A 57,671-nucleotide genomic window follows, 5' to 3' on the forward strand; every position below is an offset into this window, starting at 1 on the left:
AGCTCTTTGTTTTTAGCAGTCAGTGCCCCATCGGCATGCGTTGCACCGGCCATCTGTGAGAAGCCCTTCATGGTCTCCGGGATGTGAGTACGAAAGGTTTTAAGCTTGGCACCGATATGTGAGGCCAGGGTTTTATAGTCGGTCATTATGGGACTCCAAAAAGGTTCTTGAGCCCCTGTTATAGATTGTTACTGTGAATGCCTGCCTGATACAGATCAATTTTTTTGTTGCGCCACCGTTTTCCCGCGCAGCATGTTGATCGGCAACAACAACAACAAGCCCATCAAAAAGAACAGAGCAGTTGCCGCCATCGCTAGGCGCTGGTTGCCAAGGCTGGCCCATGTCAAGAGCCCATAAACTAACGGACCCAAAATGCTTGCCAGGCGAGTGGCTAATGTCCATAACCCATAAAACTCACCCAAACGACTCGCCGGTGCGAGCAACCCAACCATCGCGCGACCGACTGATTGGCTGGCACCCATACAAAGACCTGCAATCACCCCTGCCACCCAAAAACCACCCTTCGTTGTGACTGAAGCAGCAATTAAGCAGGTGGCGACCCATCCCAAGAGCGTGAATGCAAGTGCAAGCCGATGACCAAACCAGTCTTGAGCATAGCCCAAGGTCAGCGCACCAACCACCGCAGCAATATTTAGAACAAAAATCAAGATCATGATCTCGCTTTCACTGAAACCAATCACTTGCTGTGCGTAAATAGCTGCCAGCGCAATCGCTACTGCAACGCCAGCCATATAGGCCACCGTGCAACCTAGAAGCCATACAAAATCCTGAAACTGTCGGGCATGCTGCCAAGTTTTTTGTAACCGCTGCCAAGCAGGCGACACCTCCCCACTCTGCCCGGGACGATCACGAAGCAGGCCTATTGACAATCCAGCCGCCAGCGCAAAGATTGCAGCGGTAATCAACATGGTCACAGGCACAAAGTCAGCTGCAGTTTGACCTAACGATTGGGCTTTCAACACATACCAAAGACAAACACCCAGGGTTAACATGCCACCGATGTAACCTAACCCCCAACCCCAACCGCTCACCTTACCCATAGACTCGGGCCTAGCCAGCGAAGGCAAATAACTTGAGATCAATGACTCACCCCAGCTAAAAAACACGTTTGACAAGATCAATAGAACGATCGCAAGCCCGACTGCACCCGGGCCGACCATTGATAGTCCCGCTGTCGTTAACACACAACCTACCGTGGTCATGGCAAGTAGCCCGCGACGACGTTGAAACTTATCACTTCGTGCCCCAATCAATGGCACTGTCAACATCACAATCAGGTGTGAAAGACTAAGCGCCCATGTCCACCAGAGCGTGCCTAAAGTGGCATCGCCGACTACGGCGCTGACAAAGTAGGCCGAAAACACAGCCGTCAGTACAACGGTGGTGTAGCCTGAATTAGCAAAATCGTACAGGGCCCAGCCAAACACCTCCCATCGGGAAACGCCAGGCTTGAGTGCGACCATTTTTTGCATATTGACGGTGATTACGTGATGGGTCTACTCGAACTTTACAGGAAGGTAGCTTGAGAATGCTTGATCTTCACCGCCTGACTGCATCCTAAATACCTAGGAATTCAGTTCTTGCAATTCGGTCACAATTCAGTGATGCTTTAGGCAAGCTTACTTCCGTGTCAGATTGACAATCTATAAATCTTTCGTTGCTGTCATTTCCTTGGGGAACTCACATTGCTGCTAGAGGCCATCGCAATCGTTGTTGTTCTTTTTTTGGAACACCCTTTTTTAACCGCGATCTTGGTGATCGCGCTTGAGATTCCGCGCTACACGCTAGCAATTTTTGCACTGGGCATCACCAAAATCTTCAGGCCGACACAACATTTGAGATCAAACAAAAGTGTGACAGCGATTATTCCCTCATACAACGGCGGAGCCGACTTACGTAACACTGTCCACAGCCTGATCCGACAAAAAACAACACTCCATGAAATCATCGTGGTCGACGATGGATCTTCAGATGGTAGCTGTGATTTTTTGGAGGCCTTATCTCAAGAACACGCCAACCTTCGCCTGTTGCGCCACTCTCACCGGGCAGGAAAAAGTGCCGCCATCAATCACGCCGCCTATTTAGCTACCGGCGAGTTACTGCTCGTGGTTGATCATGACACCAGCCTAGACCCAGACGCCTGCCTGCGTCTAGCTTGTGCATTTGAGGACACATCAGTAGCAGCCGCTTCTGGAAACCTTTTGGTAGGTAATCTCAACCGCAACCCGTTGACCGCTTTGCAATCACTAGAGTACATGCTGGCAATCACCATCGGACGCGGTTTCTTGAATCAGCTCAATGCCATGAGTTGCTGCAGTGGGGCTTTCAGCATGTTCCGGGCGGATGCCTACCGGTTGGTAGGTGGCATGAATGTCGGTCCTGGTGAAGATTTGGAAATTACATTGAGGCTCAGGCATGCCGGCTACAAGATCAGATTCGTCGACTCTGCTTTGGCTGAAACATCTGTCCCCTCCACCATCGGGAGTCTATTCAAACAGCGTTTGCGCTGGGATGGCGACGCGATAGCGATTCGGCTTTTGATGTACAGGGAACTCTCTTTTTTCAAGGCAGGAGAGCCTTTGTCTGGATCACTGCAGCGATTCGACTACATTTTGCTGGAACTACTGCCAACCATTATTTTTCCATTCTATTTAGTCATGCTGTGGGTTGACTACGGCACAAGCATGATTGACATTTTGACTGCGCTTTACATCGCACTTTTCTGGCTATACGCTCTAAATATTGTGTTGGCAATGATCATCACCAAACGTCGGGTAGGATTGTTAGATGTTTTGGTTCTACCGCTTATGCCGATATATCAAGGCGTGATTTTGCGATTGGTAAGACTCGTTGGCATCAGTGACGAAATTCTACTGGCTCGATCACACAACGATCCGCTAGTCCCTCGACAAGTGCGTTTAGCTCTATATGGAGACACAGCACGTGACTGAGAAAACTCAACAACTACCTGATCCAGTTCTGAGTCGACGTGCCACCGCGGGCAGATTTTTACGCCTGGTCTACGGATCGATTGTTATCTTCCTGGGCTTATTTCTCGGCTGGCAAATCATTAAGCCACTGATTTACACACAAAGCGCCGGTTCAGTGGTAGCGCCCTACTACGTAGTGTCTACCCCCTATACAGCTCGTATCGTCGATCTATCTGTCAAATCTGGCACTAAGGTCAAAGAGGGACAAGTCGTCGCAACCGTGCGTTCGCCCGAAATAGACGGCTTACGCGCTGACTTACTGAGTAGCATTGCTGAACAAATTAACAAAGAAGCTGATCTGCGCATCCGGTTGCTTGTAGCCACAAGCAGCCTCGAATCAGCCCAAACCAGAGTCTCGGCTGCCGAGGAATGCTCCGCTGTCATTGAGCAAAATCCGGAACAGGTAACCTCGGTGTTTCGGGGGCAAGTCTTGCGTGAGTGCGCCCAAGCTAACGCCGAATTGGCGCGAATCGAGGCTGAAATATCAGAAACAAGCAAGCAAATTGCAGCCGTTCACAAGGCCAAGAACGACATAGAAGAAGTAAAGAGGCTTGTAGACAACGCATTTAATGAGGGCAAACAACTAGCACCCATAGATGGCGTTGTGGCAAATCACACGGCCAACCCAGGGCAGAGCGTAACGGCTGGAACATCAATTGTTGAAATTTACGACCCAACCAAGCTCTATGTGCAATGGATTTTGGCTGCCGATCGGCTAATACAGCCTCAGGCAGGTGCTCCGGTTTACGTACTAGACGGCAATCGAGTCATGCGTGCGACTATCAAAGAAGTCTACTCAATTTCCGAACAAACCCAGGAGGGAGCGACAGTATTCTCTCGTGTACGGTCAGGGCAGCTTGTACGCATAGAGCTAGCGCCTGAGGAGGCTTACCCCGCCTACATGACCGATGTGGAGGTCCGGTATAACTATTGGCGTTTTATGGACCAAGCCGTAGAGCTTTATGTGGACGTCATGACCTCCTTGGGACTTTGGCGTGAGCAGTAATAAGGCAATAAGCCACGAGAGTGGCGTAAAAAAACGCGCACTGATTCATCACTTTCTGTGTGCGTACGTTGGCCTTAGTTCGGATTTCAAGAGATCAAATGGCGATAGGATTTGTCCGAAGTGTCAACGTGCGCTAATCCAAAAAAACAATGATTGGAACGTAGTGGGAACGTTTCCACCGAAGAACTACAGTCCCAAGGCTGCCACTGACTCGTGAGGTATCAACACCGTCAGATAGGTAACTCAGTCCTCAGCATATCGCTTTTCAAATGCCCAAACCTCAGGAAAACCTATCATGTTGGTAAATTCAGAAAATGAGTACATCGGCGTGGCTTCAGTAACCGTGCCATGTTGCTGCAAATCATGGTAGGCCCTATCCAAACCAGCCGCACAAGAAAGAAATCCTGCAGCTGGGTGAATAACGATGGTGTACCCTATCTCTTTGAGTTCTTTGCCAGGCAACACCGGTGTCTTGCCACCTGTGACCATGTTCGCCAATAAAGGCTTCCCTAGCGATTGACACACTTTTTTCATCTCTTCGACTGACTCAGGCGCCTCGACAAACAACACATCTGCACCCGCCTCTCCATAAGCTGCGGCTCGCTCAATGGCCTCTTGCAACCCGAGGCCCGCTCTGGCGTCTGTACGCGCAATAATGAGAAAATCCTCATCTGTTCTAGCATCGCAAGCGACTTTAATTTTTTTAACCATATCCTCTTTGGCAATGACAGGACGATTGGGAGTATGACCACACTTCTTGGGAAACTGTTGGTCCTCAATCTGAATTGCGGCAACCCCAGCTCTTTCATAACCTTTTATGGTATGCGCAACATTCAAAAGACCACCATATCCTGTATCCGCATCAGCAATCACCGGAGTTTTTGTCATCGCACAGATACGGGACACGCGGTCAAGCATGTCGGTGTATGTAGCAAGCCCTGCATCGGGCAATCCAAGATACGAGGCTACCAGCCCATAACCGGTCACATATAGCGCATCAAAGCCCATACGATCAGCCATTTTGGCTGAAATCAAGTCATAAACGCCGGGGGCAACAATCAATTCTTCATTGCGGACTTTGGCGGCGATAGCTTTGCGGTTCATCTTCATGACTCCTTTTTTGAAATGAATGCTTTAGGGCTCTGCAGCCAAGGGCTGGTTTTAAATTGCCATTGCTCGAAAGCCTGGATTTTGTCGACTAGGCTAAGCGTCATATCCATCTCCTGAGCCCCATCTGAGAGCATATTCTTAAAAAACTCATCGATCTGAAATGGATAAAAGCGACCAGAGCCCGTTGCAATCGTCCGATGCATCAAATTGATCTCGACGGTATTCGACTTCTCGACATCATTCCGTAAGTCTGGCCAATTCTCCTCTAATTTGGCCAGCAGCAGCCCGTTATTGATTGCATTGCCATAAAAAATATCGCCGAAGCTTTTTGCAATTACCGCTCTGAATCCATTATCTAACAATGCCCAAACAGCGTGCTCACGTGATGAGCCACAACCGAAATTTTCACCAGCGATTAGCACCTTTTGATTATTTATCGAATCATGGATTTGCTCAGAGAAGGATGCGTGACCTTGCTGCTGTTGCTCACTAGTCAAGAAATCGTGAAACAACAATCCTGCGAACCCTTCTCTACGCGTACGAGATAAAAATCTAGCTGGAATGATCTGGTCGGTATCAATGTGGTCTCGATTCAGAATGATGCAAGGACCGCAGACGACACTGACTGGTTCGAAGCGCTTCATAACCACTGCCTCACATCGGTAATTCGACCGGTCAACGCGGTAGCTGCAGCCGTCAGTGGGCTTGCCAGATGGGTTCGACTGCCCTTTCCCTGCCTCCCCATAAAATTTCGATTTGAAGTTGAGACACAGCGTTTACCACCTGCCACACTATCGCCATTCATCGCAACACACATGGAGCATCCCGGCTTCGCCCATTCAAACCCTGCCTCTATGAAAATCTGATCCAAGCCCTCCGCCTGTGCCTGTTGCTGGACCTGAACCGAGCCTGGCACGACAAGTGTTGGCACCCTGGCTTTGCCTTTGCGCGCTATCGAAGCTGCTATCCGTAGGTCCTCAATGCGGCTGTTGGTGCAGGATCCGATAAAAACCTGGTCGACTTTCAAGTCCTGTAAACGCATTCCAGAATCTAATCCCATGTACTCCATCATGGGTAGATATTTTGCTCTCAGGTCAGCGTCGAGTTCCTCCAGCTTTGGTACATAACCTGACACACCCAACGATGTTTCTGGCGAAGTGCCCCAGGTAATAGTTGGCTCAACTTCCTTTGCGCGAATTTCAACTTCTCGATTGAAAACAGCGATTTCGTCTGAACGCAGTGCCATCCATTGGACGACCGCCTGATCAAACAGGTCACCTTCAGGTGCGTAACGCCGGCTACGCAAGTAATCAAAAATTCTCTGATCAGGCGCAATCATGCCAGCCTTCGCACCCGCCTCAATAGACATATTGCAAATCGTCATTCGGGCCTCAACGGACAAGCCCTCAATGGTGGATCCCGCATATTCAATGACGTGACCAGTTCCACCGCGCGCGCCAATGAGTCCAATCACATGAAGAATCAGATCCTTAGCCACCACTCCATCCGTGAGAGAGCCGTCTACTCTGATCCGCATCGACTTAGATTTCTTCTGCCAAATCGCCTGAGTACCAAGTACGTGCGCGATTTCTGACGCGCCGACACCAAACGCCAAACAGCCGAATGCGCCATGTGTGGCTGTATGACTATCACCGCATACCACTAGCGAACCAGGCAAAGATAATCCGAGCTCCGGACCAACGACATGAACGATCCCTTGGTAGTCGGTGCCCGCGCCGTAACTTGTAAAGCCGTGTCTTTCAGCATTTTGTTTCAATATTCCGCCCAACTGAAGGACTCGTTCCGATTGCACCGAAGCAGGGCGGGTTGCGATGTAGTGATCCTCCATACCAAAAGTCAGATCAGGTCGCCTGATCTGCAAATTCGCTTCATGTAAGAAATCAAACCCCTGAAAGCAAGCATCATGCACATAGTGACGATCGACGAACAAAAGATCACTACCATCGCTACGATTGTCGATGACATGAGCAGCCCAAAGCTTGTCATAGAGCGTCTTGGCCATATCAATCGAACAACATTTTGTGAAATTTTGCGGCTCGACGAGTGTAAGACAGCTTGCGCTCATCAAACATTTGCCCCTTGATACCACCGCGAACGGCACCGGCCCGGTGATCATGAAACGCATGTTTCATTTCCGGTGATAAAGGCTGACCGTTCGGTATGGCAATCCAGGCACGCAACAGGCTGCGTTTGCGCTCAGGCTCTTCATAATCCTCGTAGGCGGTGCGCGAATGCAAGCACACATGATTATTCAAGATCTGCAAATCACCAGGCTCAAGTCGCATCTCGAACGTGTATTCATTCGACTGGGCTGCAGCATCAATCCAGTCCATGGCTTTATCTTGCAACTCAGTCGGCGCGGTAGCACCTTCATGTCGGCTAGCGTAGCGAATATGGTTACGCGTGAAACGACAACTAAACCAGCCTTGCTCAATCGCAACAACTGGCGTTCGATAATAGGGCAACTCGTCCGAGGCTTGTTCATCCTGCCGGGAGTAGTAGAGGGGTTCCATCAACGCCTGTGCCAACTCAGGCATTTGCTCATATAGATCGGAAAAGATCGTGCGAGACGAGCAAATTCTACTGATACCACCGGACTTAGCATCTTGGATACATAACAATCCAACGTAATCAGCAAAGTCGACATGAAAATCAAGCTCTGCGTTTGTGTTGTAACCACGACCTCCGGCCGCGCGATAAACACCTCCCATATTTTTCACGTGGTTCATCAACGCACTATTCTTGCCTTGCGGCCGCAAGACGCCAAGATGATTCACGAATCCCCAGTACATGGCCTTGATGTCATCCTCAAACAAACCCTCGTTTGGAAAGTTCTTGAGCACGACTAAACCAAAACGGCGCATCAACTGTTCATTCACATCACGAATCAAACCGTCAATGTTTTTAAACTCGAAGTCCTCGCCGGTAGCGTCTTCAAGTGCTATCTGGCTGGCCTTGAAGGATCGTAATCCATGTAATAGACCGGTTCGTTCTAATTCAGTCAAGGATCTCGACCAACTTTGATCAGCTACCAAATCTGCCGGCTTCCAAGCTCTGGGCTGATTAGGCGCTAATGTATCGAGTACTGATTTCACAACAATCCCCCTTATGCGCTGACAGATATTTAATGTTGCTCGACCTTTGTCTGCCCAGCACGTTTTTTATGCTCTTTCGCCAAACGAACTACCAGTGGCAATAAACTGAGCGCAAGAATTGCTAACAACAACAGACTCATAGGCCGCTCAAGAAAAATCGATATCGAAAGTCCACCAGAGCCTTGGTAGGTCCGCATCAGCTGATCATCAAGAATCGGCCCGAGAATCAAGCCTAGGATCACTGCGATCAATGGGTAATCGAATTTACGCAGCACCACCCCCACAACAGCAAACACGAGCATGATGTAGACATCGAACATCAGTAGCTTGACGGCATATGTTCCAACAATAGAAAACAATGCAATTAGGGGTATTAGCACCATGGTAGGCACGCGAATAATCTTGGCAGCGTAAAACGAGACGACCAGGCCAAAGAATAACAACATGAACGATGCAAATACCTGTGAGGTCATCACGCCATACATCAAGGCTGGATTGTCCATAAATAGCCGTGGCCCTGGCACAAGCCCTTGCAACATGAAGCCACCGATCAATACAGCCGTAGCGAGCCCCCCCGGAATACCCAGCGATAACAGCAATGCCAAGGCACCACCCTCAGAGGCATTGTTCGCAGCCTCCGAGTTGATAACACCCTCTGGTTCGCCCTTGCCGAAATTGGCTGAGTTTTTAGAGTAACGACGGCCTTCGTTGTAGCTAACCACGCTGGCGACCGTCGCGCCTGCCCCAGGTAAGCCACCGATGAGTACCCCGATCGTACTGGCGCGTAACAAAGTGATTGGATGTCTCAAGGTTGTGACGAAACCACGCAGCAGCTGCTTTAGATTTTTTGATTTTTCAGTGCCTGAGTCTGCGGCACTGTCGCCAGCCACATAGGTGCGCTGCAGCATCATGAACAATTCAGAAAAACCTATCAAACCAATTAAGGCTGGTATTAATGGCACACCATCCAGTAATTCATAAAAGCCCCAGGTACCACGCATAGCACCTGTGTCTGTCATACCGATTGTTCCGATCAAGACGCCGAACAATCCAGCAATTGCCGCCTTTAAAAAACTTTTGTGCAAACTAGCAATGATAGTTAAGCCTATGACGCCCACGAGAAAAAGTTCTGGCGGTCCGAAACTGAGTGCGAACTTAACAAGTAGCGGCAATATCAATATCAAAAAGATCGCCCCCAACAAATTGCCGATCGCGGATGCTGCAACGGCGACCCCCAAGGCTTCACTGCCCCTGCCTTGTTGTGTCATAGGATAACCATCTAGCCCCGTTACGATAGCCTGTGGAGAACCGGGGATATTAATAAGAATGGCCGATATGGAACTGCCAAAATTTCCGCCGGCGTATATGCAGGTTAGAAAAACAATTGCCTGCAAAGAATCCATGCCAAAGGTGACCGGCAACATGACGCTAATGGCTAAAGGGGTGCTAAAGCCGGGGATGGCTCCAGTGACAATCCCGAACAAAAGTCCCAAGATCATCATCAAGATGACTTGCCAGTCTGCCAGCAATCCAATACCAGCCCATAGCGAAGTCAGTTCAGACATAGATTTCCTTCACGTGCAGCCCTAAATTAAGATGCCCTCGGGCAAAGAAAAGCGCAGAAAGATTGACATACTGACGTATATAAACCCAACCACGGCGGCCGGTAGGGCAATCGTCAGCCAAATCTTTCTGGCACCCAACGAATAGGTAAGCAATGCAAGATATAAAAACGAAGAAACGACAAATCCGATACGATCAAGCGCTAAAGCGTAGATCAACGTCAACACACTGAATACGAATGCATCCCGATAGAACTGCCTGCGAGCACTATTCGGTTGCCCTGCCTCTTGATTTGACAAGCCAATCTGTTCTGACGATTTGGCGGCCCTTACTTTTTGTGTGATCAATGCAACTGCACAAAGCATGAGTGCCCAATACACGGGCTCTACCAACAATAAATTAATCCGCTTTGATGAAATACTGTAGATTTCAAGGTAGTACTGAGTTGCGTAGCCCACTAGAACAAGCAACATCAGCAACTCATATTTGACCTTATTGAGTGCCTGGACCCAAGTCATAACTCCCCCACCCCGCAGTGATATCCCCACCAGATCAATGATCTGGCGGGGTTATGCTCAGCCCTGATGCCTTATTAGCTTCCCTTGAGCGTATCTTTAAACTCCACAACAACATCATGAAGTTCTTGTACGAGCTGCTTTGACTGCTCTGGCCCACGATAAGCGGAGATTAGTATGGACCCCTGCTTGGTAATGTAGTCCTGATACTCCGGGCTATTGAATGCCTTTTGATAACTCTGAACTAACGCCTCAAATGCCTTCGGATTAGTTTCAGCAAACTCACGAGAGACGGCTATAAAACGATTGTCTCCAATCGCTGGGATTTTTAGCTCCGGATACGCCTTGGTGATTGGTACGGCATTCGGCCAGCCGGGGAAGGTTTCTAGTGATGACACCGCCAAAACGCGAACCTTGTCACCAAGCACCATATCGCCATAGGCAGATGCGATCATGGCATCACTGTGACCTCCAAGCAAATCAGTGCGCTGAGCCCCACCACCGTTGAATGTCACGATATTGACATCAAGATTGAGCCCTTTAACAAAGGCGAGCCCAAAAAGGTACGTACCTGAACCGGGCACCATTGAGATTTTGATCTTGCCTGGGTTGGCACGGATATCATTCACCAAATCCTGAATGGTTTTGTATTTTGAGTCAGCACGAACTGTGATTGAGGAAAAGTCGCGCTGTTCGATATTGACGAACACAAAATCATCTAGCGTGAAGTCAGCGTCTTGTGCAACGATATTCATGCTTAAAGTTGGTTGAATACCGGCAAACAAGACCGTTCCGTCCTTGGGAGCACCCATAAAAGTTCGGGCTCCGAGCATCCCGCCAGCACCGCCACGGTTTTCAACCACGATGGCTGAGCCACCAAGCGTCTTTTCCCAGTGAGAGGCAAGACCACGCGAAAAACGATCAACTGACCCGCCTGCACCGAATGGAACAATCAGCTTGATATTTCCATTGGGCCACGTTGTTTGTTGCGCTAGCGCACTCGACAAGGGTAACGATGCGAGTAAAGGTGCCGCGATAAACGCTTTGTTCAGGGAACGTCTTTTCTTATCCATGCTGTCTCCTATCGACTATGTATGACGATTGATTAAATCCATGACACCAAACCGAACTGTTTCCCTCTTCACTAGATATTGGGTCACGGGTTTTTGGCAATACGACGCTAGTGCCGGTCGTTCCACTTACAAATCTTCGTTTGCTTTCAACCTGAAACGTGACTGATCATCGCATCAATGACAAGTGCTTGCAAGACTGAATATCAGTCGCGAAATATCTAAAACCGTCCGTTTAGATTGGGATATTCTTAGCTTACGAATGGCCGCAAGATTCAAATACACAAAATACAAGGAACTTTTAATGCGCCGGGTAGTAATGCGGATAATTTGATAGATTATTTACCTTCAAATGCACGAGACTCGACATGACAACCTCCAACACCTGCATCTTCTGTTCGTTACCCGCCACCAGCCTCATCGACGAGAATGAGCTCGCCTTCGCAGTGCGCGACATATTTCCTGTCAATCCAGGGCATACACTTCTCATTCCAAAACGCCATGTCTCTTCTTGCTTTGAACTAACTGACGAAGAAACGCTAGCGCTCATGCAATTGCTTAGGCGCGCCAAAGAAGCCATTGATGCTGAGTTCAAACCAGACGACTACAACATTGGCGTGAACAACGGGCCACTGGCCGGTCAGACAGTCCCGCACGTTCACATTCATGTCATGCCGCGCTACCGCGGTGATGTAGATGATATCCGTGGTGGCGTACGCAACATCATCCTAGAAAGAGCCGTATACCGAACCAATGAATAAGCCTCTGATCGTCACGGCTTTGCCGCAAGAGTTCGCTCATCAACCCATACCCCATGACATTCCAGTTGTATTCACGGGGCTAGGAAAACTCAATGCGGGGCTATCTCTAATAGAGGCTCTTGCCTATCATCAGCCTTCAATCGTGATTAATTTTGGTACTGCCGGAAGACTAGACAAGTCAGTCGAAGGTCTCGTAGAGATCGCAGATGTTTTACAACGAGACATGATTGCAGAACCACTCGCTCCACGTGGCCATACGCCGTTTGATGACACACCCGTCCTTCTTGGCTCCGGCTTCCAAGGAGTTCGCTGCGCCACTGGGGACAGTTTTGTAACAGCCACGGATCCCTGGCTAACTCAACAAAATGTGAGTGTTGTTGATATGGAGCTGTTTGCACTGGCACTGGTTTGTCATCGAAAAGGCCTTGCTTGGCGTTCTTTCAAATACATCACTGACGATACTGACGACAATGCTGGCGAGCATTGGCAAGATAAAGTACACCACGGCCGTGACTTGTTTCTGGCCAAACTAGACGAGCTGCTCTGACCCCATGAAAACCTTTTACCATCCAGACCAGAAGCTACACCATCCGCAAACTTACTTTTCTCGGGGGCAAATGCGTGCGCCACAAGAGGTGCCTACGCGTGTGGATGGTATCTTGCAAGGCCTTAAAAACTTGGGACTTACAGTTCATACGCCATCAGATCATGGCATGAGCCCCATTACCGCGGTGCATGATGCCAACTACATCGAGTTTTTGCGATCCGCCCACCAACAATGGAAAGAAATCCCTGAGGATTGGGGCGATGAGGTCATGTCAAACATTTTTGTTCGCCATCCCAACCCATTACGCGGCATACTGGGCCAGGCAGCACGTTACCTTGCTGATGGCAGTTGCCCGATTGGCGAACATACGTGGCAATCGTCTTATTGGGCGGCCCAATCCGCGATAGCCGCAGCTAGCGACATATTGAGTGGTGAATCAAAAGCCTACGCACTATGCCGTCCTCCAGGGCATCACGCGCGTTATGACGCTGCAGGCGGATTTTGTTACATCAACCACGCAGCAGTGGCAGCCGAGTTACTTAAAACCAAATTTAAAAAAATTGCAATCCTAGATACTGATATGCACCATGGCCAAGGCATTCAGGAAATTTTCTATCAACGTGATGATGTGATGTATGTGTCAGTCCACGGTGACCCCACCAACTTCTACCCGGTCGTCACGGGATTTGAAGACGAGATTGGCCAAGGTCCAGGCCGAGGTTTCAACGTCAACTTACCCATGCCGCACGGTTCAGATGAGTCTTTCTTTTTTCAGCAAGTTGCCAAAGCCATCCAAGCCATCAAGCGGTTTCACCCTGATGCGCTCGTGTTTTCCCATGGTTTTGATATCTACGAAAATGATCCGCAGTCAAAAGTAAAGGTCACGACTGATGGCTTTCAAAGACTTGGCAAGCTAGTACATGAGCTAAATCTGCCCACCGTAATTATTCAGGAAGGCGGCTATGACTTGGCTAGCATGACAGTCAATACTGAGCGATTTTTTAGCGGTTTTTTAGGTCAAGCCTAGTCCGTTAATCACTGATCAGTCAAAAAACTCGCTCAACCAGGACTTTTGTTTTTTGCGATAGTACGGCTGTCTCTCATACCGTTGGTCTTGGCGACTATCGTGGCGATAATCCTGTCGTGGGTCATGGGCTGGTTGAGCGCTTTGAGCATTTGGGATGGCATTGGCAGTGACCGATTTCTCGATCAGTTTGTCAAGCTCTCCCCGGTCCAGCCAAACGCCACGACATTGCGGACAGTAATCGATCTCGATACCCTGGCGCTCGGTCATGACCAGTTGTGGGTCCTTGCAAACGGGACAGTGCATGTGGTGACTCCTCAATCAAAACATTGGGTGTTGCCTTTGTATATGGTTTCCGTGAGTCAACCAAGACTCTGCGTAAGTTCCCTGAAACACCATAACCCCTACTTCGCATAAGGGATTAACCGGAGGTCACGTGCGTATACACTGACAAAAGATCTTATGGGTTACCCAGTTTCCGTGTCACGCCCTTGCAGTCGAACATCGTTCTTATCAACATCTCGACGGGTTTGCACATGAGTACCTTTCAATGTATTTAGGGATCATGTGGGGAACAGGGTCAACGGCTTTGAGGCAGATAGACGAGCACCCAATTACGCAAACGATCGTGATGAATCATGGATAAGAAACACTTCCCTTCGGGACGTATACGAGAGATCACTTACGCGGCAAAAGAGCGTCACTTGCAAATCACCTGGGACAACAAGACCATCACAGCGTATCGACCTGTGCCAAGGGAAATCTTTGATCGGTTATGCAAGGCATCCAATCCCGCAACTTATTTTGAGGATCGAATTGCTGAGGAATACCCGCAAGTCACACCTGTAAAGTCCCGTGATCAAGCAACTGCGATCAAAAACCTCAAAGATTTGTTCGGCAACTGACTCACTGGGCACATCGGCGCTATTTAGCCGCTGCTTTAATCAACATATCGATGATTTGCGGCATCGGTGCGGCCTCGTCCTGATTTGCACCATCTTCGTAGAATTTACGCATGGCGCTAGCCAGATCATGCTTAGCACCTGACTCAGTAGCCATGGTGTCGTAATAGCTAAGATCTTTTCGGGCGTTTGACAACGAAAATTGAAAGCCACTAACGTCGCCAGACAACAGATAAGGTTGCAAACGGTCAAACACCACACCGGCACCTCCACCTTTTCCTAGAATCTCCAAAAACACCTCTGGTTTGATACCAGCAACCTTAGCGCTAGCAGCAGCCTCGGAAAAGATCCCAGCGAATCCAAGCGAAACGAAGTTGTGAATCAACTTCATTTGGTGGCCTGCACCGACCTCCCCCGCGTGGGTAATGTTCTCAGCAAAGCTCTGTAGCAGCGGCTTGACCGTTTCGAATAAATCAACTGGGGCACCGACAATAAGATTCAGGCGCCCCTGAGCAGCTTCTTTTGGGGTTCGGGTCATGGGTGCATCCATGAAACTGACCCCCTTGGCGTGCACGTCCTTAGCAATTCGCAGGGTCGACGAGGGAATCGCCGTAGAGCAATCAATAAGAACCTTTGCTGGTGTTAGCGAATCAAGCAAGCCTTGCTGGTAAAGCACATCTTCAACTTGGGGGCTACCGGTCACGCACAGAATGATAATGTCAGCCCAGTAACCCAAGGCTTTGACATCTTTTTGAGCGGTTGCACCCATGTCCAGCAAGTCATCAACGGGCTGGTTACCCGGATGGTCGAGGAACATGAGATCGAACCCGCTTTTCAGGATATTGAATGCGATCCCGTGACCCATATGGCCCACGCCAATAACGGCGATTTTTTTTGTGACGATGGTCATCTTGACTCTGCCAATTCAGTTCGAAAAAATTCTACGACTCGACCAATGAGACCAAGCCATCGACTGCGACCACTCCGTCGTTTTGAACAAACAAAGGATTGATCTCTGCCTCTGAAATGCTAGGTTCGTCGTAACAAGCAAGCTGAGAAAACGCGACGATAGTTTGAGCCAATGCCTGACAATCGCCACGTGGCAAATTGCGATAGCCTCTTACCACTTGCGTAACAGTGACCTCCTCAATCATCTGCCAAGCCTGCTCCAGTGTCACTGGCGCAAGTCGAATACTGACATCGGGCATCAGCTCAGCAGCCACACCACCTGCGCCAAGAAGAACTGTCGGTCCAACTAACGGATCACGACGGTAACCTAACAATAACTCGATTAACTTTGGTTGCATCGTTTGTACCAAATAGCCATCAAGCTTTGCATTGGGTTTGAACTCGCGCACACTGTTGGCAATCTCTGTCATGGCATTGGCTAATGCATTGGCGTCAGCTAAACCCACCTTGACGCCGTTGACTTCGGTTTTGTGCAGAATATCGGCCGATGAAATCTTAGCCACCACTGGATAATCCAGCGTCACCTCATCGGCATGCTGGACTAGCATCTGGGGTGCCAACTTAACCCCCAATGACGCAAATACTTGCCCTGATTGATATTCAGACAAAGTGCCTTTGCTCGGCAAACCGACTGGCCATACAACTGATTTTCGCTCTGGTGGCGGCTGATGCGGCGGTTCAAAAAATAATGCCAGTGCCTGCGCACATGACTCCGGTGTCCTGAATGCTGCAATACCGGCCTGTTGAAGCACTTGCAGTGAAGCCAGGGCCTCTGGCGCTAAAAACACGACCAATGGCTTCTGTTCAGATTTTCGGGCCCGCGTTATCGGTTTAACCGCGAGTTCAGGATGAAATTGCGCCGATGACCCCACGACACTTAAGACTGCATCACACCAATCACATTCGAGCAGCTGCTCCAATAAGTCTTGATACTGCTCGCTGGTGCCTGCTAAGGTAAGATCCATCACTGGGACTGGGCGCAGATTTAAGCCTCGCGCTTGCATGTGATCGATAAAAGATTGCGGTGGAGCTACCGCCTCAACCGATTCAAGACCAAGATTGTCAACAACAGTCGCTGCACCGCCACCGGTGGTGGTAATCACAGCCACCCGAACAGAACGGTTGCCAGACACGATAGGTCGCCGGTATGTGGTGGCTAGTGGAATAATTTCAAATAGTGTTTCCAGCTGACGCACACGCAATACCCCGTGTGCCTTGAGGAATGCGTCAACAGCCTTGTCATTACCCGCCAAGGCGCCGGTGTGCGACTGTGCCAACGCATCACCCTGCTCCGATCGTCCGAGTTTGTATGCAATCACCGGTTTACCAGCTGCCCTTGCCCGCGCTAAAGCGCTTGCCAAACAAGGTGCGTCGCGAATAGTCTCAAGAAATAGCAAAATGACCTTGGTTGAATCATCGTCAACTAGCACGTCGACTATCTCACCCACGGATACATCGCTCTCATTACCAACCGAAATCGTTTTGGCGAAACCCAAGCCCCGAGCAGCTGCACGCGATAGCAACGACCCCATCATGGATCCACTTTGCGAAACCAGACTCACCGATCCAGCTATTAGATCGGGCGCCTCGAAAACAGCATTCACCGACATGATCAAACCGGTTTGTAAATTAGCCAAGCCGATGCTGTTGGGCCCAATGACTCTGAGCCCAAGCTCGCGAGCTTTGGCGAGCAACTCATTTTGTTTTTGTTGGCCTTCCGGACCCGCCTCGCCGAAACCATCACTGTAGACAGTCACTACTTTGACACCTGCCTGAGCGCATGCCTCCAACTGCCCCATGATCAAGTCACTACTAACCATCACAAATGCATGATCGACAGGTGTTGGACAGGTGTTAACGGAGGACCAAGCCTGCTCACCCAAAACCTCTGATTGAGAATGGTTAATTGGATATAACACCACCTCGCACCCGTGTTGGCGGGAGAAACGCAGTGGCCTGGCTGTATTTTTCTTTGGGTTAGATGAAACTCCGATCAGTGCGACCCGGGCCGGATTAAATAGAGCTTCGGAAAGTGCTGAATTACGCTGGTTCGATGTCATGGTGACTCGCTGAAAAAGCAATGTTGCTTACTAAGGCAGCCTTCTGCTGCAGTCCCACAGCAAAGATAGCTAACCGTATCAGGGTAAAACCTTATCACGCCGACACACCCTTTTTACGGTACTAAACGTCGTTGTTCCCACGAACGCTGCACCCGTCCAAATCACGGTCAAAACCTTCTATCAAAAAGCAAAACTAGCTCTTAAAAACAAAAAAACTTAAAGACAAGGGTTTGCTTCCTATTGGCAAGCCGCAGTGATAAGGTTAGCGGCATACTCAGTTGAGAAACTGGGTTATTACTCACAACAAAAGGTTAGGGAGATAATAGCCATGCTGAATAAGTTACCCAAGAGCTTGCTAGCAGCCACCGCGATTGCGACTGCAACGCTTTTTACAACAGGTGCACAAGCCCAGGCAGATAACTACCCAGATAAGCCAGTGACACTGCTCGTTGGCTTCTCGCCAGGTGGCGCAACCGACATCATTGCCCGCTTGTTGGCCAGCGAACTGGAAAAACAATTGGGGCAACCGGTTGTCGTGCAGAACAAGCCAGGTGCGGGTTCGAACATCGCCGCTGGCGAAGCAGCACGCGCTGCCCCGGATGGATACACATTATTCATGGGCACTATCGCGCAGACGATTAGTCCAGCCATTCGGTCAAACCTGCAGTACGACACCAAGAAAGACTTCATACCAGTCATCCAGACCATGGCGTCGCCCAGTATCTTAGTGGTTAATCCCGAGGTGCCGGTGACAACGGTCAAGGAGTTCATCGAATACGCAAAAGCCAACCCAGGAAAAGTGACGATGGCATCTTCTGGCGCCGGCGGCTCGCCACACATGGCAGCCGAATTGCTTGATATCCGCGCTGGCATTGACACGCTGCACGTGCCTTACAAGGGAGCTGGACCAGCTATGAACGACGTGTTAGCAGGTGTGGTTACCGGTGGCTTTAAAACCGCCACCGCAGCTATTCCACAGATCAAAGCTGGCAAGGTTCGCCCACTGGCCATTGCATCGGAGACACGCTTGGCACAGCTGCCTGACCTGCCAACCATGAAGGAAGCCGGCGTCGATGATTTCTATGTGACCTCCTGGAACGGCATCTTCGTCCCAGCTGGCACTCCTCAGCCCATTGTAGACAAGATCTCTGCAGCGACTGCAAAAGTGCTGCAGCAGCCCAACATCGTCGCAGAATTCGACAAGCGATCAGCAGTTGCGGTAGGCGGCTCAACCGAGGATTTCCGAGTATTTATCGATGCAGAGCTCGATAAATGGGCTGAAGTCGCTCGCGAAGCCAAGGTCAAACTGGATTAATCACTTGCAGGAATAAGCGATCATGGAGTTTTCGTTGTCAACTGAGCAGCAAGCGTTTCAAGACGCGGTGCGCCGGTTTGCTCAAAAGCATTTGCAAGCCGGTGCGCTTGAACGGGCGCACTCAGACGAGTACCCTTGGGACGTCAGTAAGTTGATGGCCGAACAAGGGTTGCTTGGCATTACGGTTGCAGAGAAAGACGGTGGCATCGGCGGTACATTGATGGATGCGGTCATCGCCATTGAAACCGTGGCTAGCGTTTGCCCTCGAAGCGCCGATGTCGTCCAAGCGGGTAATTTTGGCGCTATCCGTGTGCTTGCGGAATACGGCTCAGCCGATCAAAAGGCTCGCTTTCTTACCCCATTGCTATCGGGTGACGCGTTGATATCAGTAGGCATGACCGAGCCAGATGCTGGCTCGGCTGTCACTGAATTACGTAGCCACGTAACTCGTGATGGCAACGGATGGCGGCTAAATGGAACCAAGGTGTTTAACACTCATATTCCTCATGCTGCCTACATGATCGTTTATTGCCGTTTTGGTCCTGGCGTTCAAGGTATTGGCTCAGTGCTGATTGATACGCGAGCCGAGGGCGTTCGGTTCGGCAAGCCCGTATCCTATATGTCGGGTGAGAAATGGACGCAAATCTATTTTGACAACACCTTTGTTCCGGATGACCAAGTCATCTTGGGCGAAGGGGGCTTCAAAAAGCAAATATCGGGCTTTAATGTGGAGCGCATTGGCAACACAGCCCGTTCACTCGCTCTAGGTCGCTACGCTTATGAAGAAGCGCGTCAATGGGCTTTACAGCGAGAGCAGTTCGGGCGCCCCTTGTGTGAGTTTCAAGGTCTGCAATGGAAGTTTGCCGACATGAAAATCAAGCTTGATGCAGCACAACTTCTGTTGTACCGCGCAGCGATCAACGCCGATAAAGGCCTGCCATCACCAATGGACACCGCAATTGCCAAGGCCTACTGCAACCAGGTTGGCTTTGAGGTGGCTAACGAAGCACTGCAGGCGATGGGTGCAACCGGGTACAGCATGGAATCTTTGGTCGAGTATTGCTTGCGACGCTGCCGCGGCTGGATGATTGCTGGCGGTTCCATTGAGATGCTCAAAAACAGGATCGCTGAAGGTGTGTTCGAACGTAGCTTTCCTCAACGCCCACCAAAAACATCGGTGGCATAAACCCGATCATTAAAGACTTAATCCATGGCAACTGACAAACTTGAAAAGTGGCGCGGATACGTGCCGGATGAAGAGCTCGAGACATATCGCAAGGCCGGATTTGCGCAACCAATCGGTATGGGCAAAAAGGCCGCTCTACTTAATATCGACACCACCTATATGTTTGTTGACCCCGCTTACTCAATGTGTGGGCGGGAAATGACCGACCTCATAGACGCTTTAAACAAATTGACCGAGACTTTCAGGGAACTCGATCTACCAATCTATTACAGTCGCCGTGACGATCGCAGCCACCCAACCTATCGAGGCGTTTGGAATTACAAGCTGCAAGAGCCGGATGCTTTTCAATATGCGCGCGACCCCAAAGCTGATCAATGGCCGGAAAGCTACGGACCTAGACCGCAAGACAGGCTAATCCTAAAAAATAAGCCTTCGTGCTTTTTTTCAACACCACTCGAAGCGTTCTTGCGTTACGACGAGGTAGACACCTTGATCATTTGTGGTGTCTCAACCTCTGGGTGCGTGCGTGCGGGTGCCGTTGATGCTTTCTCACACAATTTCCGAAGCATCATTGTGGCCGATGCGTGTGGAGATCGTAGCCCGCAGGCTCACAAAGCGAATCTTTTCGATCTCGACATGAAGTTCGGTGATGTTGAATCGTTAGCTGACACGATTCGTGAACTCAAAGCGCATTACGGCTAGCAGTCATTAACCATCCACTTGAGCGCGTTCGCGCTCAAGTACTTGCCTTCTGGCAAATCGGCGAAGTACACCAAAAGCCGACCACAAGACAATAATTGAAGCTATCACTAGCAATCCAAGACTGATGGGTCGATCCACGAATACCATCAGATCACCGCGTGAAATCAAGAGCGCGCGCCTAAGGTTTTCCTCCATCAACGGACCCAGCACGAAACCAAGCAACAAAGGAGCGGCCTGAAACCTTAGGGCACTGAGCACCACGCCCAAAATACCGACGATGGCTACCAGGAGAATATCAAAGGGACTGTTGCTGACGCTGTAGACGCCGATCGCGATGAAAACAAGAATTGCGGGATACAAAAGCCTGTAAGGAATGTTCAGAATCGAAACCCAGAGCCCGATTAACGGTATGTTCAAAACAAGCAACATGATGTTGCCGATAAAAAAACTAACAATCAAACCCCAGAATAATGATGGTTGCTCGGACATGAGCAATGGTCCTGGTTCGATGCCATGAATAATCAGAGCGCCGAGCATAATCGCCATGGTGGCACTACCCGGAATACCGAGAGTCAGCGTTGGGATAAATGCGGACTGTGCCGCAGCATTATTGGCTGACTCAGGTGCCGTGATCCCCTCTATTGCACCATTTCCAAACCGCGTTGGATCCTTTGCGATTTTTTTCTCAACTGCATAGGCAATAAATGCTGATATGGCAGCACCCGTGCCAGGCAGTGCGCCAAAAAAACCGCCTATACCAGCGCCACGAGACATTGGCATCAGACTGGCCTTTACATCCTCACGTGTTGGCATCATCGAGCGCATTGTGATTTTTTGCGTGACTTTATTGTCCCGCTTCACTGTGATGCTATTGACGATTTCCGAGATGCCAAACAATCCCATGGCAATAACCACCAGACTAATGCCATCCATCAACTTTGGGATCCCAAAATCAAACCGGACAGTTCCCGAGTTAATATCCGTACCAACGGTGCCGAGCAACAGTCCAAGTACTACCATCGCCATTCCCTTAGCAGGCGAACCGGATGCCAGAGTGGACGCCGCTATTAGACCTAAAACCATTAGCGCAAAATATTCGGCAGGCCCAAACTGCATGGCCATCTCAACAATCGCATGAGAAAACAACACCAACGCCATGATACCGACTACACCACCAACCAACGATGCGATGGTTGTCATGAACAATGCAACACCAGCCCGACCTTGCTTGGCCATTGGGTGACCATCCAAACAAGTGACTGCATTGGCCGTAGTACCTGGTAGATTTAGCAGAATCGAGGCCGTTGAACCGCCATACTCGGCACCGTAGTAAACCCCAGCCAGCATCACAATCGCTGAGGTGGCATCTATGTAATAAGTGATTGGCAACAATAGCGAGATCGCTGCCAGTGGTCCGATACCCGGCAAGACACCAACAAATGTGCCCAAAAAAACGCCAAGGAAACAGTAAAGCAAAACCGTTGGCTGAATCGCAGCATCAAAACCAATCAATAAGCTGTTGATAATTTCCATGTGTATTTATTCCGGAGACTGGCGATCGATATCAACGTGACCAAGGCCACAAAGGAAACTGCATGCCTAATCCCAATGAGAAAATGAGGTAAGTCAACAAGGCGATCGAAGCAGCCAGGATAAGCTTTTTGCGCCAGGGTAAGGTGCTAGCCATACTACTTGTTAGGACACAAATCATGGTCGCAAATATCACACCCACAATGTTGAGTAATCCTGCAAACAAAATAAGGCTAGCGCTAACCCAGAACAGGCTCTTCCACTGAACTTCGATCGCAGTTCCCGTGCGAAACAACGCGGGTACAGCTATAAAAACCCCGAGCAGGGCCAAAATGCTGCCAAGCACTACCGGGAAATACCCCGGACCCATTTGCTGCAATTGACCCATCTCATATCGCTGACCATAAATCACAGCGAACCCCCCAATAGCAATCATGAGGAGTCCGCCTAACAAATCTCTTAAGTCCTTTTTGATCATTAGTTCCCCAGCCTGGACTGTGACGATGCTTGAAATGTAACCAGAAAAACAACTTGAGCTCTATTCTCGATAACCACGACACCGTGATTATCAATTCCCTGCTGCCGTTAAGCCTTACAGAAAAACAAAGGTTTAACAATCAAGGGGTATGGATCACACCCTGCGCAGTCAATGCGGCAATCTCTTCTGGCGTGAAGCCTAACTCATTAAGTAACGTAGAAGTATCATTACCAATTGCCGGGGGAGCATGCCGCACACCTAACCGTTGTCCATCAAATTCAATCGGTATAAGTGGCACCTGCGTTGATACCGTGGCATTAGCACACGACCCATCTGGCGGGATCGTGACATCGACCAATCCTACTGTGGCTTTCAAATGCGGGTCGTCAAAGAGTTCCTCAGGACGCGTGATTGGTGCATAAGGCAGACCTCTTGCCTCGAAACGCTCACTAAGCTGCTTAGCGCTCAGATTCGCAAATCTTTCTCTCAATATCGGCATAAGCCAGTCACGCGCCTGAACCCTTTGATTATTGGAAGCAAGGCTTTGGTTATTGAAAAGATCACTAAAGCCGAACTCGTCGCAAAAAATTTGCCATTGAGTATCACTGACGACCGACAAGAAAATTTGTGCGCCATCCTTAACCGTAAACACATCATAAATACCCCAGGCGCTGATACGGTTTGGCATTGGTGCCGCAGGTTTACCTGTCACAGCGTACTGCATCATATGTTGAGCAACGAGAAACACATTGTTTTCAAACAAAGCACTCTTGACCGAATGTCCGCGTCCTGTTTTGCCACGCTCATGTAACGCAGCCAGCGCACCAATGGCGCCAAACATGCCGCCCATGATGTCATTAACACTGCTGCCTGCTCTCAAGGGTCGCCCCTGCGGTCCAGTCATATAGGCCAAACCACCCATCATTTGAACCACTTCATCTAAAGCGGTTCGTTGTTCGTACGGCCCGGGAAGGAATCCTTTGTGAGAAACGTATATCAAACCAGGATTGATGGATCGAAGTTGTTTCTCACCAAGTCCTAGTTTATCCATGGTGCCGGATTTGAAGTTTTCACTAAATACATCGGCAGTCTTGATCAATCGATGAACGATATCGTGGCCAGCCTCGGTTTTTACGTCAACAGCCAGACTTTTTTTATTGCGATTAAACAGCGGAAAAAAACCCGCTCCTGACCCCATTAGCTTGCGCGTATTGTCACCTGTTAGCGGCTCAACCTTGATCACATCCGCACCCAAGTCAGCCAGTATCATGCCGCAGGTTGGGCCCATGACCATGTGCGTAAACTCAACCACACGGATTCCTGTTAACGGCAAGCTCTCAGACATTCACGAACTCCTGCACGAATCCCTTTGGCAATCCGGCTTCTGGCGTCATGCCATATAAAGATTCCGTGGGCAAACCGATACGCAGTGGCTCACGCGCAGCGATTAACTTTTCTAGATTTATGCCTGTGTTCACACCCATGGCCTCAAACATAAACACCAAATCTTCGGTTACGACATTTCCTGAGGCACCAGGTGCATAGGGACACCCCCCAAGTCCGCCAAGTGATGCGTCAAAAGTGCGCACTCCAACGTCATAGGCCGCCAAGCAATTCGCTAACCCTAGGCCGCGAGTATTGTGCATATGTGCCGCTCCTGTCTTTTGACCAATGACATCACGAACTCGATTAAACAAACGCCGAACCTGTGCAGGATTAGCCATACCTGTTGTGTCGGATAATCCGACCTCATCTACACCAGCATCGACCAGAGCTTTAGCCAGTGCCACGACCTCATCCTCATCCACAATCCCCTGCAAGGTACACCCGAATGCAGTCGAAATGCCTGCCTCAATCTGGACATTGGGCGCCAGGTCATTACGCACACTGACAATCGTATGAATCTCTTGAACCATCTCTTGGGGTGTTTTTTTGACATTAGCTAGCGAATGCGCTTTGCTAGCAGACACTGGCAGGGTTATCTTGTGTACCCCAGCATCAAATGCTGTCTGCGCTCCACGCAAATTTGGCACTAGGGCCATGACAGTGACGCCCTCGTGCCGTAACGCGTGTTCAACCACGAGTGCTGTGTCGGCCATTTGCGGCAAGAGTTTCGGTGACACAAAGGATCCGACTTCGATTTCACGAACGCCAGCAGCAACTAAAGCATCAATCCAGCAAAGCTTATGCTCAATTGGCATTGTTGTGGATACAGATTGCAACCCGTCTCTGGGCCCGACCTCACTAATCAGTACACTCGATTCCATAGACTTTTCTCAAACAATACGGATAAATATCTCGCTACAAAAAATCAGCAGCTCACCACGACAGACTTATCAAACAAAGGATTTGCTTTATTGATTGGCGAACTTACGCTCAAGATCAGTCCAAGCAGGATAATCAAACAAATCCCACAATCCCCGATGGTCGACCATACGATCTGAAAACGCTGCCGTAGCCCCATTTTGTTTGAGTGTTTGCATAAGCTCAGCACCCTGCTTAGCGATCATGCGAGTTAGCGAATTCGGAAAAATGGCCAGTTTATATCCGAGCTCATACAACTTCGATGCTTCGAATACAGGCGTACGACCTCCTTCAACCATGTTGGCAAGCGTCGGCGCTTTAATTGATTGGTTAATTCGCCGCATTTCTTCTTCACTTTCAGGCGACTCGACAAAGAGCACATCAGCACCTGCCTCTTGATACCGCAGCGCACGCTCAATCGCCACTTCGATACCAAACTCGGTGCGCGCATCAGTGCGCGCAATGATCAAAAGGTTTGAATCATCGCGAGCATCAACCGCGGCCTTGATTCGCCCCACCATCTCATCAACATCTACTACTTTACGTCCGGGTTCATGCCCGCATTTTTTAGGCCACGCTTGATCTTCAATCTGAATACCGCTGACCCCCGCTCGTTCCAGATCCTTGACGGTTCGAATCACATTGATTGGTCCGCCGTAACCGGTGTCAGCATCACAAATCAACGGGATGTCAACACTGTCACAAATACGCATGACACGCTCAACAATCTCCCCAAATGAGATAACACCCATATCAGGCGCACCAAGCGCACTCATCGATAACCCGGAACCAGTGATGTAGCCAGCGCCAAAGCCAGCGTTTGCCACAAGCTTAGCCGTTAGGCAATCAAAACAACCTGGTGCCATGACGATAGATACCTCGGCTAACGCTGATTTAAGCCGAGCGTTTTTTCCTGTCGAGCGACTTAGCCCAACCGGATATGTTGACGTTACAGACATCATCCCCCCGATTTGTTTTTTGAAAAGGCAAGACGCAAAGGTCTGGCTGATAGGCAATAGACTGTTTTATAGCAAGCCGCCCCAGTACGAACAAGCATATTCAACACACGCCAAAAACATTTCAAACAGTCAATGAGATCGAGGCGTACTGCTTACACAAGACTCGAAAAAGCGCGAAAACCGGTCAAGCACCCGAAACAAGAGCCCTTTCAAATTGAAAACCTAGCGTGCTGGCACCATCCAAGGGAAATGATTGCGATATTTTTCCTCGAAATGATCTATCTCAGCCTGATAACTGAGTGTCAGAGACAAGTCGTCAAGACCCTTGGTCAGACACTCCTTCCAAAATGCGTCAACAGCAAACTGAACCTGGCCTGTCTCCCAGCTGATGATCTGCGCAGGCAAGTCCACTGTGATCTCACGTGACTTGAAGAGCGCAGAGCGCAGTGACTTATGATCCTCTGGCGAAAGACGAATTGGTAATAGACCGTTTTTGAAACAATTGTTGTGAAATATGTCACCAAACGTGGTACCGATGACCACACGGATACCATAATCAACTAAAGCGTAGACAGCGCCCTCGCGCGAGGAGCCGCAACCAAAGTTCTCATCGACAATCAGGATTTGGGGCTGCGGCATGGCACTCAAAGGATGATCGGCTTTAGCCTGTCCAGCCTCATCAAAGCGAGCATCAAAGAACAGATACTGCCCGTAACCTTGCGATCTATCTTTTTTTAAAAAGCGCGCTGGAATGATCTGGTCAGTGTCCATGTTAGGGCCTGACAGCACAGCTGCATGCGCCTTAAATTCGGTCAATGGCTCAAATACTTGAATAGTTTTACTCATACGAGACTCTTAAACCAATTCTCTGACATCGGTCAACTTACCTGTCACAGCCGCAGCGGCGGCCATAGCCGGGCTCATCAAATGCGTACGAACCCCTGGACCTTGCCGCCCAACGAAATTACGATTTGAAGTCGATGCAATACGCTCGCCTGGACTGCCAACATCCCCATTCATCGCAGCGCACATTGAACAGCCGGCAGCACGCCATTCAAGTCCGGCTTCGATGAATATGCGGTGAAGTCCCTCTGCCTCTGCATCTCGTTTGACAAGTCCAGAGCCAGGGACAACGATCCCGGGGACTTTCACTTTCTTACCGCGCAAGATCTCGGCTGCCTCACGTAAATCACTCAATCGGCTGTTGGTACAAGACCCAATGAATACCCTGTCAATTGAAATGTCTGTAAAGCGAGTCCCTGGCACCAAGCCCATGTAATCTAGGGCTGCACGGGCGCCTGCTCGATCAACCGCCTCAGACAGTATCTCAGGATCTGGCACTGCACCATCGATTGGTCCTCCAGCGTCAGGGCTAGTGCCCCATGTCACCATGGGTTTCAGAGAGTTCGCATCTAGCGTCACCTCGCGATCGAAGGCGGCGTCAGCATCTGACTTCAAGCTACGCCAATGCTCAATGGCCCGATCCCATAAATCGCCTTTGGGCGATTGTGGTTTGTCGTGCAAATAGTTAAAAACCACATCGTCAGGAGCGATACTTCCGAGTCGGGCGCCAGCTTCAATTGACATATTGCATACTGTCAAACGTCCGTCCATCCCGAGTGACTCAATTGCTGAGCCCGCGTATTCGATCGCATATCCAACAGCTCCGCCAGCCCCAATCTTGGCAATGATCGCGAGAATAATATCCTTAGCACCAACACCTTCTCTTAGTTGACCATCCACTTTGATGCGCATCACTCTCGGTTTGGTCTGCCACAGGGTTTGAGTAGCCATCACATGCATACTCTCAGACTGTCCAATACCAAAAGCGATCGCCCCCAAAGCACCATGCGTAGATGTATGACTGTCACTGCAAACAACGGTCATGCCAGGCAATGTAATGCCCTGCTCTGGTCCAACGACGTGCACAATACCTTGACGCTCATCAGATAATTCAAAATGAGGGACCTTACCCCACCGCATGTTGCGGTCAAACTGCACAATCATGTTGGCAATCTCGGGGTTGGCAGCCTCTTGAGCCGAGCGACCATTTGTCGGAACATAGTGATCTGGCACACCAAACACCTGCTCAGGGTGACGTAGTGAAAGGTCGCGTGCCCGCAAGCCATTAAAAGCGTGAAAGGAGCCCTCATGCACGATGTGTCGATCGATGTACATCAATGAGGGTCCATCCCTTCTTGGCAGGACTAGATGGGATGACCAAATTTTGTCGAAAAGCGTCTGGCTCATACTTTTTTAATTTAAGTGGGCATCTATGCCCGAAAGAAATTAAACAGAAAACCATTTTACTGATCGGCGAACAAATCCCACACGATAAACCCATTGACGATTAAGCCTATGGCTGCATCAACCAACGGACTATCTTGTCTAACAACGTTGAGCGAGATTGGAGGAGAGGTTAGGACAGTGCCATCAAGTTTTTATTTCAAATCCTTGCTTAAGCAGCCAAGTTAAGCAGCCAAGTACGCCTGCCTTAAACCAGGGTCCGATCTAAATTCATCTGACGTACCCGTCCAGACCACTTGTCCCTTTTGCAAAATGATGTGATGATCACAGAGGCCAAGTAGTTGCTTCAAATTCTTGTCCGTAATGAGAATCGATAGCCCCTCGGCCTTGAGCGCAGCTAACGCGTGCCAGATTTCTTGCCTTAGGATCGGTGAAAGACCCTCGGTTGCTTCGTCGAGAATCAGCAACCTCGGATTGGTCATCAACGCTCGACCAATCGCCAACATCTGTTGCTCACCACCGGAGAGTTGATCTCCAAAGTTTTTACGCCGTTCAGCAAGCTTGGGGAATAATTCAAACACCCGCTCGACAGTCCAAGCACGCGAGCCCTGAGCAGGCTTGGCCGTGGCTACCAAATTCTCCCACACAGTCAAATTGGGAAACACCTGTCGACCCTCGGGAACCAGGCCAATGCCTAACTGTGCTATGTCATGAGACGGCAAATTTTGAATCGGTCTGCCCTGCCAACGAATTTCCCCTCGCCAACAAGGTAACCAACCCATGATGGTGCTAATGCTTGTCGTCTTGCCCATGCCATTGCGACCTTGCAGGCTAACGCAATGACCCACACTCACCTGGAATGAGACTCCAAATAGCACTTGACTCACGCCATAGCCGGATTCGATGCCATTGACTTCTAGCAGCGGCTCAGTCATCTAGGTCCTCATCGCCAAGATAAGCCTCGCGCACGATCTCACTGTGGCGCACTTTTTCGGGGGTGTCGCATAAAAGGACCTGACCGTAGACCAGCACACTGATCCGATTAGCCAAAGCAAACACGGCATCCATGTCGTGCTCGACTAGCAACATTCCATAGTCTTGCCGTAAGCTATCTAGTAATGCAATCATGCGCTCAGACTCCGCTGGCCCCAAACCGGCCATTGGCTCATCTAGGAGCAAGAGCTTAGGATGACTCGCCATGGCAATAGCCACTTCAACCAAGCGTTGTTGTCCGTATGCGAGTTTGCTAACAAGCTCATCTGCGTGCGCATCAAGACCTACACGAGCGAGAAATCCGTCAGCTTCGTTGACCAACGACTGATCACCGGTCACAGGCGCAAAAAAATAAAAGTTATGCCCGCGCGCCGCCTGGACCGCCAAAAGGACATTCTCTCTAGCCGTGAAGGCAGGGATAAGCGAATTGATCTGAAATGAGCGACTCATACCAGCGTGGGCTCTCTTGGCCACAGACCATCGAGTAATGTCTTGACCATCAAAATAAACAGCCCCAGCATCGCTGGGTACTTCACCAGTAATTTGGTTAATCAAAGTTGTCTTGCCTGCACCATTTGGTCCAATCAAAGCATGTATCTCTGCCTGACTAACCGTCAAGTTAACGTGATCCGTGACACAGATTGCACCGTAATGTTTGACCAGACTGTCCAGACGCAAAAGCTCCGTCATCAGTGCTGCCCTCCAGACTGACGGGCCTTCTCACGCTCGGGCAACAACATCCCCCATAGGCCCTGGCGCAACCCCAACACCATCAGCAAGACCAAAGGTCCAAGTACAAGAGGCCAGTGCTCGGTCATCAACTTCAAGCCATCCTCAATCAAAAGCAAGCCTGCTGCGCCAGCGATCGGCCCAAAAATAGTACCCATACCACCAAGCAGCACCATGACCATAAGCTCGGCTGACACTAGCCAACTCATCATCGCGGGTGAGACAAAGCCATTTAAGTTAGCCATGAAATAGCCTGCCACAGCGCAGATCTCGGCAGACAACACATAAGCAGCCAGACGGTACGGCTGACTTGAAGTACCCACCGCATTGACACGACGAGCATTAAAACGCGTCGCCCTGAGTACCAGCCCAAACCGTGAATCAACGAGCCGGGCCACTAACCACAGGGTGATTAATAACGCCACAAGCAACGAGGTGTAGACGGCATACTTGTTGCCAGTCAATACGCCAAAATCGCTTAATTGCGTCAGACTAAGTCCCTCATCACCACCGAACTGTCGCAAACTCACAAATACGTAGAAAAAGAGCTGCGCAAAAGCCAGAGTGATCATGATGAACGCCATGCCCCTGGTTCTGAGCGCAACCCAACCCACGGGTATTGCAATGATGAAGGTCGTCACTAACGCGACCGACAAATGCAGCCAGCCACTTAACAAACCCAGCGAACTCAGAATACCTACCGTATAGGCGCCCAAGCCGATATACATCGCATGACCGAGACTGGCCATACCTCCAAACCCGAGCACGAGATTCAAACCAATAGCTGCCAGTGCGAATGCCAGAATTCGTCCAAAGTAGGTCAGGACGTAGACATCGTCAGCTAGCCAAGCATAAAGTGGCACAGCCGCCAGAAAAATCAAAATAGAGGTCGCAACGAAGGTGCGTAGATCTCGAGCCATGGTAACTATCCCCGAGCCTTGACTGGGAACAAGCCGTCTGGTTTGAATGCCAGAATCACTGCCATCATTAGATACACCAGCATTGAGGCCAGTGCAGGCCCCACAGCGGTGGCCATTGCCGGATCTAGTGATTCACGTAACCAGATAGGGATGAAGATACGACCCAAAGTGTCGACTACACCCACTACTAACGCCCCAAAAAAAGCTCCACGAATCGAGCCGATCCCGCCGATGACGATCACAACCAAAGTCAGGATCAAAACAGGTTCACCCATGCCAGGTTCGATTGACAGAATTGGACCGACCATCGCCCCCGCAAGACCAGCAAGCGCCGCACCAAGGGCAAAGACGAAACGATTCAACCAGCCAATGTTGACACCCAATGCTGAGACCATGCGCCGATTGGTAGCACCGGCCCTAATCAACATGCCGATTCGAGTGCGTTCGATGAGCAAATAAAGCCCGAGTGCCACCAGCAAACCAATCACAATAATGGCAAATCGATAGGAAGGATAGTTCACCCCAAAAAGGTTGACCGCCCCGGCCAATGCCTCCGGCGCATCCATATAGACAGGGGCATTACCCCACACGACACGCACGAGTTCATTGGCAAATAAAACAACGCCAAATGTTGCGAGCACCTGATCGAGATGACTGCGTCGATGCAGTAGTTGAAGTCCACCTGCATCTAGCAGCACACCGAGCACAAACATCAAGAGCGCTGCCAGGATCACAGCCAGCACAAACGATCCGCTATGCGAAGCAATCGTCGCTGCGAAATAGGCGCCAAACATGTAGAGCGAGCCATGAGCGAGATTAACAAAGCTCATGATCCCAAAAACCAACGTCAAGCCTGCTGCCATGAGAAACAGCAACAAACCGAACTGCAGGCCGTTTAAGGCCTGCCCTAGAACAAGGTTAAAAGTCACAACGTCCTGCAGTTACAGCGGACATTTACCAACATAAGAGTCGGGATGGTTAGGCAGCGTCTTTTGCAGGGTTTTGTGAGAAATACGGCCTTTGGAATCCGGTGCAACTTCAAACACGTACATGTCATGAATAGGAAAACCGTTTTTATTGAACTTGAAGGCACCACGCACCGACCCGAAATCGACTTCACGCAAAGCTTTCTTAAGCGCATCCTTGTCTTGATACTTGCCACCGATTTTCTTTAGGGCAGCATCCAAGAGCAATGCGCCATCATAGGCCTGAGCAGCATATTGTGAAGGGATACGGCCATATTTAGCCTCAAATGTCTCGATGAATTTCTTGTTCGCCGGATTATCGAAGTCCGCCCCCCAGAAGGAGCCAGAAATCGCTCCTAGAGCGGTTTCTTTCAGAGCAGGCAAGGTTGAACCATCGAAACTAGAGACTGACAGAAGCGGGATCTTGCCTAGCAATCCGGCCTGGCGGAACTGCTTGATAAAGTTAATGCCCATACCACCGGGATAGAAGACATAAACCGCGTCTGGGTTAGCTGCTTGCAGTTGAGCAATCTCAGCAGAATAGTCAGGCTGATTCACTCGCGTATACACCTCACCGGCAATGCCTCCTTTGTAGTAGCGTTTAAAGCCACCCACCGCGTCTTTGCCGGCCTGATAATTTGGTGCCATAAGGTATACGTTGTTGTACCCCTTGTCGGTGGCGTATTTACCCACACCTTCGGCCTGTTGGTCGTTCTGATAGCCCACAAAGAAAAAGTTCGGTGCGCAGCGCTCGCCAGCCAAGGGGGCGGGACCAGCGTTCATCCCAACAAATACGGTACCGGACTCTGCCAGAGGGTTTGCGACTGCCATCATGACGTTGGAGAATGTAATGCCAGCCACGACATCGACCTGGTCACGCTCGATAAATCGATTCACGGTTTGCACCGCAAGATCAGGCTTGAGTTGATCGTCCTCACGGATGACCTCAACCTCTACCCCACCAAGCTTGCCACCTGACTGCTCTAGCCCCAACATGAAACCATCGTACATATCCTGACCAAGCGCAGCGGCCGGTCCGGACAACGTAGCCATAAAACCAACTTTCATTTGTGCATGAGCGATACCACCAAACAAGGTGGCACTGGCAATGGCCAGAGAGCAAACGGAACGAGTCAAGAATCGAGATTTCATGGGCATACCTTTAACGATTATTAATATTTTGTGGGTGACGACACACCAGGAATGAAACAGCGATAAAGACGATCCAGTTACAGCTGAAGTCACCCTTAAAGTACATGAATATAAAGGAAAATGGGCTGCGGCCGGTACGTTGAACGATCCATCGGGTCTCTTGCGACGCAGCACAAATACCCTCAAGCATTGACATAACTGCCACAGCAGGTTAACAAACGGCTTACCTCCTTAGTAATTTCCGATATCCAGCGCCATGATCGACTCCTTGCTACATGCCATCAGAGATAACCCCGAAATCGCAATATTCCTCTCGATTGCGCTAGGAACCTGGATAGGGAAAATCAAGTTTGGCAAGTTTCACTTAGGTACTGTCGCGGGCTCTTTGTTGATGGGTCTGATCATTGGGCAGATCGACATCGAAATTCCCAGCGTGCTCAAGGCCGTTTTTTTTGCGCTCTTCATATACGCAGTGGGCTTTAAGAGCGGACCGGGATTTTTTGGCAGCCTGAATCGCGAGACCATTAAGCTGGTACTGCTGTCAGTCATTCTCTGCGTCACGGGCCTAGTCACCATTCTGGCCATGAACGCCTACTTTGGCTTTGATGCTGGCTTTGCTGCAGGTTTAGGGGCGGGGGCATTAACCGATACAGCGATGATGGGTACAGCATCAAGTGCCATGCATGAGCTTGACATCAGCGCGGCTGAGCTAGATCGGCTAAATAGTCACATGGCCATTGCCTACGCCATTACCTATATATTCGGCACCGTGGGACTGATTATCTTTGTCAGCTCCGTCGCCCCGCTGTTGCTTAAGATCAATTTACGTCAAGCGGCCATCGAACTAGAAGCTGAACTGGCCGGCAAGGGTAAGGGCAAGAGCAATGGCGATATCCATCCTTACAGTAGCGTGGTAGCAAGGGCACACGTCATCGAACCCGGACGACCTAGCGATGGCCAGATGATCTGTGAAATCGAGGCGCATTTTCCCCGTATGAGTATCGAAAGGGTGATTCGTGATGGCCAAGTACTTGATCGCGATGTGGATCTGAGGCTTAAAGCTGGCGACATTGTGGCAGTGCTCTGCCGCCGTGAACTGGTGACTGATATGGACAATCAATTCGGGCCTGAAGTTGATAGTCCTCAAGCGCTATCTTTTCCGCGCAAAACAGTGCATGTAGTGCTCGACAAACGGGAACATGTCGGAAAAGAAGTTGGTGAACTGCGTCGCGAAATTGGCCCACTTAGCCACCATGGGATCTTTCTGAACAAAATCATACATGCTGGTTACGGCATCGTCCCGACCGACCAAACCATCTATCGCTTTGGCGACGTCGCTGAGATTTCAGGCAGACCGGACTCAGTTGATGAACTAGCCGCTAGTTTTGGGAGAGTCAAAGGCGAGGCGCATAAAAGCGACATTGCGATTCATACCCTAGCCATTGTGCTTGGCACGTTGATTGGACTGATCACCGCTCACATTGGCATCGTACCGATTGAACTCGGTGTTGGTGGAGGGATCTTGGTGGTAGCGCTTGTCGTAGGCTGGGCGCACTCGCGTTATCAAGGCGTGGGCGATTTGCCTGCAGCAGCACAATGGGCTTTTTCAGAGCTAGGGTTGACCGCCTTTGCGGCGGTGGTAGGGCTCATGGCTGGCCCACGTGCCATCGAAGCCATGCACGAGCACGGGGTAGCACTTCTGATTGCTGGTGTCATCGTGACCCTTGTGCCACCCATCGTAGCCTTTTACGCCGGACGATATCTGCTAAAAATCCATCCGCTCATTTTGCTAGGTGGCATTGCCGGTGCGCAAACAGAAGCAGCATCGATGAACACCATCATTGAGGAATCTGGCAGTCAAACTCCAGTGATCGGATTTACTGTCTGCTATGCCATTTCCAACGTATTGTTTGCGGTCTGGGGGCCGATTATTGTTGCTCTGGCATAGGACGACGAGCCATCGACTCACAAAAAAAGCACTGTTAACAGTGCTTTTTTTGTTCATACGCCGTTAAATCAAAGCGATATCTAAACTTGCTGCTCCGTCTCCCCACTTTTGGGTTGCCACTTCATAAGCTTTTTCTCAATTACGCCCACAATACCGTCAAGCACCAGCGCGCATGCGGTCAAGACCAACACACCGGCCACGACCGTATTAATATCAAATACGCCCTCGGCTTGTAGAATCAGATAGCCCACTCCAGCGGCCGAGCCAAGATACTCACCAACCACGGCGCCAACAAACGCCAAACCGACCGAAGTATGCAAGCTTGAAAACACCCAGCTTGTAGCCGATGGCAGATAGACGTAACGAAGCAACTTCTTGCGATCCGCCCCCAACATACGAGCATTATCGAGCAACGTAGGACTCACCTCTTTAACACCTTGATAGACGTTAAAGAAAACAATAAAAAACACCAGAGTGACTGCCAGCGCCACCTTAGACCAGATACCAAGGCCAAACCACATCGCGAAGATTGGGGCGAGAATGACCCGCGGCATCGAATTCAATGCTTTGATGTACGGATCCATGATGGCACTGGCGACCGGTGAAAGCCCAAGCCACAGACCTGCCCCCATGCCTGCGGACGTACCAATCACAAAGGCCAGGAGTGTCTCAAGCAACGTAATTTGCAAGTGATAGTAAATGTTGCCGTCAGTGACAAACCAGACCCAAAGAGCATCCAACACGCCAGTGGGCTTTCCAAAAAAGAAAGCGATCTTCGGATCCAGAGACACATACTGCCAAACGCCCAGAATCAGCGCCAAAATAGAAAACTGCCAGACCCGCAATGACAGTTTGGAGTTCGGTCTAATCATTTGCCACATCAATTACGCTACCTTGGTTTTTTGTTGGGCGTAGCCCTTGAGGACCTCATCGCGCAGCACTGCCCATATATCCGTATGAAGCTCTACAAACCTGGGGATACTGCGTACTTCGGCCACATCTCGCGGTCGCGGGATGTCAATCAGGAACTCGCCGATTGGATGTGTGGCTGGCCCAGCTGACAAAACCACCACACGATCGCTCATCGCAATCGCCTCATCGAGATCGTGCGTAATAAAAAGCACTGCCTTGCGCTTGGCCATCCAGAGATCGAGCACCTCGTTTTCCATGAGTTGACGGGTCTGGATATCCAAAGCAGAAAAAGGCTCATCCATCAAGATGATGTCAGGGTCGCGAATCAGAGTCTGCGCCAACATGGTTCGCTTTCTCATGCCGCCTGACATTTGGTGAGGATAGCGGTCTTCAAAACCGCCAAGCCCCACCCGACGCATCCACTCCCGTCCGCGCTCGTCCGCCTCTTTGGGGTCAACCCCGGCAAACTGCAAACCAGCTGTCACGTTATCAAGTGCCTTGCGCCAAGGCAATAACGCCTCGCCCTGGAACATGTACCCTGCCCGTTGGTTGATGCCTTGCAAGGGTTGACCGAAGACTTCAACCGCGCCTTTGGACGGTGTAAGCAAACCGGCACCTACATTTAACAACGTGGACTTGCCACACCCTGTAGGTCCGACAACAGACACGAACTCACCGGGCTTCACCTCCAACGTGGTGTCAGCAACAGCGGTGTATCGCTGTCCTGGGTCATCACGGGAGATGAATGTGCAGGTAATGTCTTTTAGTGCCAGTGCAGGTGCTTCGGTATTTGCTTGAGCCATTATGCGAACTTCTTGTTAGCCTTTTCGGCAAAGGTATTGGTCCACGTCTTTGCAAGGTCAATCTTGCTTGCATCGAAACCTTTCTTGAATGCAGCAAGCGACTTCAGCGCAGTTTCCGGACCATCAGCGGGCATCATACCGTTAGGCGAAAGACCCTCCATCGAACGCTGGACTGAAAGCTTGTAAACATCGGGCTTACCGAGCAGATACGACTCAGGCACCACCTTCGCGACACCGTCGGGACCGTTGGCTTGGATCCATTTGTCTGCACGTACCATGGCATTGACCAAAGCTTGGGTTGTATTTGGATTAGCAGCAATGTAATCATTGGGGAGGTACAGGCAGCCGGCCGGCATATTGCCACCAAACACTTCAATCGTATCTTTGATAGTGCGGGTATCTAAAACCACTTTGATGGCTTTCTCAGCTTCGAGCACCGAGATAACGGGATCCAGATTGACGATGGCATCAACTTGGCCTGATTGCACGGCTGACACTGCGCCTGCACCAGCTCCAACGCCAACGATCGAAACATCGCTACCCTTTAAACCATGTTTGGCCAAGAAGAATTCAAACAACATATTGGTAGAAGAGCCGGGAGCAGTAACACCGATTTTCTTGCCTTTGAAATCAGCTGGGCTCTTGTAGTCGGGCATGGTCTTGGTGGAGACACCCACAACAATCATAGGTGCACGACCCTGGAGTACCACACACTGGAACATCTGAGCCTTCGACTGCAAGTTGATAGTGTGCTCGTATGCACCAGATACAACATCAGCGCTGCCGCCAACAACTGCCTGTAGCGCCTTGGAACCACCAGCGAAATTGGAGACCTTGACGTCCAAGCCTTCATCTTTGAAGTAGCCATTGAGGTTGGCGATAGTCAATGGGAGGTAGTACACCAAAGACTCGCCACCGACGGCAATATGGACAGCCTTCTTCTCAAGGCCAGACGCAAGCGCAAAAGTCGGAGCCATTGACAGCGCTCCCGTAGCACCAGCTAACTTTAGAATTTCGCGACGTGAAATAGACATGACGGTCTCCAATATTTTTGTATCAATTCAAGATGTGTGGACAAAAATTCCGTTAGGCAAAATTAACCTGCCATTTATATACCAAGGAACAACAATCGTCATCGCAGGCTAATACGGGGTATCCCTAGGAGAGACGGATTTACCCCAACTGGCTCCGCCAAGAGCCTAACCTCCATGCGTTGTATCCGAGTATTTACGCACCACAACCACTAGCGTCGACTCAGACACCTATGGCATATTGAATCAACTTGTTTGGAGCGTAATGATGGCTATTCTTGATAAGCTAAACGTTGTTCCTATGTCAGGCACCATCGGGGCTGAAGTGCAGGGTCTCGATTTGCTTCATGATCAAACGCCCGAATTGATTGCGGCGTTGCGGGAAATCTGGCTGGAATATGGCGTAATTGCTCTTAGAAATCAACCGCTCGATCCTGCCCAGTTTCAAGCGTTTGCTGAGCAATTCGGCGAACCGGTTGAGTACCCGTTTGTTAAAGGGATTGAGAACTACCCCAAAATCATTCAGGTGTTGAAGCTGCCGCATGAGCGACACAACTTTGGTGGCGTATGGCACACCGACACCGCCTACCTTCAAGCCCCGCCCATGGCGACAATGTTAATTGCCCGCGAAATTCCACCCAAAGGCGGCGATACGCTGTTTGCAAGCGGCTATGCCGCCTATGAGGCTTTGTCGCCCGGAATGCAGCGTACGCTAGAGGGACTGATTGCGGTGAATTCATCCGCCAAAGCAGAAGTCACCAAAACTCGTGAGGACCGAATTGCAGACTCAGCCACTGATAAAGCGCGAGAGGTGCTCACAGGCGAACATCCAGTCATACGCATTCACCCCGAGACGGGTCGAAAGTCCCTGTATGTGAACACGGCACACACCACCCACTTCCTAGGTTGGACCGAAGCAGAAAGCCAGCCTCTATTGGATTTTCTCTTTGAACATCAGACGCGACCGGAATTTACCTGCCGCTTCAGTTGGCAGGTAAATTCCATTGTGCTCTGGGATAATCGTTGTGTGCTACATAACCCGATCAATGACTACCATGGCTACAAACGTCTACTACATCGCATTACGTTAAAAGGCGATGTGCCACACAACGGTAGCCACTGACATCCATTTTGTGTAACCTGAAGCTCGTCACAGTCTCAAGCAGGCATGCGAGACGCTAGTTTGGTGCATCTTGATTGATTGCTCTGAGACGTTCTTTCTGGATTACACAAGGATGGACATGGTTCGTACAGTGAACAGCTCGCATGCGAGCACTAATGATATCTACGCCTCAATTGAGCTTTCTGAGGCACTCCCTAAAACCAAATTCCCAGACCGCGAGCGAAATCCACGCAATGTTTTTAGTGCTGTGCGTGATGAACTCATGCTTGATGGCAACTCACGCCAGAACCTAGCTACGTTTTGTCAGACATGGGTCGACGATGAAGTGCAGGAACTAATGGCCTTGTCGATCGACAAGAACATGATCGACAAAGATGAGTACCCGCAAACTGCAGAGATTGAACGACGCTGTGTCGCTATGCTGGCCGACCTATGGAACTCGCCTCAGGCCGACACCACACTCGGCTGTTCGACCATCGGTTCGTCAGAGGCCGCCATGCTCGGTGGACTTGCACTCAAATGGCAGTGGCGCAAGCGTCAACAAGCCGAAGGCAAACCCACTGACAAGCCGAACTTGATTTGTGGGCCCGTGCAAATTTGCTGGCACAAGTTTGCACGCTACTTTGATGTCGAACTGCGCGAGATCCCGTTAGAAGGGGATCGCCTGATCATGACACCTGAAGAAGTCATTAAACGGGTCGATGAGAACACCATCGGAGTGGTTCCAACCCTAGGTGTCACCTTCACCTGCCAGTATGAGCCGGTCAAGGCCGTCAGCGATGCGCTAGACAAACTGCAAGCTGATACGGGGCTCGATGTGCCCATTCACGTCGATGGTGCAAGTGGCGCATTTCTCGCACCGTTCTGTGCTCCTGATATCGAATGGGATTTCCGCTTGCCGCGGGTTAAATCCATCAACTCCTCTGGCCACAAGTTTGGCCTAGCACCGCTCGGTGCCGGATGGATTGTCTGGCGCGAAACAGCAGACTTACCTGAAGAACTTATTTTTAATGTGAATTACCTTGGCGGCAACATGCCGACCTTTGCCTTGAACTTTTCACGTCCGGGTGGCCAGATCATCGCCCAGTACTACAACTTCCTTCGTTTAGGTCGCGAGGGTTACGCCAAAATACATAATGCTTGCTACACCACAGCGAAATACCTTGCTGCAGAAATTGGCAAGATGGGTCCTTTTGAAATCATCTTTGATGGCGACAGTCAGGCAGGCATCCCTGCCTTATGCTGGAAGATAAAAAGCGGCTTCGACACCGGAGGCTACACACTATATGACTTGGCTGACCGATTGCGCACCCGTGGCTGGCAGGTACCCGCATATTCGATGCCAGCCAATCGCGAAGACCTCGTGATACAGCGTATTCTCGTGCGTCACGGTGTGAGCATGGACTTGGCCGAACTATTGCTTGATGACATGCACCGTGCCCTTGACCACTTTGAGAAGCATCCCGTGGGCAAGCCCCTTTCAAGATCAGAAGCTGGCGGATATAGCCACTGATGTGTTTTAACTGCGATTGAACTTTTGCGCGATTAACCTGAAATTTATGTAGCTATGGCTAAAGACACAGATAGCACCAAACAATTAAGTCTGGTCGGATTTTTCGCGATAACCGCGTCCATGGTCATGGCTGTTTACGAGTATCCCACCTTCGCCACCTCAGGCTTTAGCCTGGTGTTCTTCCTGTTGCTAGGTGGTGCCCTATGGTTTGTACCGGTGGGCTTGTGTTCAGCAGAAATGGCAACGGTTGAGGGCTGGGAAGAAGGCGGGGTGTTTACCTGGGTCAACAACACGCTCGGTGAGCGCTGGGGGTTTGCGGCGATTTCATTTGGTTATCTGCAAATTGCGATTGGCTTTATCCCCATGCTGTACTTTGTGCTGGGGTCGCTGTCCTACATTCTGGCCTGGCCTGCCTTGAACAATGACCCTATTGTTAAGACCATCGGTGGACTAGTCATTCTGTGGGTGTTGGCATTCACACAGTTCGGGGGCACCAAGCACACAGCCCAGATCGCCAAGGTGGGGTTCTTTCTGGGCATTCTCTTGCCGGCCATCATTTTAGTCGGACTGGCGGTTAGTTATCTGGTCAGTGGCGGTCATGTGGCCATCGAAATGTCGGCTGCAACCTTCTTTCCGGATTTCACGCAACTTGGCACACTCGTGGTGTTTGTGGCTTTCATTCTGAGCTACATGGGTGTTGAAGCCTCAGCCACGCACGTCAATGAAATGAAAAACCCTGGACGTGACTACCCACTGGCAATACTACTACTTATGATGGCGGCCATTTGTCTGAGTTCGATCGGTGGCTTGTCAGTTGCAGCGGTGATCCCATTACACGAGATCAACCTGTCAGCTGGTGTAGTTCAAACCTTCGAAGTTTTGGTGAAACATTTTGGTGCCGGACTCGAATGGGCAGTGCGTGTCATCGCTGCCCTGCTCGTGCTCGGTGTATTGGCCGAAATCGCCGCCTGGATTGTGGGGCCATCGCGCGGTATGTATGTCACCGCGCAAAAAGGCATCCTCCCGCATCGCTTTAATAAGGTCAACAAAAACGGCGTGCCGGTGGCACTGGTAATTTTTCAGTTGTCGATTACCACAGTGGCGCTGATTGTGCTGACCAACACGGGTGGTGGCAATAACTTGTCATTCATGATTGCCTTGACACTGACTGTCCTGATTTACTTGTGCAGCTACTTCCTGCTATTTCTTGGCTACCTGCACCTTGTCCTTAAGCAGCCTGCGAAAAAGCGTGTCTTTAACGTGCCTGGCGGAACCAAAATCAAAGTAATTGTTGCCACTTCAGGCTTGATCATTTCGCTCTTGGCATTTGTGGTCTCGTTTATACCACCAAGCTCGTTGCCTGCGACTGCCAGCCTAGACGCTTATCTCGAACTACTGATTGGCAGTTTTGTTGTAGTCGTTTCAATTCCGTTCATTGTCTATGCTATCCATACCAAGCACGGCAAAACAACCAACGCCACGTTGCAGCTTATCAAACATCACAACGCGCCTGAGGGTCACTTTTTCATTCACCCACGCGCACGTTCAACGCATCATTTTGATGTGCACGGCGATGAGAACAAGAAATAGCAGTCCGAGCACCACCACCGAGGCAATGCTAGGCAGGATCATATAGATTCAAGCGCAGTTCGGCAGCAACATCGGCAATCATTTTTTGTGCTCTGACACTGTTGCCAAACCCATCTAGCGGTGGCGAGAAGGCGGCAATGCCAAGCTTGCCTGGTGCCACAGCCATAATGCCGCCACCCACGCCACTCTTTGCGGGCAGCCCGACGGTGTAGGCCCAATCGCCAGAACTGTCATATAACCCCTCCATGGTCATCTCTGCCAAGATACGCGGCACATGATGGCCCTTTAAGACCTGCATCCCTGTTTTGGGATTCCTGCCACGCGCGGCAAGTGTTGCGGCCATGATAGCGAGCTCCACCGTGGTGATGAGTGTGGAGCATTGTCTGGTGTAGACATCACAGACTTGCATCGGATCAGCGGACATCGTGCCGTCAGCATACATAAGCCAGGCAATAGCGCGGTTGTGAAAATTCGTTGTTTGCTCAGACTGATTAACTTCATCTGACAGCTTGATGTCACCACCAGTCAAATCACATTGCATCCGTAAAATTCGCTGCCACCGGTGTTCAACGTCTTTAGCATCGACCAAACTGACTGTTGCCATTGCACCAGCATTTACTAGAGGTGACTGTGGCTTACCACCATGCAACTCCAATGCCATCACGGAATTAAAGGCTAAGCCCGTCGGATCGGCACCGATCTTTTGTTGCACCTCTTCTGGGCCAACATCCTCGAGCGCTAATGCCAGCGTAGCGACCTTGGAGATGGATTCAATGGCGAAGGGATATTGGCAATCACCAGCAGCACAAACTGTGCCGTCAGACAAAACCACAGTCAGCGCAGACAGCGTCGATGACACATCGGCTAGATAAGGGATGTAGCTCGCATTATTACCACCAGAGACCTCTTTATATCGGGAGTGTACGTCTTTAACCAATGACTGAAGTTTGACCGGATCAAATCGCATACGAAGTCCTTATTTGTATGAATCGCTGTCAGGAACAACATAAATTCTTTATGAGGAATGCATTCACCGGATCTTAGGTATTGTGAGATTACGGGCTAAACACAGCGCAAGCTCAGGGCACATAACAAACCAGCTATCAAACCGTTAGTCATGCTAACTGCAGCCGTGCCAGCCGTGCATACAAACCGTCTTGCTCAGCCATAGCCAAGAGCTCCTGATGCGTACCTTGCTCCACCAACCTGCCCTCATCGAGCACCAGAATACGATCCACGCTAAGCACCGTCGCTAAACGATGCGCAATGATTAAAGACGTTCGACCGGGCAATACCGATTCCAATGCAAGCTGTACCTCACGCTCAGATACAGCATCAAGCGCACTTGTCGCCTCGTCTAAAAGCAGAATTGGCGGATTCTTCAGAATTGTGCGTGCGATTGAAATTCGTTGCTTCTGCCCACCAGACAGGCGCACACCGCGCTCACCCAGAAAGCTCTCATAACCATTAGGAAGTGCCGAGATAAAACCATGGGCATGCGCAGATTTAGCCGCTTGAATTACTTCATCATCAGTGGCATCAAGCCTGCCGTAGCGAATGTTTTCCATCGCGCTCGCCGCAAATATCACTGGCTCTTGTGAGACAACTCCAATCTGGAGCCGCAATTGATCAACTGTCCAGTCCAATAGATTTTTTCCGAATACAGTAATTTGTCCACTTTGTGGCTGATAGAACCGCAGCAACAATGAAAACAGCGTACTCTTGCCAGCCCCTGATGGACCAACGACTGCATAGCGTGAGCCTACTGGCACACTAAAACTTAAATGATCAAGCGTTAAACGATCTAGTTGTGACGGATAGGCAAACGAAACAGCTTTAAACGCAATGGCTGGCGAAGACAGCTGATCGACTGCGGGTGTTGAATTGGCAAAGCCAGTAACGATGGTGTTCGGTATAGCAGACTCAGCCTGCATCAGTTCAACGAGCCTTTCAGTGGCGCCGGCAGCGCGCTGCAAATCACCCCAGGTTTCAGACAATGCCCCAATGGACCCTGCGATCAGTACCGCATAGAGGACAAACTGGGTTAAATCACCAACTGACATTTGGCCGCTTGCGACATCACGCGCACCCATCCACAGCACAAACACCATCACAGAAAATGCCATGACGATGGTGACTGCAGCAAGGGCTGCGCGCAGAGCGGTGCGTTTTTTTGCTTGTGCAAAGGCAATTTCTACCGCTCGCCCATAACGCTTTGTCTCATATGATTCACGCACAAAGGCTTGAACCGTGGTCATGGCATTTAAAACTTCACCAGCCATGGCACTAGTGTCAGCCACCTTATCCTGGCTGGTTCGTGAGAGTTTGCGCACATAACGACCCATGGCCCAAAGCGGCAATACCACCGCGAGCAGCAGAATAATCATGATGCTCGCAAGCCAAATGCTTGTGATTAACATCATCACGATGCCACCAACGAGCAATACAGCGCTTCTGAGTGCAATTGAAATACTGGAGCCCACCAACGTTTGCACCAGTGTCGTGTCACTGGTCAATCGGGACAGCACTTCTCCGGTTTGCAGTGTTTCAAAGTATTCCGGACTTTGACGCAGCACATTATCAAACACTTGCTTACGAATATCGGCCACCACCCGTTCGCCCAACCAGGACATCAGATAGAACCTGGCCGCTGTCGCAAGTGCCAGAACCACAGCCACTATCAACAAGTCGAGGAATTTCTGATTAATCGCTGGATTTGCAAGTCCCGTATCAATCAACCCACGAAATGCTAGAGGCACAGCGAGTGTGGCGGCGGCAGCCAACAGTAAAAACACAATTGCGAGTAACCACTGCCCGCGATAACGTGAAAACACTCTATAGTCACGCCACCAACGAGCCAAGCTACCCAGAGACTTGCTGGCTTTAGATGGGCGTTTATCCTGAATCGTCGTCATAGGCAGCAGTGTAAGGGCTACGCCGAACTTTGTAGGAAACGAACGTTATCTTGCGAACGCACCCTTGCTGAACGCTTACTGAGGACGAGCCCGTCTGCGGCTATATAAAAAATAAAACATCACGGTTACACACAACCAAATCGCAAACAACTGGTAGACAGTCGCACTCAGATTAAAGAGCAGATACAGACAACTCGCAATGCTAAGTACCGGGACGAGTGGATAAAAGGGGGTGCGATAACCAGGTGGCTGCCTTTTAAAGTAGCTACGCAAGACGATCAATGCAATAGCGACCGCAATAAATGTGACTAACGTTCCAAGGCTCACCATGCTCCAGAGCATATGGCTAGGCACCACAGCAGCTAATGGTGTGACGATGATCGCTGAGACCAAGATCCCTGTGCTCGGACTGCGGCTGTGTGGATTGATTTTCCCGAGAGCCTCTGGAATGATCTTGTCACGTGCCATCGCAAAGAAAATCCGTGACTGACCATAAAGACATACCAGCGTGACGCTAAAAATTGACATCACCGCACCAGCAGCAAGGATACCGGCTAGCCAGGGGGCATCTGTCGCTCTCTGCAAAATCATCGTGAGGCTACCTTGATGACCCGCAAAATCACCCGCTGGCTGCACGCCAAGGCTGCTCACGGCGACCAGGACGTAGACGGCCGTCACCACAATGAGTGCCGCAATGATGGCAAGGGGGATGTTTCTCTGTGGATTGATAGCCTCTTCACTTGCATTGACCACCGCATCCAACCCAATAAAACTAAAGAACACAATCGCAGCGGCTGCACCAACGCCCTCAATGCCGAATGGCATAAAAGGTACAAAGTTCTCTTGTTGAAATACCAGCAGTGCCATCAAAACAAACAACGCCAGTACGCCGAGCTTTGATAACGTCAGAATCGCATTCACGATCGCTGACTCGCGCGAACCGCGCAGCAACAGAATTGTGCACATCCAGACTAGCACCACTGCCGGCAGATTGACGTAGCTTTGGCCGCTTAGGACCCAACCTTCTTCACCGTCTACAAAGGGAGCTGTACGTATGGCCATTGGTATTTGTTGACCGCTCACGATCGTGATCAAGTCATTCAAATAGCTGCTCCAGCCCACTGCTACAGCAGCGCCGGCAATACCCCACTCAAGTAACAGACAGGCTGCCACCAACATGGCTGCACCCTCACCGAGTGTCATGTAGGTGAACGTATATGAGGATCCAGAAACTGGCAACGATGAAGACACCTCGGCATAACAAAGCGCGGTCAATGCAGCTGTGACTGCCGCCAGAACGAAGGACAACACCACAGCAGGACCTGCAATCGGCACTGTCTCGGCAAGCGCAAAGAAAATCCCCGTCCCGAGCGTACTACCGACACCCATTAGCGTGAGTTGAAACAATGAGAGATTGCGCAGCAATCCGCCCGCAACACTTTTGTCGTCAACTGAAGGCAGTGCTTTACGGCGTAAGATCTGATTTAACACAACGGTCTGTTTCTAGTCACAACCAAATGTCACGTACCATTTAATTTGTGACTATTTCATGGCTCGTCAAAAACGCCAGTGTAATTGAATCGCGCATTTTGACGACTTCATGAAACGAATCGACAAACATTGCCAAGCGATATCCTCAACCCGGATGTCATACCCCCACAGCCTATACTGAGAAAGCCCTACTGCCTGTACTACCGAATTAATCTACTGACACCATAGAGATAGCTAACTCACTAGCACCTCACCGATGCAGCCCTCAGCAAATAACCATGACATCAAAGGTTGAAGCACCCATCACACTAGACACCGCAACCATCAGCGAAGTTATCTCGATGGCGCTAGGTGACGGGATTATGTTTAAGCAAATTCAGACCCAACACGGACTGAACGCCGATGAAGTTAAAGCGCTGATGCGACATCACCTAAAACCCGGCAGCTACAAAGCGTGGCGCAAGCGTGTTCGGTACATGAGAGATAAACGAACACACTATAAGTAACATGCCAGTTCCTATGAACGCAGTGCCGCTAGGTCCTCGCCGTTTACAAACAGTCTCACACCAATCCTGCCACAGACCGTGCCGCCGGTGCCATCGGGGCGCGATTTTTTCAGACAGATCTCCACGCCTTGAATCTGCTTGAACTTTGCACAGCATCGCACGATATGACTGGCTAATATTTCCTGAGTTTCATAGCGTTTGTTTTGTGAGACAGCATGGATTTGTTCCAGTAGTGGGTCATAGTCAAACACATGCGCCATACCGTCTTGCTTGATAAGCACTAAAGCAGGGTCTACCCGCAACGTCAAATCCAGAAGATGCTCGTAAGGATCGGAATCACCGGACGCAAAAACACCGATGTGTGCCTTGACAGGCACATCAGAGAGTTCGATGGTGCTGTGCAGGGTCACTGCTCACTCCAGTTTTATCTAACACGACTGAAAGCCTACAACAGAAAACCGCGGTGAGGACAGATAATCTTAGTCACAAGATCACGACAGCATCGCCCATCGAACTAAAGATATGGCGAAATTTTGTGTAGTGACACTTCTACGGAGTCTTATTTGACGTCCTCCCCGTCCTGAACGACGAGGATTCCTCTTGGCTTTCTCAAGCCGCCAGGATTGGGCGTGTATCGCTACTTCCCAATGGTTCCTGCTTCATCGTTAAAACCAACGTTTCAACTCCACAGGCTAGCACCCGATGCCCTCGGGCTAATACGTTCAAAGCACCCACCAAGTCAGCGTTTTCTGCATAACCGCATGCTACACATTTAAATCTTGACTGTGTGGTGCGGTTGTCTTTGCTGACATGGTGGCAACATGGGCAGGTCTGTGAGGTGTGTTGAGGATTGACCTTCATCACTTCGCCTCCTAGCCAGGCTTGCTTATATTCAAGCATCCGTACAAACATGCCCCAGCCTTGGTCCAGAATCGATCTGTTTAAGCCCGACTTGGCTTTTACCTGCCGACCTGGATTGGCCATATCGCCTTTGGCCGATTTCGTCATGTTTCTCACCTTCAAGTCCTCAACTACAACCATGGCGTGGTTTTTGCTGATCAGCGTTGAGGCTTTGTGCAAGAAATCATGTCTCGCATTAGCGATGCGTTCATGCAGACGGGCTATCTTATTCGTTAACTTCTGCCAGTTGGCAGAGAACCTCACTTTCTTGCTCAAACGGCGTTGGGCCATAGCCAACTTCGCTTGCAACTGCTTAAAACTATTGAATGTGCTTAGAGGCTCTATGTATGAACCGTCAGACAAGGTGGCAAAGCGACTGACGCCCAAATCGATGGCCACGATCGAAGTGGCCGGGTGAGCTGATAGTTGCGCTTCATACTCGGTCTGAATCGACACGTACCAGTGCTCGCCTTTGCGGCTGACCGTCATGTTCCTGATGTCACCGATCACCTGTCGGCTGTTGCGATACTTGACCCAGCCAATCTTGGGCAGGTATGCCCGATTGGCTTTCTCATCGAGCTTGCAACCTTGCGGGTAGCGAAAGCTGTCACTTGAACTACCACTGGCCCCACCACCCGCACCACCACCGGCACCACCCGCTCCCTTTTTCTTAAAGCGCGGGATCCGTTTGAGTGGCTGTGTCTTGTCAAAGGCATCTTTGAACGCGCGAGCCAGGTCTTTGAGGGTTTGCTGCAACGGCTGGGAGTGCACGGATTTTAGAAACCCGTATTCCTCAGACTGCTTCCACAGTCCAAGCCAATAAACCAACTCAAAGTACCAGAGCAGTGGCTGCTTGTTCTCAAGGCGAGACAGATTTAACGCAAGCGCTTTATTCCAGACAAAGCGATTGGCACCGGCGAACTCCACCATCTTCTGCGCTTGCTCTGGGGTGGGATTGAGCCGGAATTTAAATGCTTTGCGAATCACTGTCATAATGACAAGGATTTTACCAAAGGCACTGGAGATCCGGCAGCCCAGGAGACAAAAAACAACCGAAAAGAACTAACCGACAGGCTGCGCCTGCGCGCTTACATCCCCGATCTGAAGAACGGGGCTTTACGCGCAGAACGGTAAATAGCTCATCACCAGGCTCGCCATGACGTGATCCAATGGTGTAAGTTCACTTTAATTGGAAGCAACCAACCGGGCTAATCAAATCCCGATCTACTTTAATCATGGTTAATCCGTCAACGTCTCCAGCACCCACACAGGTCAACACCCGGGCTCTGGTGTCCCTGATGTTAAGCGTTGTAGTGGTCACCATGGATATATCTTTGACCAGTACCGCCGTACCCGCTATTGCCCAAAGTCTTGGCCAAAGCCCTGCGCAAACGATCTGGATTATCAACATTTATTACTTGACGGTAGTGGCCTCCTTGTTACCACTAGCCGCGCTCGGTGAAATCATCGGTCACAAGAGGGTCTTCAGTGTGGGGCTTGTGATTTTCGCCATCGGGGCTTTGATTAGCGGATTTTCAGAATCACTCACCACTCTAATGCTTGCACGGGGCCTGTTAGGCATTGGCGCAGCAAGCGTCTCATCCACGACGCCCGCACTAGTCAGGACGCTCTATCCACCCGCTCAAATTGGCCGTGGATATGGCCTGTATGCCTTGATCGTTGGTGTGGCATTCACCGCTGGACCGACTGTCGCATCGGTGGTGTTATCGATCACCAGCTGGCAATGGATCTATTTGGCCAATGTCCCATTTGCCTTGGCTGCTTTATGGTTGATCACAACAGGACTTCCTGACTCGGAGCGAGCAGACAGGCGGCTTGACCCGATAGCAGCCGTCCTTTGCGCCTTGATGTTTGCAGCTCTGCTCACAGCTGTTTCAAGTGTGGGTCATTTAAAGTGGATGCAGGTAGCGATCGCTGGTTTGGCCACGTTTGCATTAACCTACGCCCTAATGCGTCGCGAAGCCAATAAACCGGCTCCCATCCTTGGCATTGACCTGTTTCGGATTCGGCTGTTTGCACTGTCATCAATGACAGCCATTACTGCATTCACCGTACAGGGTTTAGTCTTTGTGGTGTTACCGCTGCTGCTGACCATAGAGCTTGACTACACGCCAGCACAAGCAGGGCTACTGATAACGCCGTGGCCAGCTGCACTAGCGATATTTAACGGTATCTCCGGACGCTTGACGGAACACATTGCTCCCGGCGCGCTCGGAGCCGTGGGAATGATCATAGTTGCTGTCGGCCTCATTCTGGTAGGCACAATGCCAGACCAAGCAACACCCTTCGATATCGGCTGGCGGTTGGTTGTCTGTGGCATTGGTTTTGGGTTGTATCAGTCACCCAATATGGTGGCTTTGATGAACAGCGCCCCGAAGAACCGCAGTGGCAGCGCTAGCGGCATAGTAGCCACTTCACGACTACTGGGACAGTGCATTGGTGCGACAGCTGTCGCATTCTGCCTGTCAAGTTTCGGCAATACAGGCATACAAACGGCAATCTGGGTTGGTGTGGTCGTGGCTGTCCTGTCAGCCTCAATCAGTGCTAGTCGATTAACAAGGATGGCACAGCATTCATAGTCAGACCGCCTGTTGGCCAAGGAGAATGCACACCACAAAAGAGCACCGAATACCGCCCCAGAAAAATCGTTCGTCGCCAATGAGCATCTGAGCCAGCATCTGCGGTTAAACCTGTGCCACTTTGCGAGTAGCACTTTGTTAATAGCAGCTCGTTGTGAATCCCTCGCACAAGACCCACCGTTATTTCCCGTGGCGCTCCCACGCCAGTTTGGCGCCCTGTGCCAAGGCATAAAGCTTCTGCATGGCAACCTCTCGACTCATGGGTGCAAGACCGCAGTTCGTACAGGCAATTAAATGCTTCTTGGGAACAAACTGTAAAGCACGGCCTATGGTATCCGCGATTTCTTCAGGACTCTCAATATCCGGATTCGCAACATCAATGACACCTACCATGACATCTTTACCCTCAAGAAGCTTCATCAACTCCATGGGGACGTGGGAATGCATGCACTCAAGGCTAACCTGCTGAATTGAACTCTTGGCCAAAGCAGGGAATACCTTCTCGTATTGACGCCATTCATCCCCGAGTGTTTTTTTCCAATTGTTATTGGCTTCGATCCCGTAGCCATAACAAATGTGAACCGCAGTCGTGCAAGTCAAACCTTGAGCCGCCCGTTCCAGTGCCGCAACTCCCCACTGAACCGCATCATCCATGTAAACGTTAAAAGCCGGCTCATCAAACTGGATAATATCTACGCCATCGGCTTGCAGAGCCAGCGCTTCTTGATTAAGCAATTCAGCAAACGCCATGGCCATCTTGACCTTGTCGCCATAAAACCGATCGGCAACCGTATCCACAATCGTCATGGGACCTGGCAAGGTGAACTTCACTTTTTTGCGTGTATGCGCCCGGGTCAGTTGCGCTTCAAACGCATGCACACGGCCTTTCAAACGCAAAGGTGCAATGACTTGAGGGACCATAGCGTCATAGCGATTGTTACGAATCCCCATCTTCACTTTATTTACAAAATCAATGCCCTCCACATGCTCTACGAAACCATGAACAAAATGTTGACGGGCTTGCTCGCCATCGCCGATGACGTCTAATCCAGCATCTTCTTGAGCCTTGATCCAAACAAGTGTGGCATCTGCTTTGGCCTGCAAAAGTTCGGCACCTTGGCTTTTCCACTCTGGCCAGAGTTTTTCAGTTTCAGCCAACCAAGCGGGTTTGGGTAAGCTGCCAGCGATTGCAGTTTTAAACAAGATAATCTCCTTTATAGATGCAAGATCTTATCCCAGCGAACGGCACACTACCAAGCCTGTCGTCAACCACATGGACAGGACTTTGTATTGTTAATCAACTTGGCGTTCATCGCCCCCAAGCGCGGCAAACTTCGCCTGCATCGTCGGATTGCCATGCGTAAGCTTTTTAATGGTGACGTCTTGGGCTTTGTCATTGGCCAAACGCAAGTTTCGAACTGAGCTCTCAAGCGCCTTCTTGGTCTTTTGCAGGTGGTCGATCGATTTATCGATTTCATCCATGGCAGTCTGAAACTGCCGAGAGGCCAATTCGTAATTTCGACCAAATGCAGTCTTAAACGTGTCAAGCTGCTCTTCAAAACGGGTGATATCGATGTTCTGGGCTTTAACGTGGGCAAGCTCAGTCTTGTACTTCAAAGAATTCATCGCCGCGTTGCGCAGCAAAGTGATGATCGGGATAAAAAACTGCGGGCGCACCACATACATCTTGGGGTAGCGATACGAGACATCGACAATGCCAGCGTTGTAGAGCTCACTGTCGGACTCAAGCAAAGACACCAATACCGCATATTCACAACCCTTTTCAGTGCGATCGCGGTCGAGTTCTTTGAAGAAATCCTCATTGCGCTTTTTAGTGGCAGTGGTGTCTGATTCATTTTTCATTTCGAACATGATCGACACAATTTCCGTGCCAGCATCGTCCTGATCCCGAAATATGTAGTCACCTTTGCTGCCGGTTCTCGCATCATTGTCTTTCTCGAAGTAAGCCCTTGGGAACGCGGTGGCGCGAATACGATTGAACTCGGTTTCGCAGTGTTGCTCCAGCGTCTCGCCCACCATTTTGGTTGACAACTGGGCTTTTAAGTTCTGCAACCGATCGATCATGCTGTCGCGATCTTTGATCTGGGTTTCGAAGTTCTGTGTGAGAGACTGCACTTCAAGCTTGGCACTCAACTGAGCTTGCTCCAGCCCATTTCTTAAGTTGAGTATTTCAGCTTGCTGGCTTGCAAGCGCCTGCTGCAGCTGGTTTTCGAATTGGACTTTGGCAAGTTGCTCAGCCGCTTTTTTGTCGGCCTCAAGCCGAATCAACTGGTTAGCTAGCTGGTCACGCTCTCTTTCGACAGTACTCAATGCTTCAGCTACAGCAAGTTGCCTTGCCACCTCGCTGGCTTGCAGCTTGGCCTGCAAGTCCTGTATCTCGGATTGTTTCTGGGCGGCAGATTTTTCCAATTCACGTTCGACCTCGGCGCGCACCAGCGCAACCGCATTTTGTTTTTCTCGTTCCGCAAAATCAAGCCGCTCCTGCAATTGACGCTCAAACTCATGATCATGAACTTGCTTCAGGATGTCGGCATAGCCAGCTTCGTCAACTTTGAACGCTTTGCGGCAATGGGGGCATATGATGTCGTGCATGAAAAGTTCCTTGGGGCAGCTTGGGCACCACTGGCAGTGGTGAGATTTAATTAGCTCTTCGGACGGTGGCTGAATCTTAGCCGTGTTGGTGTCTCGTTGCATGAGCCACCAATACGGCTCATCTAGGTCACGACCGAAAACAGCAGTAACCAAAAAGCTCAGGGCTAGACGCCCTCGTCAAACAAGTCCTGTCCCAGAATAACCGCATCTCCTGTGCGGCCCCTGTGGTGGCACACGCGCAGGCCGAGCTGAACAACGGCAAGCTTGGATGGCCATCTTCACTTAATGTACCAGGCGCATCACTGTCAACCCCATGCTGTTTTTCAGGGGTTGCCAGTTCCTGTGCAAAACGCCAGCAATTTCGTAGGTGTCCTACCGAAATACTTCATCAGCATGTTGCGGCTACCCTATGAGCCACCTAGGTAATGGAGCTAGTCGGCCTAGCGATTACAGAACAACTAGCCCTGGGTCTGGCTTATCTTCTTGCCGAGGTGCGCCATTAGAGCCCCAGCTAGGCTGTAATTACATTTTGCTCAATGTGTCGTGTGAAATTACTCAATAAAACAAGCAAAATGTAAACTATGTTCGATCGATCACAGTTAAATGTTTTAAATCAACGCCTTAAAGAGAAACGGCGTTTCATGCAAGTCTTGTCTGAACCAAGACAAGTCGGCAAAACAACGCTCGCAAAACGCGCCATCGAGAGTTTTTCGGGGCGCAGCCACTACGCCACAGCCGACCAGACCAGTGCACCTGATGCCAACTGGATCGTTCAGCAGTGGGAGATCGGGCGACGCCTGCGGCAAACTGGACCAGCACTGTTGGTACTTGATGAAGTCCATAAGATCACGAGATGGTCTGAGGCCGTAAAGATGCTGTGGGATGAGGACTCATTTCATAACGAAACGGCTCATGACCTTCACGTCGTGCTGTTAGGCTCATCGCAGTTCCTGATGCACACTAGCACCACCTCGAGTTTGACTGGACGATTTGAGTTGATCAAAGTACCACACTGGTCACACACCGAAATGCATACCGCCTTCGGGTGGACAGTCGAGCAATACGTCCTGTTCGGTGGCTACCCGGGCGCTGCGACCATCATCGGTGAAGAAGAACGCTGGCGGACCTACATGCTAGACACTGTCATGGAGCCCGCGTTGTCGAAGGATGTCTTGCAAATCACTCGGATCGACAAGCCCGCTTTGCCTAGGCGCCTCTTTACACTCGGATCTCGGTATTCAGGTCAGATTCTTTCGTATCAAAAAATGGTGGGACAACTACAAGATGCCGGCAACACCAATACTGTCTCCCATTACACCGACAAGTTTGCGACGAGCCTAATCCGCTTCGAACTTCGATGCCAAGCAACATTACAACCTCATCAAGTGGTCGTCGCTTCGGTTTCATTACGGTTTCGACTGTTGCTTTCCCATCACAACAAAATCGACTTAGTTACCTAGGCCAGTTGCCAGTTCTAAAATCGTCTACACATTGAGACCTAAATTGAGACAATCATGAAATCAACCAGTCTGACGTTGTCGCTGTCGCTTTCACTCTTGCTGCCTTTCGGTGCAATGACCGCCAATGCGCAATCACTCGACAAGCAAGTTGCTGCATGCGCCGCCATTCAGGGCAATTTGGAACGTCTAGACTGTTTTGATCAACTGGCCAGACAACAAGGACTCAACCAGCCACAGGCCAACCCTGTTCCAACCCAAGGTGTTGGCAGATGGGAAATCGCTGACCAAACCAATCCAATTGATGACACCAGAACGGTAGTACTTGCCCTAGTGGCGACGCAAGGCAAACCGCACCTTGGGGACGAAATCACGTTGATTGTTCGCTGCAAAAGCAACAACACAGATGTTTACATTGATTGGGAAGACTTTTTGGGGAGCGAAGCTGAGGTGATCACCCGTATCGGGAACCTCAAGGCGCAGGTTCAACCTTGGAGCCTGTCAACAGACGCCAAAGCAACCTTCTACCCCGGTAACCCCGTCGAACTCATTCAAGCCATGATGCAACACAACAGTTTCGTGGCCCAGGTAACACCTTATAGCGAATCACCGGTAACAGCAGTGTTTGACACCACGGGACTCCAGAACGCCATTGGGCCGCTTCGCCAGACCTGCGGCTGGTGAATCCAGCCCAACAAGCGCTCCAAGACTACAAAAGACCCGGTTGTCGCATGCGCCACCAGTGACTCGCTTTTACTTTTGCCCGTAGCGACCACAACTTGGAATTGACACAAGTCAAATGAGCCTAGCGATACCGCTATGAGCCCGCGAGTCTTGGCGCTAGATCATTAGCGAACACATCTTCCTAATATGTATCTGCAACGACTGATTGGTGATATAACGTTATAGGTCTGGCGATAAATATCGATATTCAAAGTTAATTTGTATGGCTTTTGGCTGAGGCTGACATGAAAAAAATAACAACAAACATCGCAACGACCGATTGCCTAATCGAAGTTCTCCCCCGAAGTAGCCGGTTGATCCTATTGCTTGGAATGGCTCTAATGCTTGCCGGTTGCGCTGGCACCAGAACCAACGACCCCGAGGCGATGAACAATCACCTCAACCAGTCCAACTATCAGGCGATCGCTGCAGCTTACTTAAAGGATGGCAAACCAAATTACGATGAGGATAATCTGCTCGATGCACTCGAAGCTGGTAAAGCATTCAACGACGCTGGCATGTGGGCACACAGCAAGCGCGCATTTGAAATCGCCAGCAGTCAACTGGCCTGGAAAGAAGACTCGGTTGACACCCCATCTGAAGTGATGAATTTGCTTGGAACCACTTTGACATCTAGCGCATTCGGCGCGTATCAAGGCAAGATTTTTGAAGGTGGGATGATCGATTATTACCAAGCCATCAATGAAATCATGATGGGCAATGAACAAAATGCTCGTGTTGATTTCAACCGCTTTGATGTGCGTATGAGTAATGCCGTTGCACAGTACGCAAGCTTCCGCGAGGAAGTCCGAGAAGAAAATCGGGCCGAAATGTCTCAAGAAAACGCCGGCTTGGCTAACAACACCTTCGACGCGGCTAGGGGGCAATTTATCGAAGGTGTCGCTAACGTAACTGGCAAACAACCTGACGCAAAAATTCGCATTGCCGCTGGTGAGTTTATGTCAGGGGTTTTTAGAGCCACTTCTTCCGCAAGCGCCGACAAAAACGCCAACAAAGTGACCTACCCCTTGAAGGCAGCTGCAAAAGCATCATCCACCAACGCTGGCGCTCAATTGGCCACACGAACCGCTAACCAGTTGCAAGCAACTGGATTCAAATCGAAGGGCAAAGTCTATGTGCTGTACGAGGACGGCAAAGGGCCCTCGTTTACAGAGTTTCGTATCGACCTACCTTTATTTCTTGTAAGCAACAAGGTCACCTATTCAGGCATCGCCTTACCCAAATTTCAGCCTGGTCAACCGGCGTTTGGGCGTCTGCAATTTGGCGGGACGCCATCAGTTGAAATGACAAATATCACCAACATATCTGGTATGGAGTTTGACGTTGCTTATCCGGGCATCGTGACCAAGGCCGTAGTCTCGACCGTTATCAAGACCGCAGCACAAGTAGCTGCCAATGCTGTGATCGACGAACAGACCAAAGATGCTCCGCTGCTAGGTGTACTCATGAAGCTAGGCATTGGAGCCGCACAGGCTGCCAGTACGCAAGCGGACGTTCGTGCATGGGCCAACCTACCCAACACGATACAGATTGCCGTAGTGAACAGGCCATCATCAGGTCAGTTAAGCGTTCAGTCACCTAATGGCACCAAAATTGCTGACATTGCGTTACCCAATGCAGACAATACACTCGTGTTGGTTAAAGCCTCGGGTGTAGGCGGCCTGCCTGCGATCTACATAAAAGCATTGCCCACTCAGCCGGAGCCGACACTGCGCGCCAGCCGCTGATCCCAGTCCAACCCACCAGACTCAACACTCAGGCTCGAATACACTCGAATAAACAATTGACCATTCAAGCAAAAGGATTCCGATGAAAGCCTCCCAATTAAAAAACATTCTCGCGATCTCAGTGATTGGATTGGGCGTATCAGCCTGCGGCAGTATGGATGTCGTTTCCAGTATTGGGGGTAACTCCAGCGATTCGACAGCGATGGATACATTTGGCTTGACGACCGAAGATTTCAACTACGCTGCGAATCAGGCGGTTGAAGAGTTTTTGGCTTCACCGGCATCCAATCGGGCAGATGGCCGTCGCTGGCGCGCCACCCTAGGCGAAGTGGTTAATGACACTACGTTTAAGATTGATACTCGAAGCATGACATCACGTATGCGTAATAAGCTCATTAATTCAGGCAAGTTCTCATTTTCGGGGTTCACCGGTCAAGACCGCACCTCATTCGTGGCTGATTCACGCCAACTGTCCAAGTCCTCCATGGTCGATCAGCGTACGGTGGCCAAGGCTGGTACTGTTCAAGCACCCGATCTTGAAATAGCCGGCGAAATTCGCCAGCGCACAAACGTCAGTGGCGATGGGAGCAGGCAACGCCTAGAGTACGAATTTGATTTCCGCGCAGTCGATGCCAATACGGGACAAATTGCTTTCTCTACGCTG

The 57,671-nt window shown here is 50.3% G+C and carries 53 protein-coding genes and 1 pseudogene (2 of these 54 running past the window's edge); 20 read left to right on the forward strand and 34 right to left on the reverse strand.

Annotation, left to right across the window (positions count from 1 at the left end; genetic code table 11):
* Both DHf2319_RS10875 and DHf2319_RS10880 read right to left on the reverse strand, forming a co-directional pair.
* A protein-coding gene (locus DHf2319_RS10875) for a carboxymuconolactone decarboxylase family protein (RefSeq protein WP_243478372.1) crosses the window boundary here: on the reverse strand, window positions 1–146 show its 5' end (the start). 193 nt of this gene lie to the left of the window's left edge; only the first 146 of its 339 coding nucleotides appear in the window; it begins with the start codon at window positions 144–146; its stop codon lies off the left edge, out of view.
* A gap of 69 nt (window positions 147–215) precedes the next feature.
* On the reverse strand, window positions 216–1,493 hold the full coding sequence (locus tag DHf2319_RS10880) for an MFS transporter (RefSeq protein WP_243478373.1): 1,278 nt from the start codon (window positions 1,491–1,493) through the stop codon (window positions 216–218).
* Between the two features lie 252 nt (window positions 1,494–1,745).
* Between DHf2319_RS10880 and DHf2319_RS10885 the strand changes: the two genes are divergently transcribed.
* From DHf2319_RS10885 to DHf2319_RS13205, 3 genes are read left to right on the forward strand one after another with little or no spacing between them, the layout of a single operon-like run.
* Complete coding sequence (locus tag DHf2319_RS10885) at window positions 1,746–2,972, forward strand: glycosyltransferase family 2 protein (RefSeq protein ID WP_243478374.1); 1,227 nt, start codon at window positions 1,746–1,748, stop codon at window positions 2,970–2,972.
* Entirely contained in the window at window positions 2,965–4,017 is a 1,053-nt protein-coding gene (locus tag DHf2319_RS10890) for an HlyD family secretion protein (RefSeq protein WP_243478375.1), read from the forward strand. The genes DHf2319_RS10885 and DHf2319_RS10890 overlap by 8 nt, the downstream gene beginning before the upstream one ends.
* Complete coding sequence (locus DHf2319_RS13205; RefSeq protein ID WP_369810189.1) at window positions 4,007–4,234, forward strand: TackOD1 domain-containing metal-binding protein; 228 nt, start codon at window positions 4,007–4,009, stop codon at window positions 4,232–4,234. Before DHf2319_RS10890 ends, DHf2319_RS13205 begins: the two co-directional genes overlap by 11 nt.
* A gap of 26 nt (window positions 4,235–4,260) precedes the next feature.
* Here the strand turns inward: DHf2319_RS13205 and DHf2319_RS10895 are convergent, their stop codons facing one another.
* The 7 genes from DHf2319_RS10895 to DHf2319_RS10925 form a co-directional block, all read right to left on the reverse strand.
* On the reverse strand, window positions 4,261–5,121 hold the full coding sequence (locus DHf2319_RS10895; RefSeq protein ID WP_369810190.1) for an isocitrate lyase/PEP mutase family protein: 861 nt from the start codon (window positions 5,119–5,121) through the stop codon (window positions 4,261–4,263).
* Window positions 5,122–5,123: 2 nt separating this feature from the next.
* Window positions 5,124–5,771, reverse strand: a complete 648-nt coding sequence (gene leuD, locus DHf2319_RS10900) for a 3-isopropylmalate dehydratase small subunit (protein ID WP_243478377.1) — start codon at window positions 5,769–5,771, stop codon at window positions 5,124–5,126.
* Window positions 5,768–7,150 carry a 3-isopropylmalate dehydratase large subunit gene (gene leuC, locus DHf2319_RS10905; RefSeq protein ID WP_243478378.1) on the reverse strand — a complete coding sequence of 461 codons (1,383 nt, stop codon included), beginning with the start codon at window positions 7,148–7,150 and terminating at the stop codon, window positions 5,768–5,770. The genes leuD (DHf2319_RS10900) and leuC (DHf2319_RS10905) overlap by 4 nt, the downstream gene beginning before the upstream one ends.
* A gap of 1 nt (window position 7,151) precedes the next feature.
* Window positions 7,152–8,153 carry a TauD/TfdA family dioxygenase gene (locus DHf2319_RS10910; protein ID WP_243478379.1) on the reverse strand — a complete coding sequence of 334 codons (1,002 nt, stop codon included), beginning with the start codon at window positions 8,151–8,153 and terminating at the stop codon, window positions 7,152–7,154.
* A 119-nt stretch (window positions 8,154–8,272) separates the two neighbouring features.
* Window positions 8,273–9,808, reverse strand: a complete 1,536-nt coding sequence (locus DHf2319_RS10915) for a tripartite tricarboxylate transporter permease (protein ID WP_243478380.1) — start codon at window positions 9,806–9,808, stop codon at window positions 8,273–8,275.
* A 21-nt stretch (window positions 9,809–9,829) separates the two neighbouring features.
* Window positions 9,830–10,324, reverse strand: coding sequence for a tripartite tricarboxylate transporter TctB family protein (locus DHf2319_RS10920; RefSeq protein ID WP_243478381.1), 495 nt, complete (start codon window positions 10,322–10,324; stop codon window positions 9,830–9,832).
* 74 nt (window positions 10,325–10,398) lie between these two features.
* Window positions 10,399–11,394 carry a Bug family tripartite tricarboxylate transporter substrate binding protein gene (locus tag DHf2319_RS10925; protein ID WP_243478382.1) on the reverse strand — a complete coding sequence of 332 codons (996 nt, stop codon included), beginning with the start codon at window positions 11,392–11,394 and terminating at the stop codon, window positions 10,399–10,401.
* Window positions 11,395–11,759: 365 nt separating this feature from the next.
* Here DHf2319_RS10925 and DHf2319_RS10930 point away from each other — a divergent pair, with 365 nt between their 5' ends.
* Genes DHf2319_RS10930 through DHf2319_RS10940 form a run of 3 tightly spaced genes read left to right on the forward strand, consistent with a single transcriptional unit; the run spans window position 11,760 to window position 13,726 of the window.
* A complete protein-coding gene (locus tag DHf2319_RS10930) occupies window positions 11,760–12,152 on the forward strand; it encodes an HIT family protein (protein WP_243478383.1) in 393 nt (130 codons plus the stop codon).
* Window positions 12,145–12,699, forward strand: coding sequence for a phosphorylase family protein (locus DHf2319_RS10935; RefSeq protein ID WP_243478384.1), 555 nt, complete (start codon window positions 12,145–12,147; stop codon window positions 12,697–12,699). The genes DHf2319_RS10930 and DHf2319_RS10935 overlap by 8 nt, the downstream gene beginning before the upstream one ends.
* Window positions 12,700–12,703: 4 nt before the next feature.
* Complete coding sequence (locus DHf2319_RS10940) at window positions 12,704–13,726, forward strand: histone deacetylase family protein (RefSeq protein WP_243478385.1); 1,023 nt, start codon at window positions 12,704–12,706, stop codon at window positions 13,724–13,726.
* Window positions 13,727–13,741: 15 nt separating this feature from the next.
* Here the strand turns inward: DHf2319_RS10940 and DHf2319_RS10945 are convergent, their stop codons facing one another.
* Window positions 13,742–14,029 carry a TFIIB-type zinc ribbon-containing protein gene (locus DHf2319_RS10945; RefSeq protein WP_243478386.1) on the reverse strand — a complete coding sequence of 96 codons (288 nt, stop codon included), beginning with the start codon at window positions 14,027–14,029 and terminating at the stop codon, window positions 13,742–13,744.
* Between the two features lie 332 nt (window positions 14,030–14,361).
* On the opposite strand from DHf2319_RS10945, the gene DHf2319_RS10950 reads away from it, so the two are divergent.
* Window positions 14,362–14,628: a KTSC domain-containing protein gene (locus tag DHf2319_RS10950; RefSeq protein WP_243478387.1), complete on the forward strand. Its 267-nt coding sequence runs from the start codon at window positions 14,362–14,364 to the stop codon at window positions 14,626–14,628.
* A 19-nt stretch (window positions 14,629–14,647) separates the two neighbouring features.
* On the opposite strand, the gene DHf2319_RS10955 is transcribed toward DHf2319_RS10950, so the two are convergent.
* Both DHf2319_RS10955 and DHf2319_RS10960 read right to left on the reverse strand, forming a co-directional pair.
* Window positions 14,648–15,535, reverse strand: a complete 888-nt coding sequence (locus DHf2319_RS10955; protein ID WP_243478388.1) for an NAD(P)-dependent oxidoreductase — start codon at window positions 15,533–15,535, stop codon at window positions 14,648–14,650.
* 31 nt (window positions 15,536–15,566) lie between these two features.
* Window positions 15,567–17,654, reverse strand: a complete 2,088-nt coding sequence (locus tag DHf2319_RS10960) for an acetate--CoA ligase family protein (RefSeq protein ID WP_243478389.1) — start codon at window positions 17,652–17,654, stop codon at window positions 15,567–15,569.
* A 328-nt stretch (window positions 17,655–17,982) separates the two neighbouring features.
* Between DHf2319_RS10960 and DHf2319_RS10965 the strand changes: the two genes are divergently transcribed.
* Genes DHf2319_RS10965 through DHf2319_RS10975 form a run of 3 tightly spaced genes read left to right on the forward strand, consistent with a single transcriptional unit; the run spans window position 17,983 to window position 20,857 of the window.
* Window positions 17,983–18,969 (forward strand): Bug family tripartite tricarboxylate transporter substrate binding protein, encoded by a 987-nt coding sequence (locus tag DHf2319_RS10965; RefSeq protein WP_243478390.1) that lies wholly within the window; start codon window positions 17,983–17,985, stop codon window positions 18,967–18,969.
* Window positions 18,970–18,991: 22 nt separating this feature from the next.
* Complete coding sequence (locus DHf2319_RS10970; protein WP_243478391.1) at window positions 18,992–20,155, forward strand: acyl-CoA dehydrogenase family protein; 1,164 nt, start codon at window positions 18,992–18,994, stop codon at window positions 20,153–20,155.
* Window positions 20,156–20,179: 24 nt separating this feature from the next.
* A complete protein-coding gene (locus DHf2319_RS10975; RefSeq protein ID WP_243478392.1) occupies window positions 20,180–20,857 on the forward strand; it encodes an isochorismatase family protein in 678 nt (225 codons plus the stop codon).
* A 6-nt stretch (window positions 20,858–20,863) separates the two neighbouring features.
* On the opposite strand, the gene DHf2319_RS10980 is transcribed toward DHf2319_RS10975, so the two are convergent.
* From DHf2319_RS10980 to DHf2319_RS11035, 12 genes and pseudogenes are all read right to left on the reverse strand, one after another.
* The gene (locus DHf2319_RS10980; RefSeq protein ID WP_243478393.1) at window positions 20,864–22,390 is read right to left on the reverse strand and encodes a tripartite tricarboxylate transporter permease; all 1,527 of its coding nucleotides are present in this window, start codon (window positions 22,388–22,390) and stop codon (window positions 20,864–20,866) included.
* A gap of 31 nt (window positions 22,391–22,421) precedes the next feature.
* Window positions 22,422–22,865 (reverse strand): tripartite tricarboxylate transporter TctB family protein, encoded by a 444-nt coding sequence (locus tag DHf2319_RS10985; RefSeq protein ID WP_256462160.1) that lies wholly within the window; start codon window positions 22,863–22,865, stop codon window positions 22,422–22,424.
* 151 nt (window positions 22,866–23,016) lie between these two features.
* Window positions 23,017–24,210, reverse strand: a pseudogene (locus DHf2319_RS10990) (CaiB/BaiF CoA transferase family protein); the annotation flags it as partial.
* Window positions 24,203–25,132: a hydroxymethylglutaryl-CoA lyase gene (locus DHf2319_RS10995; RefSeq protein WP_243478396.1), complete on the reverse strand. Its 930-nt coding sequence runs from the start codon at window positions 25,130–25,132 to the stop codon at window positions 24,203–24,205. The gene DHf2319_RS10995 and the pseudogene DHf2319_RS10990, both read right to left, overlap by 8 nt.
* Window positions 25,133–25,219: 87 nt before the next feature.
* Window positions 25,220–26,131, reverse strand: coding sequence for an isocitrate lyase/PEP mutase family protein (locus DHf2319_RS11000; protein WP_256462161.1), 912 nt, complete (start codon window positions 26,129–26,131; stop codon window positions 25,220–25,222).
* A gap of 219 nt (window positions 26,132–26,350) precedes the next feature.
* Window positions 26,351–26,974, reverse strand: coding sequence for a 3-isopropylmalate dehydratase small subunit (leuD, locus tag DHf2319_RS11005; RefSeq protein WP_243478398.1), 624 nt, complete (start codon window positions 26,972–26,974; stop codon window positions 26,351–26,353).
* A 9-nt stretch (window positions 26,975–26,983) separates the two neighbouring features.
* Complete coding sequence (gene leuC, locus DHf2319_RS11010; RefSeq protein ID WP_243478399.1) at window positions 26,984–28,378, reverse strand: 3-isopropylmalate dehydratase large subunit; 1,395 nt, start codon at window positions 28,376–28,378, stop codon at window positions 26,984–26,986.
* A 221-nt stretch (window positions 28,379–28,599) separates the two neighbouring features.
* On the reverse strand, window positions 28,600–29,310 hold the full coding sequence (locus DHf2319_RS11015; RefSeq protein WP_243478400.1) for an ABC transporter ATP-binding protein: 711 nt from the start codon (window positions 29,308–29,310) through the stop codon (window positions 28,600–28,602).
* On the reverse strand, window positions 29,303–30,058 hold the full coding sequence (locus tag DHf2319_RS11020; protein ID WP_243478401.1) for an ABC transporter ATP-binding protein: 756 nt from the start codon (window positions 30,056–30,058) through the stop codon (window positions 29,303–29,305). Before DHf2319_RS11020 ends, DHf2319_RS11015 begins: the two co-directional genes overlap by 8 nt.
* Window positions 30,058–31,017, reverse strand: coding sequence for a branched-chain amino acid ABC transporter permease (locus DHf2319_RS11025; RefSeq protein ID WP_243478402.1), 960 nt, complete (start codon window positions 31,015–31,017; stop codon window positions 30,058–30,060). Before DHf2319_RS11025 ends, DHf2319_RS11020 begins: the two co-directional genes overlap by 1 nt.
* A gap of 5 nt (window positions 31,018–31,022) precedes the next feature.
* Window positions 31,023–31,946, reverse strand: coding sequence for a branched-chain amino acid ABC transporter permease (locus tag DHf2319_RS11030; protein WP_243478403.1), 924 nt, complete (start codon window positions 31,944–31,946; stop codon window positions 31,023–31,025).
* A 12-nt stretch (window positions 31,947–31,958) separates the two neighbouring features.
* Window positions 31,959–33,134, reverse strand: coding sequence for an ABC transporter substrate-binding protein (locus DHf2319_RS11035; RefSeq protein ID WP_243478404.1), 1,176 nt, complete (start codon window positions 33,132–33,134; stop codon window positions 31,959–31,961).
* A 256-nt stretch (window positions 33,135–33,390) separates the two neighbouring features.
* Here DHf2319_RS11035 and aspT point away from each other — a divergent pair, with 256 nt between their 5' ends.
* Window positions 33,391–35,082, forward strand: coding sequence for an aspartate-alanine antiporter (gene aspT, locus DHf2319_RS11040; protein ID WP_243478405.1), 1,692 nt, complete (start codon window positions 33,391–33,393; stop codon window positions 35,080–35,082).
* Window positions 35,083–35,162: 80 nt separating this feature from the next.
* Here aspT and DHf2319_RS11045 read toward each other — a convergent pair whose 3' ends face one another.
* Genes DHf2319_RS11045 through DHf2319_RS11055 form a run of 3 tightly spaced genes read right to left on the reverse strand, consistent with a single transcriptional unit; the run spans window position 35,163 to window position 37,831 of the window.
* A complete protein-coding gene (locus DHf2319_RS11045; RefSeq protein ID WP_243478406.1) occupies window positions 35,163–35,963 on the reverse strand; it encodes an ABC transporter permease in 801 nt (266 codons plus the stop codon).
* 3 nt (window positions 35,964–35,966) lie between these two features.
* Window positions 35,967–36,797: an ABC transporter ATP-binding protein gene (locus DHf2319_RS11050; RefSeq protein ID WP_243478407.1), complete on the reverse strand. Its 831-nt coding sequence runs from the start codon at window positions 36,795–36,797 to the stop codon at window positions 35,967–35,969.
* Window positions 36,797–37,831 carry an ABC transporter substrate-binding protein gene (locus DHf2319_RS11055; protein ID WP_243478408.1) on the reverse strand — a complete coding sequence of 345 codons (1,035 nt, stop codon included), beginning with the start codon at window positions 37,829–37,831 and terminating at the stop codon, window positions 36,797–36,799. The genes DHf2319_RS11050 and DHf2319_RS11055 overlap by 1 nt, the downstream gene beginning before the upstream one ends.
* Before the next feature lie 262 nt (window positions 37,832–38,093).
* Between DHf2319_RS11055 and DHf2319_RS11060 the strand changes: the two genes are divergently transcribed.
* The 3 genes from DHf2319_RS11060 to gadC all read left to right on the forward strand — a co-directional run bounded on the left by DHf2319_RS11060 (window position 38,094) and on the right by gadC (window position 42,054).
* Window positions 38,094–38,951, forward strand: a complete 858-nt coding sequence (locus tag DHf2319_RS11060) for a TauD/TfdA dioxygenase family protein (protein ID WP_243478409.1) — start codon at window positions 38,094–38,096, stop codon at window positions 38,949–38,951.
* A 118-nt stretch (window positions 38,952–39,069) separates the two neighbouring features.
* Window positions 39,070–40,464 (forward strand): glutamate decarboxylase, encoded by a 1,395-nt coding sequence (gene gad, locus DHf2319_RS11065; RefSeq protein ID WP_369810191.1) that lies wholly within the window; start codon window positions 39,070–39,072, stop codon window positions 40,462–40,464.
* Between the two features lie 54 nt (window positions 40,465–40,518).
* Window positions 40,519–42,054, forward strand: coding sequence for a glutamate/gamma-aminobutyrate antiporter (gene gadC, locus DHf2319_RS11070; RefSeq protein WP_243478411.1), 1,536 nt, complete (start codon window positions 40,519–40,521; stop codon window positions 42,052–42,054).
* Between the two features lie 28 nt (window positions 42,055–42,082).
* On the opposite strand, the gene glsA is transcribed toward gadC, so the two are convergent.
* The 3 genes from glsA to DHf2319_RS11085 all read right to left on the reverse strand — a co-directional run bounded on the left by glsA (window position 42,083) and on the right by DHf2319_RS11085 (window position 46,460).
* Complete coding sequence (glsA, locus tag DHf2319_RS11075; RefSeq protein WP_243478412.1) at window positions 42,083–43,021, reverse strand: glutaminase A; 939 nt, start codon at window positions 43,019–43,021, stop codon at window positions 42,083–42,085.
* Window positions 43,022–43,169: 148 nt separating this feature from the next.
* Entirely contained in the window at window positions 43,170–44,969 is a 1,800-nt protein-coding gene (locus DHf2319_RS11080) for an ABC transporter transmembrane domain-containing protein (RefSeq protein WP_243478413.1), read from the reverse strand.
* A 75-nt stretch (window positions 44,970–45,044) separates the two neighbouring features.
* Window positions 45,045–46,460 carry an APC family permease gene (locus tag DHf2319_RS11085; RefSeq protein WP_243478414.1) on the reverse strand — a complete coding sequence of 472 codons (1,416 nt, stop codon included), beginning with the start codon at window positions 46,458–46,460 and terminating at the stop codon, window positions 45,045–45,047.
* 278 nt (window positions 46,461–46,738) lie between these two features.
* Here DHf2319_RS11085 and DHf2319_RS11090 point away from each other — a divergent pair, with 278 nt between their 5' ends.
* The gene (locus DHf2319_RS11090; RefSeq protein ID WP_243478415.1) at window positions 46,739–46,966 is read left to right on the forward strand and encodes a DUF2805 domain-containing protein; all 228 of its coding nucleotides are present in this window, start codon (window positions 46,739–46,741) and stop codon (window positions 46,964–46,966) included.
* 11 nt (window positions 46,967–46,977) lie between these two features.
* On the opposite strand, the gene DHf2319_RS11095 is transcribed toward DHf2319_RS11090, so the two are convergent.
* Window positions 46,978–47,376 carry a dihydroneopterin aldolase gene (locus tag DHf2319_RS11095; RefSeq protein WP_243478416.1) on the reverse strand — a complete coding sequence of 133 codons (399 nt, stop codon included), beginning with the start codon at window positions 47,374–47,376 and terminating at the stop codon, window positions 46,978–46,980.
* A 199-nt stretch (window positions 47,377–47,575) separates the two neighbouring features.
* Window positions 47,576–48,859 (reverse strand): RNA-guided endonuclease InsQ/TnpB family protein, encoded by a 1,284-nt coding sequence (locus tag DHf2319_RS11100; RefSeq protein WP_243478417.1) that lies wholly within the window; start codon window positions 48,857–48,859, stop codon window positions 47,576–47,578.
* A gap of 305 nt (window positions 48,860–49,164) precedes the next feature.
* On the opposite strand from DHf2319_RS11100, the gene DHf2319_RS11105 reads away from it, so the two are divergent.
* Window positions 49,165–50,466 (forward strand): MFS transporter, encoded by a 1,302-nt coding sequence (locus DHf2319_RS11105; protein WP_243478418.1) that lies wholly within the window; start codon window positions 49,165–49,167, stop codon window positions 50,464–50,466.
* A gap of 180 nt (window positions 50,467–50,646) precedes the next feature.
* Here DHf2319_RS11105 and DHf2319_RS11110 read toward each other — a convergent pair whose 3' ends face one another.
* Together DHf2319_RS11110 and DHf2319_RS11115 are read right to left on the reverse strand one after the other, a co-directional pair.
* On the reverse strand, window positions 50,647–51,669 hold the full coding sequence (locus tag DHf2319_RS11110) for a methionine synthase (RefSeq protein WP_243478419.1): 1,023 nt from the start codon (window positions 51,667–51,669) through the stop codon (window positions 50,647–50,649).
* A gap of 90 nt (window positions 51,670–51,759) precedes the next feature.
* The gene (locus DHf2319_RS11115; protein ID WP_243478420.1) at window positions 51,760–53,079 is read right to left on the reverse strand and encodes a DUF2130 domain-containing protein; all 1,320 of its coding nucleotides are present in this window, start codon (window positions 53,077–53,079) and stop codon (window positions 51,760–51,762) included.
* A gap of 581 nt (window positions 53,080–53,660) precedes the next feature.
* On the opposite strand from DHf2319_RS11115, the gene DHf2319_RS11120 reads away from it, so the two are divergent.
* From DHf2319_RS11120 to DHf2319_RS11135, 4 genes are all read left to right on the forward strand, one after another.
* Window positions 53,661–54,539, forward strand: a complete 879-nt coding sequence (locus DHf2319_RS11120; protein ID WP_243478421.1) for an ATP-binding protein — start codon at window positions 53,661–53,663, stop codon at window positions 54,537–54,539.
* A gap of 54 nt (window positions 54,540–54,593) precedes the next feature.
* The gene (locus DHf2319_RS11125; protein WP_243478422.1) at window positions 54,594–55,220 is read left to right on the forward strand and encodes a type VI secretion system-associated protein TagO; all 627 of its coding nucleotides are present in this window, start codon (window positions 54,594–54,596) and stop codon (window positions 55,218–55,220) included.
* Window positions 55,221–55,600: 380 nt separating this feature from the next.
* The gene (locus DHf2319_RS11130) at window positions 55,601–57,007 is read left to right on the forward strand and encodes a COG3014 family protein (protein ID WP_243478423.1); all 1,407 of its coding nucleotides are present in this window, start codon (window positions 55,601–55,603) and stop codon (window positions 57,005–57,007) included.
* Window positions 57,008–57,089: 82 nt separating this feature from the next.
* Window positions 57,090–57,671, forward strand: partial view of a penicillin-binding protein activator LpoB gene (locus tag DHf2319_RS11135; protein ID WP_243478424.1) — the 5' portion only. 45 nt of this gene lie beyond the right edge of the window; only the first 582 of its 627 coding nucleotides appear in the window; the start codon lies at window positions 57,090–57,092; the stop codon falls past the right edge of the window.

This window comes from Orrella daihaiensis, from assembly GCF_022811525.1.
GTDB lineage: Bacteria > Pseudomonadota > Gammaproteobacteria > Burkholderiales > Burkholderiaceae_B > Algicoccus > Algicoccus daihaiensis.

Bases quoted from the DNA above. Each gene is read 5' to 3' on its own strand.
- DHf2319_RS10880 (WP_243478373.1), bottom strand. From the start codon at position 1,493: ATGCAAAAAATGGTCGCACTCAAGCCTGGCGTTTCCCGATGGGAGGTG.
- DHf2319_RS10895 (WP_369810190.1), bottom strand. From the start codon at position 5,121: ATGAACCGCAAAGCTATCGCCGCCAAAGTCCGCAATGAAGAATTGATT.
- leuD (WP_243478377.1), bottom strand. From the start codon at position 5,771: ATGAAGCGCTTCGAACCAGTCAGTGTCGTCTGCGGTCCTTGCATCATT.
- leuC (WP_243478378.1), bottom strand. From the start codon at position 7,150: ATGGCCAAGACGCTCTATGACAAGCTTTGGGCTGCTCATGTCATCGAC.
- DHf2319_RS10915 (WP_243478380.1), bottom strand. From the start codon at position 9,808: ATGTCTGAACTGACTTCGCTATGGGCTGGTATTGGATTGCTGGCAGAC.
- DHf2319_RS10920 (WP_243478381.1), bottom strand. From the start codon at position 10,324: ATGACTTGGGTCCAGGCACTCAATAAGGTCAAATATGAGTTGCTGATG.
- DHf2319_RS10925 (WP_243478382.1), bottom strand. From the start codon at position 11,394: ATGGATAAGAAAAGACGTTCCCTGAACAAAGCGTTTATCGCGGCACCT.
- DHf2319_RS10930 (WP_243478383.1), top strand. From the start codon at position 11,760: ATGACAACCTCCAACACCTGCATCTTCTGTTCGTTACCCGCCACCAGC.
- DHf2319_RS10935 (WP_243478384.1), top strand. From the start codon at position 12,145: ATGAATAAGCCTCTGATCGTCACGGCTTTGCCGCAAGAGTTCGCTCAT.
- DHf2319_RS10940 (WP_243478385.1), top strand. From the start codon at position 12,704: ATGAAAACCTTTTACCATCCAGACCAGAAGCTACACCATCCGCAAACT.
- DHf2319_RS10945 (WP_243478386.1), bottom strand. From the start codon at position 14,029: ATGCACTGTCCCGTTTGCAAGGACCCACAACTGGTCATGACCGAGCGC.
- DHf2319_RS10950 (WP_243478387.1), top strand. From the start codon at position 14,362: ATGGATAAGAAACACTTCCCTTCGGGACGTATACGAGAGATCACTTAC.
- DHf2319_RS10955 (WP_243478388.1), bottom strand. From the start codon at position 15,535: ATGACCATCGTCACAAAAAAAATCGCCGTTATTGGCGTGGGCCATATG.
- DHf2319_RS10960 (WP_243478389.1), bottom strand. From the start codon at position 17,654: ATGACATCGAACCAGCGTAATTCAGCACTTTCCGAAGCTCTATTTAAT.
- DHf2319_RS10965 (WP_243478390.1), top strand. From the start codon at position 17,983: ATGCTGAATAAGTTACCCAAGAGCTTGCTAGCAGCCACCGCGATTGCG.
- DHf2319_RS10970 (WP_243478391.1), top strand. From the start codon at position 18,992: ATGGAGTTTTCGTTGTCAACTGAGCAGCAAGCGTTTCAAGACGCGGTG.
- DHf2319_RS10975 (WP_243478392.1), top strand. From the start codon at position 20,180: ATGGCAACTGACAAACTTGAAAAGTGGCGCGGATACGTGCCGGATGAA.
- DHf2319_RS10980 (WP_243478393.1), bottom strand. From the start codon at position 22,390: ATGGAAATTATCAACAGCTTATTGATTGGTTTTGATGCTGCGATTCAG.
- DHf2319_RS10985 (WP_256462160.1), bottom strand. From the start codon at position 22,865: ATGATCAAAAAGGACTTAAGAGATTTGTTAGGCGGACTCCTCATGATT.
- DHf2319_RS10995 (WP_243478396.1), bottom strand. From the start codon at position 25,132: ATGGAATCGAGTGTACTGATTAGTGAGGTCGGGCCCAGAGACGGGTTG.
- DHf2319_RS11000 (WP_256462161.1), bottom strand. From the start codon at position 26,131: ATGATGTCTGTAACGTCAACATATCCGGTTGGGCTAAGTCGCTCGACA.
- leuD (WP_243478398.1), bottom strand. From the start codon at position 26,974: ATGAGTAAAACTATTCAAGTATTTGAGCCATTGACCGAATTTAAGGCG.
- leuC (WP_243478399.1), bottom strand. From the start codon at position 28,378: ATGAGCCAGACGCTTTTCGACAAAATTTGGTCATCCCATCTAGTCCTG.
- DHf2319_RS11015 (WP_243478400.1), bottom strand. From the start codon at position 29,310: ATGACTGAGCCGCTGCTAGAAGTCAATGGCATCGAATCCGGCTATGGC.
- DHf2319_RS11020 (WP_243478401.1), bottom strand. From the start codon at position 30,058: ATGACGGAGCTTTTGCGTCTGGACAGTCTGGTCAAACATTACGGTGCA.
- DHf2319_RS11025 (WP_243478402.1), bottom strand. From the start codon at position 31,017: ATGGCTCGAGATCTACGCACCTTCGTTGCGACCTCTATTTTGATTTTT.
- DHf2319_RS11035 (WP_243478404.1), bottom strand. From the start codon at position 33,134: ATGAAATCTCGATTCTTGACTCGTTCCGTTTGCTCTCTGGCCATTGCC.
- aspT (WP_243478405.1), top strand. From the start codon at position 33,391: ATGATCGACTCCTTGCTACATGCCATCAGAGATAACCCCGAAATCGCA.
- DHf2319_RS11045 (WP_243478406.1), bottom strand. From the start codon at position 35,963: ATGTGGCAAATGATTAGACCGAACTCCAAACTGTCATTGCGGGTCTGG.
- DHf2319_RS11050 (WP_243478407.1), bottom strand. From the start codon at position 36,797: ATGGCTCAAGCAAATACCGAAGCACCTGCACTGGCACTAAAAGACATT.
- DHf2319_RS11055 (WP_243478408.1), bottom strand. From the start codon at position 37,831: ATGTCTATTTCACGTCGCGAAATTCTAAAGTTAGCTGGTGCTACGGGA.
- DHf2319_RS11060 (WP_243478409.1), top strand. From the start codon at position 38,094: ATGATGGCTATTCTTGATAAGCTAAACGTTGTTCCTATGTCAGGCACC.
- gad (WP_369810191.1), top strand. From the start codon at position 39,070: ATGGTTCGTACAGTGAACAGCTCGCATGCGAGCACTAATGATATCTAC.
- gadC (WP_243478411.1), top strand. From the start codon at position 40,519: ATGGCTAAAGACACAGATAGCACCAAACAATTAAGTCTGGTCGGATTT.
- glsA (WP_243478412.1), bottom strand. From the start codon at position 43,021: ATGCGATTTGATCCGGTCAAACTTCAGTCATTGGTTAAAGACGTACAC.
- DHf2319_RS11080 (WP_243478413.1), bottom strand. From the start codon at position 44,969: ATGACGACGATTCAGGATAAACGCCCATCTAAAGCCAGCAAGTCTCTG.
- DHf2319_RS11090 (WP_243478415.1), top strand. From the start codon at position 46,739: ATGACATCAAAGGTTGAAGCACCCATCACACTAGACACCGCAACCATC.
- DHf2319_RS11100 (WP_243478417.1), bottom strand. From the start codon at position 48,859: ATGACAGTGATTCGCAAAGCATTTAAATTCCGGCTCAATCCCACCCCA.
- DHf2319_RS11105 (WP_243478418.1), top strand. From the start codon at position 49,165: ATGTTAAGCGTTGTAGTGGTCACCATGGATATATCTTTGACCAGTACC.
- DHf2319_RS11115 (WP_243478420.1), bottom strand. From the start codon at position 53,079: ATGCACGACATCATATGCCCCCATTGCCGCAAAGCGTTCAAAGTTGAC.
- DHf2319_RS11120 (WP_243478421.1), top strand. From the start codon at position 53,661: ATGTTCGATCGATCACAGTTAAATGTTTTAAATCAACGCCTTAAAGAG.
- DHf2319_RS11125 (WP_243478422.1), top strand. From the start codon at position 54,594: ATGAAATCAACCAGTCTGACGTTGTCGCTGTCGCTTTCACTCTTGCTG.
- DHf2319_RS11130 (WP_243478423.1), top strand. From the start codon at position 55,601: ATGCTTGCCGGTTGCGCTGGCACCAGAACCAACGACCCCGAGGCGATG.